The organism is Roseateles sp. P5_D6, assembly GCF_054049415.1.
Genome location: NZ_JBFUMK010000014.1, coordinates 108,491 through 150,405, shown reverse-complemented (window position 1 = coordinate 150,405; position 41,915 = coordinate 108,491). Strand labels below are relative to the sequence as shown.

Annotated in this window: 38 protein-coding genes, 1 tRNA gene and 1 pseudogene (1 of these 40 cut by a window edge); 14 read left to right on the top strand and 26 right to left on the bottom strand. The window is 68.3% G+C overall.

The window, feature by feature from the left end; translation table 11 throughout:
- The 5 genes from ACXJKM_RS19765 to ACXJKM_RS19745 all read left to right on the top strand — a co-directional run.
- The coding region (locus tag ACXJKM_RS19765) for a tetratricopeptide repeat protein (RefSeq protein WP_457354560.1) at window positions 1–375 on the top strand (375 nt) is incomplete at its 5' end.
- A gap of 198 nt (window positions 376–573) precedes the next feature.
- Window positions 574–1,308 (top strand): chemotaxis protein CheW, encoded by a 735-nt coding sequence (locus tag ACXJKM_RS19760; RefSeq protein WP_457354558.1) that lies wholly within the window; start codon window positions 574–576, stop codon window positions 1,306–1,308.
- A 70-nt stretch (window positions 1,309–1,378) separates the two neighbouring features.
- Window positions 1,379–3,562, top strand: a complete 2,184-nt coding sequence (locus ACXJKM_RS19755; protein ID WP_457354556.1) for a hybrid sensor histidine kinase/response regulator — start codon at window positions 1,379–1,381, stop codon at window positions 3,560–3,562.
- The gene (gene cheB / locus ACXJKM_RS19750; RefSeq protein WP_457354554.1) at window positions 3,559–4,608 is read left to right on the top strand and encodes a chemotaxis-specific protein-glutamate methyltransferase CheB; all 1,050 of its coding nucleotides are present in this window, start codon (window positions 3,559–3,561) and stop codon (window positions 4,606–4,608) included. The genes ACXJKM_RS19755 and cheB overlap by 4 nt, the downstream gene beginning before the upstream one ends.
- Window positions 4,595–5,626 (top strand): diguanylate cyclase, encoded by a 1,032-nt coding sequence (locus ACXJKM_RS19745; RefSeq protein WP_457354552.1) that lies wholly within the window; start codon window positions 4,595–4,597, stop codon window positions 5,624–5,626. The genes cheB and ACXJKM_RS19745 overlap by 14 nt, the downstream gene beginning before the upstream one ends.
- A gap of 52 nt (window positions 5,627–5,678) precedes the next feature.
- Here ACXJKM_RS19745 and ACXJKM_RS19740 read toward each other — a convergent pair whose 3' ends face one another.
- Window positions 5,679–6,596, bottom strand: a complete 918-nt coding sequence (locus tag ACXJKM_RS19740) for a LysR substrate-binding domain-containing protein (RefSeq protein ID WP_457354550.1) — start codon at window positions 6,594–6,596, stop codon at window positions 5,679–5,681.
- Between the two features lie 113 nt (window positions 6,597–6,709).
- Here ACXJKM_RS19740 and ACXJKM_RS19735 point away from each other — a divergent pair, with 113 nt between their 5' ends.
- On the top strand, window positions 6,710–7,978 hold the full coding sequence (locus ACXJKM_RS19735) for a M20/M25/M40 family metallo-hydrolase (protein ID WP_457354548.1): 1,269 nt from the start codon (window positions 6,710–6,712) through the stop codon (window positions 7,976–7,978).
- Window positions 7,979–8,087: 109 nt separating this feature from the next.
- Here ACXJKM_RS19735 and ACXJKM_RS19730 read toward each other — a convergent pair whose 3' ends face one another.
- Window positions 8,088–10,259 (bottom strand): carboxy terminal-processing peptidase, encoded by a 2,172-nt coding sequence (locus ACXJKM_RS19730; protein WP_457322998.1) that lies wholly within the window; start codon window positions 10,257–10,259, stop codon window positions 8,088–8,090.
- A gap of 255 nt (window positions 10,260–10,514) precedes the next feature.
- A complete protein-coding gene (locus tag ACXJKM_RS19725) occupies window positions 10,515–11,336 on the bottom strand; it encodes a hypothetical protein (RefSeq protein ID WP_457354547.1) in 822 nt (273 codons plus the stop codon).
- 275 nt (window positions 11,337–11,611) lie between these two features.
- Between ACXJKM_RS19725 and ACXJKM_RS19720 the strand changes: the two genes are divergently transcribed.
- The 3 genes from ACXJKM_RS19720 to ACXJKM_RS19710 all read left to right on the top strand — a co-directional run bounded on the left by ACXJKM_RS19720 (window position 11,612) and on the right by ACXJKM_RS19710 (window position 14,039).
- Complete coding sequence (locus ACXJKM_RS19720; RefSeq protein WP_457354545.1) at window positions 11,612–11,944, top strand: hypothetical protein; 333 nt, start codon at window positions 11,612–11,614, stop codon at window positions 11,942–11,944.
- 346 nt (window positions 11,945–12,290) lie between these two features.
- Window positions 12,291–13,319: a L,D-transpeptidase family protein gene (locus ACXJKM_RS19715; RefSeq protein ID WP_457354543.1), complete on the top strand. Its 1,029-nt coding sequence runs from the start codon at window positions 12,291–12,293 to the stop codon at window positions 13,317–13,319.
- A gap of 27 nt (window positions 13,320–13,346) precedes the next feature.
- Window positions 13,347–14,039, top strand: a complete 693-nt coding sequence (locus tag ACXJKM_RS19710; protein ID WP_457354541.1) for a M23 family metallopeptidase — start codon at window positions 13,347–13,349, stop codon at window positions 14,037–14,039.
- 29 nt (window positions 14,040–14,068) lie between these two features.
- Here the strand turns inward: ACXJKM_RS19710 and ACXJKM_RS19705 are convergent.
- Window positions 14,069–14,341, bottom strand: a pseudogene (locus ACXJKM_RS19705) (aliphatic sulfonate ABC transporter ATP-binding protein); the annotation flags it as partial.
- Window positions 14,342–14,722: 381 nt separating this feature from the next.
- On the opposite strand from ACXJKM_RS19705, the gene ACXJKM_RS19700 reads away from it, so the two are divergent.
- Window positions 14,723–15,043, top strand: a complete 321-nt coding sequence (locus tag ACXJKM_RS19700) for a hypothetical protein (protein WP_457354539.1) — start codon at window positions 14,723–14,725, stop codon at window positions 15,041–15,043.
- A 70-nt stretch (window positions 15,044–15,113) separates the two neighbouring features.
- Window positions 15,114–15,716: a hypothetical protein gene (locus ACXJKM_RS19695; RefSeq protein WP_457325670.1), complete on the top strand. Its 603-nt coding sequence runs from the start codon at window positions 15,114–15,116 to the stop codon at window positions 15,714–15,716.
- A 48-nt stretch (window positions 15,717–15,764) separates the two neighbouring features.
- On the opposite strand, the gene ACXJKM_RS19690 is transcribed toward ACXJKM_RS19695, so the two are convergent.
- From ACXJKM_RS19690 to ACXJKM_RS19650, 9 genes are all read right to left on the bottom strand, one after another.
- Window positions 15,765–16,553 carry an ATP-binding cassette domain-containing protein gene (locus ACXJKM_RS19690; RefSeq protein ID WP_056198905.1) on the bottom strand — a complete coding sequence of 263 codons (789 nt, stop codon included), beginning with the start codon at window positions 16,551–16,553 and terminating at the stop codon, window positions 15,765–15,767.
- 2 nt (window positions 16,554–16,555) lie between these two features.
- Window positions 16,556–17,320, bottom strand: a complete 765-nt coding sequence (gene ssuC / locus ACXJKM_RS19685; protein ID WP_056198904.1) for an aliphatic sulfonate ABC transporter permease SsuC — start codon at window positions 17,318–17,320, stop codon at window positions 16,556–16,558.
- Window positions 17,321–17,324: 4 nt separating this feature from the next.
- A complete protein-coding gene (gene ssuD, locus ACXJKM_RS19680; RefSeq protein WP_457354537.1) occupies window positions 17,325–18,497 on the bottom strand; it encodes an FMNH2-dependent alkanesulfonate monooxygenase in 1,173 nt (390 codons plus the stop codon).
- Window positions 18,494–19,441, bottom strand: coding sequence for an aliphatic sulfonate ABC transporter substrate-binding protein (locus tag ACXJKM_RS19675; RefSeq protein ID WP_457354535.1), 948 nt, complete (start codon window positions 19,439–19,441; stop codon window positions 18,494–18,496). The genes ssuD and ACXJKM_RS19675 overlap by 4 nt, the downstream gene beginning before the upstream one ends.
- Entirely contained in the window at window positions 19,438–20,403 is a 966-nt protein-coding gene (locus ACXJKM_RS19670) for a sulfonate ABC transporter substrate-binding protein (RefSeq protein ID WP_457354533.1), read from the bottom strand. Before ACXJKM_RS19670 ends, ACXJKM_RS19675 begins: the two co-directional genes overlap by 4 nt.
- A 46-nt stretch (window positions 20,404–20,449) precedes the next feature.
- Window positions 20,450–21,082, bottom strand: coding sequence for an NADPH-dependent FMN reductase (ssuE, locus tag ACXJKM_RS19665; RefSeq protein ID WP_457354531.1), 633 nt, complete (start codon window positions 21,080–21,082; stop codon window positions 20,450–20,452).
- A 146-nt stretch (window positions 21,083–21,228) separates the two neighbouring features.
- Window positions 21,229–21,813, bottom strand: coding sequence for a YdeI/OmpD-associated family protein (locus ACXJKM_RS19660; protein ID WP_056198890.1), 585 nt, complete (start codon window positions 21,811–21,813; stop codon window positions 21,229–21,231).
- Entirely contained in the window at window positions 21,806–23,215 is a 1,410-nt protein-coding gene (locus tag ACXJKM_RS19655; RefSeq protein WP_457354529.1) for an MFS transporter, read from the bottom strand. The genes ACXJKM_RS19660 and ACXJKM_RS19655 overlap by 8 nt, the downstream gene beginning before the upstream one ends.
- Window positions 23,212–25,062, bottom strand: a complete 1,851-nt coding sequence (locus ACXJKM_RS19650) for an aspartyl protease family protein (RefSeq protein WP_457354527.1) — start codon at window positions 25,060–25,062, stop codon at window positions 23,212–23,214. The genes ACXJKM_RS19655 and ACXJKM_RS19650 overlap by 4 nt, the downstream gene beginning before the upstream one ends.
- 51 nt (window positions 25,063–25,113) lie before the next feature.
- Here ACXJKM_RS19650 and ACXJKM_RS19645 point away from each other — a divergent pair, with 51 nt between their 5' ends.
- On the top strand, window positions 25,114–25,866 hold the full coding sequence (locus ACXJKM_RS19645; RefSeq protein WP_457354525.1) for a helix-turn-helix domain-containing protein: 753 nt from the start codon (window positions 25,114–25,116) through the stop codon (window positions 25,864–25,866).
- Between the two features lie 12 nt (window positions 25,867–25,878).
- Here ACXJKM_RS19645 and ACXJKM_RS19640 read toward each other — a convergent pair whose 3' ends face one another.
- Complete coding sequence (locus ACXJKM_RS19640) at window positions 25,879–26,376, bottom strand: DUF7482 domain-containing protein (RefSeq protein WP_056198881.1); 498 nt, start codon at window positions 26,374–26,376, stop codon at window positions 25,879–25,881.
- Between the two features lie 306 nt (window positions 26,377–26,682).
- On the opposite strand from ACXJKM_RS19640, the gene ACXJKM_RS19635 reads away from it, so the two are divergent.
- Entirely contained in the window at window positions 26,683–26,898 is a 216-nt protein-coding gene (locus ACXJKM_RS19635) for a hypothetical protein (protein WP_457354523.1), read from the top strand.
- Window positions 26,899–26,916: 18 nt separating this feature from the next.
- On the opposite strand, the gene ACXJKM_RS19630 is transcribed toward ACXJKM_RS19635, so the two are convergent.
- Window positions 26,917–26,991 (bottom strand) — tRNA-Arg (locus ACXJKM_RS19630).
- 101 nt (window positions 26,992–27,092) lie between these two features.
- Between ACXJKM_RS19630 and ACXJKM_RS19625 the strand changes: the two genes are divergently transcribed.
- Window positions 27,093–27,440, top strand: a complete 348-nt coding sequence (locus ACXJKM_RS19625) for a GFA family protein (RefSeq protein WP_056198875.1) — start codon at window positions 27,093–27,095, stop codon at window positions 27,438–27,440.
- A 4-nt stretch (window positions 27,441–27,444) separates the two neighbouring features.
- Here ACXJKM_RS19625 and ACXJKM_RS19620 read toward each other — a convergent pair whose 3' ends face one another.
- The 11 genes from ACXJKM_RS19620 to ACXJKM_RS19570 form a co-directional block, all read right to left on the bottom strand.
- On the bottom strand, window positions 27,445–27,768 hold the full coding sequence (locus ACXJKM_RS19620; RefSeq protein WP_457354521.1) for a hypothetical protein: 324 nt from the start codon (window positions 27,766–27,768) through the stop codon (window positions 27,445–27,447).
- A gap of 78 nt (window positions 27,769–27,846) precedes the next feature.
- The gene (locus tag ACXJKM_RS19615) at window positions 27,847–28,149 is read right to left on the bottom strand and encodes a hypothetical protein (protein ID WP_457354519.1); all 303 of its coding nucleotides are present in this window, start codon (window positions 28,147–28,149) and stop codon (window positions 27,847–27,849) included.
- A gap of 337 nt (window positions 28,150–28,486) precedes the next feature.
- Window positions 28,487–32,371 (bottom strand): translocation/assembly module TamB domain-containing protein, encoded by a 3,885-nt coding sequence (locus ACXJKM_RS19610; protein WP_457354517.1) that lies wholly within the window; start codon window positions 32,369–32,371, stop codon window positions 28,487–28,489.
- A gap of 8 nt (window positions 32,372–32,379) precedes the next feature.
- On the bottom strand, window positions 32,380–34,194 hold the full coding sequence (locus tag ACXJKM_RS19605; RefSeq protein ID WP_457354515.1) for an autotransporter assembly complex protein TamA: 1,815 nt from the start codon (window positions 34,192–34,194) through the stop codon (window positions 32,380–32,382).
- Window positions 34,191–35,381 (bottom strand): vWA domain-containing protein, encoded by a 1,191-nt coding sequence (locus tag ACXJKM_RS19600; RefSeq protein WP_457354513.1) that lies wholly within the window; start codon window positions 35,379–35,381, stop codon window positions 34,191–34,193. Before ACXJKM_RS19600 ends, ACXJKM_RS19605 begins: the two co-directional genes overlap by 4 nt.
- A gap of 212 nt (window positions 35,382–35,593) precedes the next feature.
- Window positions 35,594–36,829 carry an OmpA family protein gene (locus ACXJKM_RS19595; RefSeq protein WP_235532009.1) on the bottom strand — a complete coding sequence of 412 codons (1,236 nt, stop codon included), beginning with the start codon at window positions 36,827–36,829 and terminating at the stop codon, window positions 35,594–35,596.
- Window positions 36,826–38,490, bottom strand: a complete 1,665-nt coding sequence (locus ACXJKM_RS19590) for a serine/threonine protein kinase (protein ID WP_457354512.1) — start codon at window positions 38,488–38,490, stop codon at window positions 36,826–36,828. The genes ACXJKM_RS19595 and ACXJKM_RS19590 overlap by 4 nt, the downstream gene beginning before the upstream one ends.
- 160 nt (window positions 38,491–38,650) lie before the next feature.
- Window positions 38,651–40,633 (bottom strand): S9 family peptidase, encoded by a 1,983-nt coding sequence (locus ACXJKM_RS19585; protein WP_457354510.1) that lies wholly within the window; start codon window positions 40,631–40,633, stop codon window positions 38,651–38,653.
- A complete protein-coding gene (locus tag ACXJKM_RS19580; protein WP_457354508.1) occupies window positions 40,630–41,226 on the bottom strand; it encodes a GNAT family N-acetyltransferase in 597 nt (198 codons plus the stop codon). Before ACXJKM_RS19580 ends, ACXJKM_RS19585 begins: the two co-directional genes overlap by 4 nt.
- On the bottom strand, window positions 41,223–41,447 hold the full coding sequence (locus tag ACXJKM_RS19575) for a hypothetical protein (protein ID WP_457354506.1): 225 nt from the start codon (window positions 41,445–41,447) through the stop codon (window positions 41,223–41,225). Before ACXJKM_RS19575 ends, ACXJKM_RS19580 begins: the two co-directional genes overlap by 4 nt.
- A 76-nt stretch (window positions 41,448–41,523) precedes the next feature.
- On the bottom strand, window positions 41,524–41,915 hold the end of the coding sequence (locus ACXJKM_RS19570) for an AAA family ATPase (protein WP_457354504.1). Its footprint extends 463 nt past the window's final position; 392 of the gene's 855 nt are visible here — the last part of the coding sequence; its start codon lies off the right edge, out of view — the gene reads right to left on this strand; it ends in the stop codon at window positions 41,524–41,526.

Genomic DNA, 41,915 nt, shown 5'->3' with positions numbered 1-41,915 from the left:
CGGCCCGCCCGGCCCCGAGCGCCGCCGCCCGCTGTCGCGCCGCGGGTGGCTGCGCGGGCTGAAGCGGCGACCGGCATGGCCCGAGCACGGTGCCTCGCCGACCAGGGCCACCTCGCCGAGGCCGCATCGCACTGTGAAGCGCATCTGCGCGAGCACGGGCCCACGGCCGATGCGTTCAATCTGCTCGGCCTGGTGCGCGATGCGAGCGGCAACGCGGGCGATGCGGCCGACCAATACCGCAAGGCGCTCTATCTGGATCCGAATCACCATGAGGCGTTGATCCACCTCGCCCTGTTGCTGCAAAAGCAGGGCGACGCGGCCGGCGCACTGCGCCTGCAGCGACGCGCCAGCCGGCTGCAACCAGGCGGGGCCTGAAGTGAGTAAGCCCCTCGCCCAATCTGGCCCCGCTGGACGCGGGCAAGCCCAGTCGGTCCCCCAAGGGGACGGCGATGCTTGCCGGATCGACCGGCAAGCACATCGCCAGGCGGGCCGGCTTGGGAGCGGCCCGGCGCTCGGCCCGAAATACTTCTTTCATGCATCGCGGGTGCCGCGAATGCGGAATGGATAACTGAGATGAACGCGCAAGTGGCTCTCAACGACTGTTGGAACCAGATCGGTGTGCGCGGCGATGGCTCCTGCCCCGATCTGAAGCAGCACGTGCACTGCAGCCACTGCCCCACCCACGCCACCGCCGCGCTGGCTTTGCTGGACCGCCCGGCGCCGCCCGGCTACCTCGCCGATTGCACCCGGCACATGGGGCGGGCCCAAGCACTTGGGCTGGGCGAGGTGGGCTCGGCGGTCATCTTTCGCATCGGCGCCGAATGGCTGGCCCTGCCGACGCCGGTGTTCCAGGAAGTCGCCGCCTTGCCGGCGATCCATTCGCTGCCGAGCCGGCGCGGCGGCGTCGTGCAGGGTGTGGCCAACGTGCGGGGCGAGTTGCTGGTCTGCGTATCGCTGGGCAGCGTCCTCGGCCTGGCGCACGTCGCCGAGACGGGGCACGCACGGCAACGCCTGACACTTCGGCGCTTGGTGGTGATCGGCCTGGACGGCCAGCGCCTGGGCTTCGCGGTCGACGAAATGCACGGCATTCAGCGCTTCGATCCGGCCACGCTGAAGCCAGTGCCTGCCACCGTCGCGCGTGCCACGGCGACCTACTCCAAGGCGATCCTGGCCTGGCACGAACCCGCCACCCGGCCGCCCGAACGCGGGCGAACCCCTCGAGAAGCGCCAGGGGGCAGCAATGAGCGCGCGGTCGGCCTGCTCGACGAGCAACTGCTGCTCTACACCATTCAACGGGGCCTCGCATGAGCCCCGCCCGGCCGCCCGAAGGGGCTCATTCCCGCTTGGCGGGATGGCGCGCAGCGCCCAGGGTGCCCCAATGAGCAACGTCGACCTCAGCGACCTGTCGATGCTGGACCTGTTCCGCATCGAGGTGGAGAACCACGCGCCGTTGCTGACGCAGGGGTTGCTCGCCCTGGAGCGGAGCCCGGAAGCGCCCGACCAGCTCGAGTCCTGCATGCGCGCCGCCCATTCGCTCAAGGGTGCCGCCAGCATCGTCGGCATCGGCGCCGCGGTGGAAGTGGCGCATGCGATGGAAGACTGCTTCGTCGCCGCTCAAACGGGCCGGTTGCGGCTGCGCCAACGTCAGATCGACCCGTTGCTCGCGGGTGTGGACCTGCTCGCGCGCCTGGGCCGGACCGCCGGGACGGACCCTGGCGACGCGCTGCAGGTGAAGGCCTTCGTCGAGGCCCTGAAGACCGCGATGCTGGCCAGCGACGAAGACGACCCGGCGCCCGACGCGGCAGCGCCGGTGCTGGAGGCAGCGGTGGCGCCCCCCGCGGCGGTGCCGGTGCGCGACGCCTCGGACCGCGTCGTGCGCGTCACCGCCGACAACCTGAATCGGCTGCTCGGGCTGGCCGGCGAATCATTGGTGGCCGCAAGGTGGCTCACGCCCTTCGCCAACTCGCTGCTGCGGCTCAAGCGGCTTCAGCATGAGGCTGCGCAAGAGCGGGCCGCACCGCCCGAGGTCAGGCGCCGCATGCTTGAGTGCGAGCAGCTGTTGGCTCAGGGGTTGGCCGATCTGGAAACTTTCGAGCGGCGCTCGGCCGACCTCTCGCGCCGGTTGTACGACGAGGCGGTGGCCTGTCGGATGCGGCCATTCGCCGACGGTGTTCAAACCATGCCCCGCATGCTGCGCGACCTGGGGCGTTCGCTGGGCAAGCAGGTCAGGCTCGACATCGTCGGTGCCGCGACGCCGGTGGACCGCGACGTGCTCGAGAAGCTGGATGCACCGCTTGGCCACCTGCTGCGCAATGCGCTCGACCATGGCATCGAATCGCCCGCGCAGCGACATGCCGTGGGCAAACCCGCGGAAGGCGTCGTGCGGCTCGAGGCGCGCCACAGCGCCGGGGCGTTGCAGATTACCGTGTCCGATGACGGCGGCGGCATCGCCTTGGAGGCACTGCGCAGCGCCGTCGTCGAGCGCCGCCACGCCAAGCCCGAGGTCGCGGCCGAGCTGTCGGAGTCCGAGCTGCTGGAGTTCCTGTTCCTGCCGGGTTTCACGCTCAGCCGGCGGGTGACCGAGGTCTCCGGGCGGGGCGTCGGGCTCGACGTCGTGCAGGACATGGTCAAACAGGTGCGCGGCAGCGTTCGCGTGTCGACGCAGCCGGGCCTGGGCACGCGCTTCCAGCTGCAATTGCCGCTCACGCTGTCGGTCGTGCGCACCCTGCTCGTGCACATCGGCGGCGAGCCCTACGCCGTCCCGCTGGCGCGCATTTTCCGCGCCCTGAAAGTAGCGCCACAGCGGGTCGAGCTGCTCGAGGGGCGGCAGCACGTCGAAGTCGACGGGCGACGCGTCGGCCTGGTCACTGCGCACCAGTTGCTGCAGGTGGACGCGCCCCAGGCCTTGGCGGGCGACTTGTCGGTTCTCGTCGTCGGCGACCACGAGGACATCTACGGCCTGGTGGTGGACCGTTTCCTCGGTGAATGCGAGCTGGTGGTGCAGGCGCTCGACCCGCGCCTGGGCAAGGTCAAGGACGTCAGCGCCGGCGCGCTGATGGAAGACGGATCGCCGGTGCTCATCATCGACATCGAGGACATGATCCGCTCGGTGCAGAAGCTGATCGCGTCCGGCCAGCTGAGCCAGGTGCGGCCAGGCACCGGCGCCGCCGGGGCGAGCAAGCGCAAGCGCGTGCTGGTGGTCGACGATTCGCTGACGGTGCGTGAACTCGAACGCAAGCTGCTGGCCCAGCACGGCTTCGACGTCGAGGTGGCCGTCGACGGCATGGATGGCTGGAATGCGGTGCGCACCGGTCACTTTGACCTGCTGGTGACCGACATCGACATGCCGCGCATGGACGGCATCGAGCTGGTCACGCTCGTCAGGAAAGATCCGAACCTGAAGTCGCTGCCGGTGATGATCATGTCGTACAAGGATCGCGACGAGGATCGCCGGCGCGGGTTGGAAGCCGGGGCCAACCACTACCTGACCAAGGGCAGCTTTCAGGACGAGACGCTGCTGCAGGCGGCCGTGGACCTGATCGGCGAGGCGGTCGTCACATGAAGATCGCCATCGTCAACGACCTGCCGCTGGCCGTGGAGGCCTTGCGGCGCGTGCTGGCGCTGAAGCCGGAGCATCGCGTCGTCTGGGTGGCCGAGAACGGCGCGCAGGCGGTGCAGCGCTGCGCAGAACTTCGGCCCGACCTCGTGCTGATGGACCTGCTGATGCCGGTCGTCGACGGAGTCGAAGCGACACGCCGCATCATGGCCGAGACGCCGTGCGCCATCCTGCTTGTCACCTCCAACATGGGTGCCAACACCGCCCGCGTCTTCGACGCGATGGGCCACGGCGCGCTCGACGTCGTCGACACGCCGACGCTGGCCGGCGCCGACCCGCACGCAGGCGCCGCACCGCTGCTGGCGAAGATCGAGATCATCGGCAAGCTGATCGGCGACAGCGCCCCGGCCCGGGTCGACGCCGCCCGGTCCGCTGCAAGGCCGCGCAAGAGCTGCCCGCAACCCTTGATCGCCATCGGCGCCTCGGCGGGCGGCCCTGCGGCGCTGGCCACCTTGCTGCACGGCCTGCCGGCAGATTTTCCTGGGGCCGTCGTCATCGTGCAGCATGTGGACGAGCAGTTCGCCGCCGGCATGGCGCAGTGGCTCGGGCAGCATTCGACGCTGCCGGTGCGGGTGGCCGCGGAAGGCGACCGGCCCACTGCGGGCGTGGTGCTGCTGGCCGCCACCAACGACCATCTGCGGCTTGTGGCAGGCGGCTGCCTGGCGTACACGCCGATCCCGCGGGAGTACGTCTACCGTCCCTCGGTCGACGTGTTCTTCCACAGTGCCTGTGCGCTCTGGCGCGGCGGCGTCGTCGGCGTGCTGTTGACCGGCATGGGACGCGACGGCGCACTCGGTTTGAAGGCGCTGCGCGACCAGGGGCACCACACCATCGCGCAGGACCAGGCGAGTTGCGCCGTCTACGGCATGCCGAGGGCCGCCGTGGCACTGGGCGCTGCGGTGGACGTCCTGCCCATCGACGCGATCGCATCGCGGCTGCGCGCTGCGCTTTCCATGCAACCAGAACCAGGAGGCCGTGATGATCGACCTTGATATGAAGAGCCTCGACGTCCCGAAGCCATCGGCGGCCAGGCGCCGTCCCGTCATGGTGCTGCTGGTCGACGACCAGGCGATGATCGGGGAGGCCGTGCGCCGCGCGCTGCTGAGCCACGCGGACATCGATTTCCACTACTGCGCCGATCCCGCGAAGGCGATCGCCTTGGCCGAGCAGATCGGGCCGACGGTGATCCTGCAGGACCTGGTCATGCCCGGCATCGACGGCCTGACGCTGGTTCGCCGCTATCGCGCCAACACGGCCACCATGGACATCCCGATCGTGGTGCTGTCGACCACCGAGGACCCGGCGGTGAAAAGCGAAGCCTTCGAGGCCGGTGCCAACGACTATCTCGTCAAGCTGCCGAGCCAGGTCGAGCTGGTGGCGCGCATCCGCTACCACTCCAGGGGGTATTCGATCCAGCTGCAGCGCGACGAGGCGTACCGGGCCCTGCGCGAGAGCCAGCAGCAGCTGACGGAGATGAACATCGAGCTGCAGCGGTTGACCTATGTGGACGGGCTCACCGAGATCTGCAACCGGCGCCGCTTCAACGAGCACATACAGATGGAATGGAGCCGCGCGCTGCGCGACCAGAGCACGCTCTCCTTGCTGATGATCGATATCGATGATTTCAAGCAGTACAACGATACGTACGGCCACCCGGCCGGCGACGAGGCCTTGCAGAAGGTGGCGGGCACCTTGCACCTGAATGCCAACCGCTCGACCGATCTCGTGGCGCGCTACGGTGGCGAGGAGTTCGCGCTGGTCATGACGACCACGCCGGCGGCCGGGGCCAGTTTCATGGCCGAAAAACTGCGCCTGGCCGTGCAGGACCTTGAACTGGCGCAGGGCGATTCGGCGCCGGCCCGGCACCTCACGGTGTGCATCGGCGGCGCCTCGATGATCCCGCAGCGCGGTGGCTCATCCCTTGAACTCATCGAAGCCGCGGACAAGGCACTCTACGAGGCCAAGCGAGGCGGGAAGAACCGCGCCGTGATGCAGGAGCGCAGTCATTGATGGACCGCCGCGGGACGAGGGTTACGTCACCTTCTCTCTCGTGTATTGACCGTCAGTCGAGCGCAGCCAAGGCCTGGCGCCGCCAGCGCCGGCTCTCGGCCACCGCCCATTGCGCGAAGGCATGGAGCTCGGAAGAGCCTTCCCGGTCGGCCCGCCGGCAGAGGTAAAAGCCGCGCCCCGACGACACCCAGCCGCTGAACGGCACGACGAGCTGCCCGGCGGCCAGCTCCCTTTCGATGAGGCAGAGCTGCACGACCGCGATGCCCATGTCGGCGACGACGGCCTCGATCAGTGCAGCGGCCAGGTCGAAGCCCGAGGCCAGTTGGGGCTGGCTCGCCTGCACGCCCTGGGCCTTGAGCCAGAGCGCCCAGTCGGCGGGATGGGCGCTGTGGTGCAGCAGCGGGTGCTGCAGCACGTCTTGCGGCCGGGTCAGCCGGGCGGCGCGCGAGGGGCGGCACACGGGGACCAGTTCGCGCCCGAGCAGGTATTGCGCGACGACGCCTTCGGGCCAGCGGCTGTGTGCGCTCGGCTTGGGGTTGATCCAGCAGGCGACGTCGTCGCGCTCGAAGCGGTCGTCGTGGCGCCAGCGGCGGAACTCGAGCTTGAGCTGCGGATGTTGCGCTTGCAACGCCGGCAGCCGCGGCACCAGCCAGCGCGCATACAGCGAGGGCACGGGCGCCATGCGCAGTGACGGGCCGGCAGGCGCCGCCCGCAAGGGAACGGCCCCTTCCAGCATGTCCAGGGCGGGCCTGATGCGGGCAAGGTAGCCGGCGCCATCTGGCGTCGTCGTGACCTGGGCGCCGCCGCGCGCCAGCAGCGCCAGGCCCAGCTCCGACTCGAGCCGCTGCACCGCGCGGCTGACGGCACCCTGGGTGACGGACAAGGCCTGTGCGGCCGCGGAGAAGCTGCCCAGCTCGGCCACCGCGACGAAAGCATGGAGTTCGGCCAGCGACGGCGAGCGAAAGCGCATGGGTCATTACATCAGCCCATTACATCACTGCATAGGGTGGGGAAAACTTGTCGATAGGCGGCTGCCGCGGCCGCTGGCACAGTCCGCGCCGTCCACACCACGACCACAACGCCATGCATCTTCGCCTTCGCATCCTGATCGCCAGCACCGCCCTTCTCGCGGCGTCCCTGACTCAGGCAACGCCCACGTCCCAGCAACTGCAGGACCTGGCGAAGCAGGAGCAGCCGGCGCTGCTGGAGACCTTGCGAGCGCTGGTCGAGATCGAGTCCGGCAGCAAGGACCTGGACGGCCTGGCCTCGGTGGCCGGGCTGATCGCCGGCAAGCTCAAGGTCCTGGGCGGCGAGGTGTCGATGATCGAGCCCTCCGAGGTCTACCGCATGGAGGACACGCCGGAACGCCAGGGCCAGATGGTGAAGGCGCAGTTCAAGGGGCGAGGCAGCAAGAAGCTGCTGCTCATTGCCCACATGGACACCGTCTATCTGAAGGGCATGCTGAAGGACCAGCCCTTTCGCATCGAGGGTGACCGCGCCTACGGCCTCGCCATCGCGGACGACAAGCAGGGCGTGGCCACCATCCTGCATGCGATCACGCTGCTGCAGAAGGCGGGCATTGACGACTACGGCACGCTGACCGTATTGATCAACGGCGACGAGGAGATCAGCTCGCCGGGCTCGCGTGCGACCATCACGCGCACCGCGGCTGACCAGGACATGACGCTGTCCTTCGAGGGCGCCGGCGCGCAGGGCGGTGTGCGCCTGGCGACCAGCGGCATCGGCTCGGCCTATCTGAGCGTGGAAGGCCGCTCCTCGCACGCCGGCGCAAGGCCGGAGGGTGGCATCAATGCGTTGACGGAACTGGCTCATCAACTGCTGCAGATGCAGGACTTGTCGGAGCCGGCCACGGGCCTGAAGCTGAACTGGACGATGGCCCAGGCGGGCACCAACCGCAACGTGATCCCGGCCCAGGCCACGGCCCAGGCCGATGCGCGCGCCTTGCGTGTGGCGGACTTCGACCGCCTGGAGAAGGAGCTGCAGCGCCGCGTGCAGCAGCGGCGCCTGGCTGACGCCAAGGTGCAGCTCAAGTTCGAAGTGCGCCGCCCGCCGCTGGAGGCCACCGACGCGTCACGCGCGCTGGCCAAGCGCGCCCAGGCCATCTATGCGGAGCTGGGCCTGGCGATGCAGGTGGCCGAAGTCGCCACGGGCGGCGGCACGGACGCCTCCTTCGCGGCGATACAGGCCCGAGGACCGGTGATCGAAGGCCTGGGTCTCACGGGCTTTGGCGCCCATTCCAACGATGCCGAGTACGTCGATATCCGCTCCATCGCGCCGCGGCTGTACCTCGTGACGCGACTGATCATGGAGATGTCGGGCGAGAACCCTTGAGGCAACCTGATGGGGGTCGTGCGCATTTGGGTGAAGATCCGCACCGAGTCCGGCAATGTGCGCGCCGCTCGACGTGGCCGCCTCCAGGTCAGGTCTCGGCCACCAACGGCTATTTCTCAGAGGAAACGTTCGGCAAGGTCATGACCACCTGGGGACGGATCGGTAGAGCGCTCGCCGCTGTTTGGGTCTGGCCTTCCTTCAATGCCGCGCTGTCGGAGAGGATACTGACAGCCTCGTCAAGAAGCGCATCGTTGATGGTCTTCCGGGTTTTTTCAGCGGCGAGATCCTTGTCCAGCTGGCGTTCGTTGAACTGCAAGCCGTCGTCGACCAGCGTGCCGCTCGCGCCCCTTCCCGCTTCACCCAGCTGGGCAGCCAGGCGCTTCTCCGAGGCAGCACGTTCTTTGCGTCGAACTGATTCACTGAGCGAAATCACGTTGTTCTTGCGACGCTCCTGTGCCTTGGCCACATCCTGCAGCAGGTTCTGGAAGTCAAGGGCGTGCTCGACGCGGGCTGCGTGCCAAGCCAACAGGCGGGGCAACTGCGTTTTGACGTCACCCACAGGCGAGTAGTCCACGGCTCGAATGTTGGTCCACGGCAGGGCATTGACGTAGCTCGACTCTCCGAACTCGGTGTCGTCGCTGGTTTGCGGAAAGAGGATGTCTGGCGTCACGCCACGGAGTTGGGTCGTCCCGCCATTCACCCGAAAAAACTGAGCGATGGTGAACTTCAGTTCACCGTACGTCGGCGCTGCGTTCTTCGCGATCTGGTCGAGGTTGGCGAGGGTCTGGACGGTGCCCTTGCCGAAGCTGCCCTCGCCGATGATCACGCCGCGACCGTAATCTTGGATCGCCGCGGCGAAGATTTCTGACGCCGAAGCCGAGCCCCTGTTGATCAGGACGCCCAGCGGCCCGCTCCATGCCAAACCAGCCTCGGCGTTCTTCTCGACAGTGATGTTGCCTCTTGCATCTCGGGTCTGAACGACCGGCAACTTGCCAACGAACATGCCCGTCAGGTTCACCGCCTGGCGCAGCGACCCGCCGCCGTCATTGCGCAAGTCGATCAACACGCCATCTACTTTCTGGGCCTTCATGTCGAACAGCAGCTTGCCCACGTCGTTCGCTGCGCCGCGGTAGTCCTTGTCGCCCTTTCTGAGTGCGTCGGTATCCTCGTAGAACGAAGGCAGGGTGATTACGCCGACCAGGCGCTTGCCTGCGCCCGTCGTGACGGAATAGATCTTGGCCCTGGCGGCGCTGTCCTGCACTGTGATGGTGTTGCGGACCAGTACGACGGTCCTGTTCGGCGCATCGGGCCCGCTGTCGGCCGGCAGGACGTCCAGCCGAACCGTCGAACCCTTCATGCCCCGGATCAACGCCACCGTGTCGTCAAGGCGCCTGCCGACGACATCCTCCATGGCGCCGGTCGCGCCTTGCGCGACGCCCACGATACGGTCGCCGACCTTCAACTGGCCCGACAGGCTCGCGGGCCCTCCTGGCACCAGCTCCCGGACGGTGGCGTAGTCGTCGATCTGCGTCAGAAGCGCGCCGATGCCCACCAGGGACAGTCGCATGGAGATGCCGAAGTTTTCCGCGGCGCGCGGTCCCAGGTAGTTCGTGTGTGGGTCGATCGCCATCGTGTAGGCATTCATGAAGGCCTGGAAGGCGTCGGCGCTTGTGATCTTGCCCAGGTTCTTCGATGCGCTTTCGTAGCGCTTGTCGAGAATCTTCACGATGGCCGGGTCGTCCCTGCCGGCAAGCTTGAGCCGCAACCACTCGTTCTTGACGCGCTTGCGCCAGAGGTCTTGGGACTCTGCCTCGGTCGCAGGCCAAGGCTGATCCTTGCGCTCGACCGTCAAAGATTCGTCTTGCCCGAAATCGAACCCCTTCTTGAGCAAGGTGCGGCCATAGGTCAGCCGCTCAGCCACCCGGCGTTCGTACAGGTTGAAGACCTCGAACGGCACCCGCAGGTCCTCAGCCAGGATCGCGTCGTCGAGCAAGATGCGGTCGCCTGACAGGCGATCGATGTCGGACTGCAGGAAGTACAGTTTCTCCGGATCGAGCGCCTTTAAATACTGGTCGAAGATCCTGGCCGACAACGCGTCGTCGAGCGAGAGGGGGCGGTAGTGGTAGCGAGACAGCAGGTCCGCAGCCAGATGGGCCGACTTGGCCTGCTGTGCCTCCGGCTTCAGCATCTGCGGGAAAGCCGCCGCGGAGCCTTCGGCAACAACTTGGGTTGCAGCCGTCAGCACGAGCACGAATGAAATCAGCGCTTGCTTCAATGTCACTTAATCCATTTGAACCAAAACATAGTCACAGGCCAGGCTTGACCAGCAACGATCGACGTCTGACCCGCCGGTCAGCGGCGGCTCTCATCCAAATCATTTGATGGACGTCCCCACGTTGACCTGCCCGGCCTCGATGGTGCCATGTTGCCTGGTCCGAGCACCGGGCGCGACGGAGACGGTCGTGCCGGCATGCGATTGCCGCCGCTCAGCTCGAGCGCGAGAAAGGGCGACGGCCGTTCTTGCAAGCCATTCAACTCAATCGTTCGCGGCGGTGGGCAAAACGGCCGGAGGCGAAGCGTCGATCCTCCCCACGTAGAAGCTGCCGTCGTAGCCGAGCCGATCTTTCGGTGGCCGCAACGAAATTGAATACCGCGCGCCTCGCTGCGTCGGCATGGATAGCACTACATGCGGCTCACACTGGCTGGCGGCGCAGTTCCAGGCCGTCCCTTGGTCGTACTCCGCCACGAGGGAAATCGGGCGGAGGTCACGTAGCAGAAAGCCCATGGGCTCCATGGCCGGATCGAACATGTTGCCTTTGACCAAACTGGTGTGGAGGTCTCCCGTCAGCACGACGACGTGAGAGAAAAGCCCCGTAGCGGTCAGCGCACGGACGTTGCGGCTCATCGTCAGGTCGTCCCCGTCGATCGCGCGGACTGTGATCTTGCGAGTCGGCGTGGCTTTGTTGTGCTGCCGCACCTCATCGAGCAGCACAAGCATGGCCATGCTGGTACGCCCATCCTGTTCATGCGCGGGCTTTGACCAATCGCGGGAACCGAACAACGCCTTGCGTGCATCGCCCCGGCCGTCGCTATCAAGGAAAGCGTCGATTGCCGCTTGGTTTTCCTCTGGCCATTCGAGCGCGAGCGCCACGCTTCTCGCCTGAGCAGCCAAGTTGCAGACATAGGCGCTTACGAAATCCGGTATCTGGCGCGTGCCGTGCAGTTCGCCCAATAGGAGCAGAGAGCTGTCACGCAGGCGCTGGGGAATATCGACAGTCGTCTTGCATGGCGCACCATGCGCAATTCCGGTGAACGCTGCGGCGCTCAACAGAACGAGAAGTGTTTGGCGAGAGAACATTCAGGCTCCAGGGCTATGAACCGACGAAGGTAGGAACGCGCACTCGCGACCTATCCAAAATCGTAGAGCGCGAACCGTTTGTCTCCGTTGGCTCTTTTCACCTTCCGCGGACAGTCTGGCTACGGCTCGGGACGGCAAGGTCAACAGCACGGCTCGCGGATGGATCGGACACTGGCCACAATCCCGACATGCTAGGCGTTGCGTCTTCAAAGCAGTTGTTTCTACCCTTCGCAGGCCGCTTGTCCGGTTCGCTGTCTGGTGTGCGCAGCTCAGCGATGCTGCTGGTCGCGCTGGTCGCACCTCTTTACTGCATCGCGGCGCCCGGCGATGACGCCGCTGGCGCCGGCCCGGTACCCTTAAACCTCAAGCTGCCCCGCTCTCCTGCTCGGGCGTTCGCGACCACCAAACCAAGCGACGCCCCAGCGGCATCCGAACATCGCGGACTACGTCTTGAGCCGCGAAAATCCATAGTCGAGCGGGGCGTCGAAGGCAGTCGTGATGCGCTGATCGCCTGTCAGAACGGCGCCTATCCCGGCGCGACTGTTGCGGCCCATGGTGCGCAGGTCAATGGTGGCGACTCTCAGCCGGGGCACTGCTACCGGTTCTGACGTTTGGAATCGGTTCATCTGCGTCTTTCGCTTTGAGTCGCTCCATCTGCCGGTTGGCAAGCTTTGCGGCGAACGGCGGCGGCCAGCCTGAAGCCGCCGTCGGTGTTGCAGCGGTTGCCGTCGCTCGCGTCAAAGGGCCAGGTTCAGGGTGCGCGGCACGAAGCAGTCATCGACTCATCGGACTTCGCCGCTCCTTCGATGCCCGATGTAGGGCGCGCAGCGGTCGTCCAGCCTCGCGGGCAGCGGTTCACGTCGTCAATTGGCAGTGGTTCCAGGCATCGGCCTACACGTGCGGCGCGGTGACCTCGGTACGGTGCGGTGAATCGACCCACCTCGTGAGCCAGCCATGCCGACCTTGCCAATTTCACCGCTGAAGATGGCTGCCGCGCTGTTGTGTTGCGCCTGCGTCGCGTCGCCGGGCGTTGCCGCCACGCACCGCGCCCGCGCCACCTCGTCGGCGGCACCGCAGACGCTGGAGGCGTTCAACGCTGCGTCGCTGGTGCCTGGACACGGTCACGCGGTGGGTGCCCACGCGGTCGCCCGCGCCCAGGTGCTTCTGGATCGGGCGTGGTTCTCACCGGGCGAGATCGATGGCCGCCAGGGGCGCAACCTGCAACACGCGCTGACCGCGTTTCAGCGAGCCAGGGGCCTGAAGGTCAGCGGCCGGCTCGACGCGGCCACCGCAAAGGCGCTGGAACAGGGCGATACGGGCGGTGCGTTCGCGACCTACACCATCACCGACAAGGACGTGGCCGGCCCCTACACCCGCACACCCGCCGACATGGCCGAGCGCGCCAAGCTGAAGTCGCTGGACTACGAAACCGTCGGCGAGGCGCTGGCGGAGCGCTTCCATCTCAGCGAGTCGATGCTTGCGTCGCTCAATCGTGGCCGGGCGAAGGATTTCAAGGCCGGCGACGAGTTGATCGTGCCCGACGTCTCCGCGCGCCCGCCGGTCGGCGGCGCGGCGGTCAGGATCGAGATCGAGAAGAGGGCCAAGACCTTGTGGGTGCTCGGCGCCGATCGCAAGGTGCTGGGGGCGTTCCCGATCAGCATCGGCGGGCCGCAGGACCCGTTGCCGCTGGGAGTGCTGAAGATCGTCAGCGAGGTGCCGAACCCGACCTTCACGTACAACCCGGCGCTGCTGAAAAACGCCCCCAAGGACGCGCAGAAGGTCGAGGTCGCGCCCGGCCCCAACAATCCCGTCGGTAACACGTGGCTGGGGCTGAGCAAGCCGCACTGGGGCATTCACGGCACGCCCAACCCCGCGCAGTTGGGCCGTGAGGAAACCAACGGCTGCATCCACATGACGAACTGGGACGCGCAACGTCTGGCCAAGCTCGTGAAACCGGGCTTCGAGGTCGACATTCGGCCCTGACTTCGGCTGCAAGGCAGGTTGCACGCAATGGCACTCCTACCGCCTCGCCACGGCGCGTCCCACGCGGCAATGGCCTTGCTGCTGGCCTGCGCCAGCGCTTGCAGCGAGCGCCGCGCGCCAGTGCCGCCGCCAGTCCAACCTCAGGTGACCGCGCCGGCGGTGCGGGTCGAGACACCCGCGGTGCCTTCGTCCTGGCCTGCAACGGCGGTCACACCCGAGTCAGGCCCGGTGGACGTCGCCGTCACGCCTGCCGACATCGCCGACCTGCAGGGCCGCGATTTGTCCATTCCGCTACCTGGCGTGTGGGCTGCCACCCTGACGGATACCTTCGGCGACGGCCGCACGAAAGGTGCCCATGAGGCACTGGACATCCCGGCCCCGATGCGCACGCCGGTGCTGGCGGTGGAGGACGGCGTGGTGGCCAAGCTGTTCACCAGCCAGCGCGGCGGCCTCACGGTTTACCAGTTCGACCCCGCGTCGCGCTACGCCTACTACTACGCCCACCTCGACGGCTACGCGCCGGGCTTGGTGGAAGGCCAGTCGCTGCGCCGTTGCCAGTTGGTCGGCTACGTGGGCCTGACCGGCAATTCGCCGGCCGGTGCACCGCACCTGCACCTGGCGATCTTCAAGCTCGAGCCGAAGCCACGCTGGTGGCGCGGTGCGCCGGTGAATCCGTACAACGTGCTGCGCGGCTCGCGGCCTTGCTCTGCGGGCGGCTAAGCCAGCACCACTCGCTCAGTCCCTGACAGCTAAGCCAAGGCCGGGTTGCCGACGATCTGCCGCAGCACTCGCTCCTCCAGCTCCGCAAACCCCGCCGCCGTGCGCGAGCGTGGGCGAGGCAGCGAGACCGTCGCATCCAGCGCGATGCCGCCGCGGTCGATCAGCAGCACGCGGTCGGCCAGGGCCACGGCCTCGGCGACATCGTGGGTGACGAGCAGGGCCGTGAAGCCGTGATGGCGCCAGAGCTGCTCGATGAGGCGGTGCATCTCCAGCCGGGTCAGCGCATCCAGCGCGCCCAGCGGCGAAGACGGCCCTGCTCACTGCGGGCCGAGCGAACCGCCATCGCTTCGTGCGAGCCATGCGGCGGGCCGAGCAGGGGCGGCTCGTTCACCCGGGTGAATCCGCTCTGGTCCGGCGGGGGATTTGAAACTTACATTCCCCATATCGCCGCCTGACGCCGCCGTACGGTGGGCGGTTCAGTCCAACAGGTTTATCCGCCGCCGCTATGCCGACACTTCTTCCAACCTCGCCTGGTCGGCGGATAAACGCTATTCGTTAGCCGTCTTATGCCCATATCAGCAGGCCGAATCTACGCCCTCGCTGCATTCAGCGTAGCCGCACTATTGCTGTATGTTTGGCTCTTCCAGAACTCAGTTCCTTTTGCGCCATTCACACTCGTCGCCTTGAGTGTCGGCGCCGCAATTGCGTCCGGAGCGTCGCGGCACGCACTTCTTCCAGAACACAAGACCGTTCCTGGTCTTCTCAGCCCCGCTCACGTTCGGCTTTACCTCCCCCGCCGTGCCTATCTCGGCTTCTGGCTTTCTCTCTTCTTGCTCTTCGGCCTCTTCGCCGCCGGGTTGTTTGCTCTCGGCAATCCTTCCCGTGAGCCATCTGCGGCGTGGCTACTACTTTTGTCAGGCTGGTGGTTCTTCGAGTTCTACTTTGCAGCGGCTATGCTCATCGTCGGCGTTGTTCCCGTCACCAATTCACCCCACATGCAATGAGAGCTTCAATTAATCATTCGCTGCAGCGGACGGATTCGCTGTCCGCTTAGCTCCCACGCTGGCCATCACCATGAAGCGATTGGTCTTAGTCTGCGTAGTCGGCCTCCACTGTATGGTTCAGGGAACGACGCTGCCGCCGATTGAAGTCTCTCAGCTCTTTCAAGATGCGGACATCGTCGCTTTGGTGGAGGTGACGTCTGGTGAGACGATTGGCACGGGCGAGAAGTCCTGCGGCGCCAAGTACTCGGCCTTGATAGTCGACGGATTCAAAGGCGCTTCAGCCGGGGCAACTATTGAGTTTGGGAACTACTACGGCTACGAAATTGGAAATCGCTACGTCCTGTTCCTTGTGGGGCCTGGGAGCAGGCACGAGCCAGTGATGAGTGCCAATTCCATGCATCGCGACGCTGAGGCCGAGCACGAGAAGCGGTGTGCCTCCCGCCTTCGCAGGAACACCGTGATGCACAGCGGAAACGGTGCATTGAGAGTTCATTGGGTTGCTGACTTCCAATACAAGGACGGCGTCGCGGTGCCCACGCGCTATGTTGTTTTGCCAAGCGCCGTCTCCACAATTCCAGCGAAGGTCACGGAGACAAACGTATTCTCTGGTGAGGTTTGGGTACGCCTGCCCGAGCTGGTTAATGTGCTCAGAGGCATGGCAAGTGAGGGCTAGCAAGTCAACCGACACGGACTTCCTGCCGGCCGCCGGCCATTTCCGGCGCTAAGCCAAAGCCGGGTGGCCGACGATCTGCCGCAGCACCCGCTCCTCCAGCTCCGCGAACCCTGCCGCCGTGCGAGAGCGCGGCCGTGGCAGCGAGACCGTCGCATCCAGCGCGATGCCGCCGCGGTCGATCAGCAGCACGCGGTCGGCCAGGGCCACGGCCTCGGCGACATCGTGGGTGACGAGCAGGGCCGTGAAGCCGTGATGGCGCCAGAGCTGCTCGATGAGGCGGTGCATCTCCAGCCGGGTCAGCGCATCCAGCGCGCCCAACGGCTCGTCAAGCAGCAGCAGGCGAGGGCGGTGCACGAGCGCGCGGGCGAGGGCCACGCGTTGGCGCTGGCCGCCTGACAGCGTCGCCGGCCAGTCGCTGCCGCGGCCGGCGAGGCCAACCTGGGACAGTGCCTCCATCGCGCGGTCCCTGGCATCGGGGCCGGCGAGGCCGAGCGCGACGTTGTCGACAACGCGCTTCCAGGGCAGCAGGCGGGCGTCCTGGAACATCAGCCGGCGCTCGCCCGCCGTGCCCGCTTCGACAAGGCCGGCGCTCGGCGAGTCCAGCCCGGCGATGAGCCGCAGCAGCGTGCTCTTGCCGCAGCCGCTGCGGCCCACCAGCGCGACGAACTCGCCCGGCGCGACGGTCAGGTCCAGGTCCTGCAGCACATGGCGTGTGCCGAAGGATTTGGCAACGCCGCGCAGTTGCAGCGCCAGGCCCTGCGAGGTGCTGCGCGCCGGCGTATCGGCAACCACGGGCTCACGCGGCAGCACGGGCGTGTCGAATTCAGTGAGCCACATGATCAGTTCCCCTCGGCGGCATAGCCGCGGTGCCAGGGCAGCCAGGCCTTCTCCAGCCCACGCGCGACGACGTCGGCCAGCTTGCCGAGCACGGCGTAGAGCAGGATGCCGACCAGCACGATGTCGGTCTGCAGGAATTCGCGCGCATTCATCGTCAGGTAGCCGATGCCGGCCTGGGCCGACAGCGTCTCGGCGACGATCAGCAGCACCCACATCAGCCCGAGCGAGAAGCGCAGGCCGACCAGGATGGACGGCAAGGCGCCGGGCAGGATGACCTGCCGGTAGAGCTGGAAGCCCGACAGGCCGTAGCTGCGCGCCATCTCGATGAGGTCGCGGTCGACGTTGCGGATGCCGTGGAAGGTGTTCAGGTAGACCGGGAAGAACACACCCACGGCGACCAGCACCAGCTTGGCGGCTTCGTCGATGCCGAACCACAGGATGACCAGCGGGATCAAGGCCAGCGCGGGGATGTTGCGCACCATCTGCAGCGTCGTGTCCAGCAGCGTCTCGGCCGCGCGCCAGGTGCCGGTCAGCAGGCCCAGCAACAGGCCGAGGCCGCCGCCGATGGCCAGCGCCGAGAAGGCCCGCGCCGTGCTGACGGCGACGTGATGCGCCAATTCGCCCGAGCGCAGCAGCTGCCAAAAGGCGGCCAGCACCGCGGCGGGCTCGGGCAGGATGCGCGCAGACAGCACCCCGCTGCGCGAGGCGATCTCCCAGGCGACGAGGAGAGCTGCGGGCAGCAGCCAGGGGATGAGGCGGCGCAACATCGGTTCAGCTCGCGGAAACGGCCTTGGGCACGTAGCTGTTGGCCACGACTTCGCCGAACGGGCCGGTCAGCACGGGCGCGGTGAGCTTCTCGCGCACGCCCAGCGGCAGCAGCGGGAACACCAGTTCCGCAAAGCGGTGAGCCTCGTCCAGATGCGGATAGCCGCTGAGGATGAAGTACTCCAGGCCGATGTCCGAGTATTCCTTGATGCGGTCCGCCACCTGCTGCGGGCTGCCCACCAGGGCCGTGCCCGCGCCACCGCGCACCAGGCCCACGCCGGCCCACAGATTCGGCGCGATCTCCAGCCCCTGGCGCACATCGGCCTTGTTGAACTGGCCACCATGCAGTTCGGCCATGCGGCGCTGGCCGACCGAGTCCATGGTCTTGAAGCGCGCCTGGGCGGCGGTGACGGTGGTTTCGTCCAGCTCGGACAGCAGCTCGCCGGCGGCGCGCCAGGCTTCATCTTCGGTCTCGCGCACGATGACATGCAGGCGGATGCCGTAGTGCAGGCGGCGGCCTCGTGCCGCGGCGCGTTCGCGCACGTCGGCGAGTTTTTTCTCGACCTCGGCCGGGGGTTCGCCCCAGGTCAGGTAGGTGTCGACCTGCTCCGCAGCCAGGTCGTGCGCCGGGCCTGAGGAGCCGCCGAAGAACACCGGCGGGTAGGGCTTGTTGATGGGCGGGTAGAGCACCTTGCCGCCCTTGACGCTGAGATGCTCACCATCCAGGTCCAGCGGCTCGCCGGTGTGCGAGCGGGCCAGCAGTTCGCGCCAGATGCGGATGAACTCGGCGCTCTGCTCGTAGCGCGCCGCGTGATCGAGGAACTGCCCGTCGCCGGCCAACTCGTCGGGGTCGCCGCCGGTGACAAGGTTGACGAGCAGGCGGCCGCCCGAGAGGCGGTCCAGCGTGGCGGCCATGCGGGCGCTCTGCGACGGCGCGACGAGGCCGGGCCGCAGCGCGACAAGGAACTTCAGGTTCTTGGTGGCGTCGATGAGGCTGGCCGCGACGATCCACGAGTCTTCGCAGCTGCGGCCGGTGGGCAGCAGCACACCCTCGTAGCCGAGGCTGTCGGCGGCAATGGCGATCTGCTTGAAGTAGGCATGGTCGGCCACGCGGGCGCCGCGCGAGCTGCCGAGATAGCGGCTGTCGCCGTGGGTGGGGATGAACCAGAAGATCTTCATGCTTTCACCTGTGCAATGGCATCGGCAACGCGGATGGGGCGGGGGATCAGCGCGAGCTCGGCGAAGGCGTCGGCCACTTGCTGCTGCTCGCGGACCAGGTCGGGCGTGAGCGGTCCGACGGGCGCGGCACCGCGGCGCTCGACCATGCGTTGCACGATCGCCGTGGGCAGGCCGGCGAATTCGGCATAGCGCTGCACCGCGTCCTTGCGATCGGTGCGCACGCGCGTGTCGGTGTCGGTCAGGGCCTGGAACAGCGCCTTCACCAGGGCCGGTTGCTGGCTCAGCGCGCGCGACGCCAAGTAGAAGGTGTTGTTGCTCGTCAGGCCGCGGCTGGTGGCCAGCGCGCGCAGCTCGCCGCTGATCTCGGCGGCGGCGTAGTAGGGGTCCCACACGGCCCAGGCGTCGACCGAGCCGCGCTCGAAGGCGGCGCGGGCGTCGGCGGGTGGCAGGTAGACAGGCTGGATGTCGGCCCAGGCCAGGCCAGCCTTCTTCACAGCCTGCACGGTCAGGAAGTGGGCGCTGCTGCCCTTCTGCAGCGCCACGCGTCGGCCCTTCAGGTCGGCCAGCGTCTTCAGCGGCGAGTCGGGCTTGACGAGCACGGCCGAGCTGTCCGGCTTGGGCGGCTCGGCGCCCACGTAGACAACGTCTTTGCCCGCGGCCTGCGCGAACACCGGTGGCGCGTCGCCGGTGGCGCCGAGGTCGACGCTGCCCAGTGCCAGGGCCTCCAGCAACTGCGGGCCGGCGGGGAACTCGGTCCACTGGATGCGGGTGCCAGGCAAACGCTGCTCCAGCAGACCGTAGCTCTTCAGCAGGGCGAGGTTGAGCGAGCCCTTCTGGAAGCCAATGCGAAGTTGCGTGGGTGCGTCGGCCTTGGCGCGCGTCCAGACGGCGGCCGTCGTGGCCAGGATGGCGATGGCAGCACGGCGCGTGGCGTGGGCGCTCATCGCGTGGCCTCCGCAACGGTGGTGGCGGGCAGCGCGTCGGCGACGCGGATGGGCTTGGGAATCAGGCCGAGGGCGTGGAAGGCATCGGCGATCTTCTGCTGCTCGGCGGCGACGGCCGGGGTCAGCGGCTTCACGCCGAACTGGTAGCGCGTCAGGCTCTTCTCGACGACCTCGGGCTCCAGTCCCTGCAGCGGCGCGATGACAGCCGCTGCGGCCTTGACGTTGGCCTTCACATAGGCGGCCTGGGCCTGGTTGTCATCGAACAGCGCCTGGATGACCTGCGGGTGCTGCTGCGCGAAGCCACGCTCGGCCAGGTAATAGGCGTAGTTGTTGACCAGGCCGCGGCCGTCCTGCAGCAGGCGCGCACCGCTCTGCTTTTCGACGGCGGCGAGGAAGGGGTCCCAGATCACCCAGGCATCCACCGCACCTCGCTCGAAGGCGGCACGGGCGTCGGCCGGCGGCAGGTAGACGGGCTGCACGTCGCTGTACTTCAAGCCCTGCTTCTCCAGCGCCTTCACGAGCAGGTAGTGCACGTTGCTGCCCTTGTTCAGCGCGATCTTCTTGCCCTTCAGGTCGGCCAGCGTCCTGATGGCGGAATCCTTGGGCACGACGATGGCTTCGGCCTCAGGCGCGGCGGGATCAAAGCCGATGTAGACGAAGCGCGCGCCGGCGGCCTGCGCAAAGATGGGCGGCGCCTCGCCGACAAAGCCCACGTCGACGGCGCCGACGTTCAGGCCCTCGAGCAGCTGCGGGCCGGCCGGGAACTCCACCCACTTCACGGCGACGCCGAGGGAGCTGAGCTTCTTCTCGAGCGAGCCCGAGGACTTCTGCAGCGTCAACAGGCTGGCGGATTTCTGGAAGCCGATGCGTAACGTTGTCTGGGCAGAAGCGTGCAGGCTGGTGGCCGCGATCAGCAGCGGCGCGGTCCAGCGGAAGACATGTCGAAGAGAGCGGAAAAGCATGAAGAGCGTCCTGTGCAAAAAGATCCCGGCGCTCGGGCGCACCCGATCAGCGCCCGAGCGCCGGGATGAAGTCGCCGGTCCCGTGCGGGAGGCGAGGAGACAAGCGGTGGTGAAGCTGGCCTTGCGGCGTCGACAGCTGAGTGGGCTCTGGCGAGTTCCGCATTCGTGGCGTCAGCGGAGCGAGGGCACGGTCCAGCCGTGCAATCAGATCGGGCTCCGGCACGAAGCCGCCGGCCTCATGACGGCGCAATTGAGCGTCAGTGGCGAATACGCCGTCGAGCACATGGCGGGCGCCCAGGGCCGACAGCACGGGCTTGAGGGCGTAGTCCAGTGCCAGGAAATGAGCCGCGCTGCCACCCGTGGCCAGCGGCAGCACGACCTTGCCTCGCAGCGCATCGGGCGGGAGCAGATCGAGAAAGACCTTGAGCAGGCCGCTGTAGGCCGCCTTGTAGATGGGAGTGCCGACGACGACCACGTCGGCCTGCTCGACGGCTTGCACGGCGGCGGCTATGGCCCGGTCCTGCACGTTCGCCGTCAGCAGCGCTGCGGCGGGCAGCTCGCGCACGAGGATGTCGTCGTGATGCGTGGCGCGGCCTTCCAGGCGCGTCAGCGCGAACTGCGTGAGCCAGGCGGAGCGCGAGCGTTCGCTGGGGCTGGCTGAGAGGCTGGTGATGTGCATGGCGGCCGGTGTCGGTTGATGCCTTGCACGATAGGGAAACCGCCTTCCTCGCGGAACGAAGGAAAGCGGGGATGCTTATTCGCAGAGCGTTGGCGCGTGTTTGGCTGGCGGCCCGTGCACGACGGTCGCGCCACAGCACCGCGGGCCTAGCCGCCGCCGCGTTCAACAGGCGCGCAAGCCCCCTCGAGGGTGTCGATCAGCTTCGCGAGCTGCACCTGTCTGGCCCGTTCATCGCGCGCCGTCAGCAGCTTCAGGATCCATGCGTACTGACGCGTGCGGCCGAGCGACTCGAACGCCGCGCTGGCGAGCGGGTGGCTCGCCAGCGCGACGGCCAGGTCGTGCGGAATGCCGGCGGTGCGCTGCGGCGCATAGGCGGCGGCCCAGCGGCCGTCGGCCCGGGCTGCATCGATCTCGGCCTGGCCCGTGGCCCGCATGCGGCCCGCGGCGGCCAGCACCGCCACCTTGTCCACATTGATCTGCGACCAGCGGCTGCCTGGGCGGCGAGGCACGTACTTCTGCAGGTAGTGGCGCTCGTCCAGCGCCCTGCGTTGGCCGGAGATCCAGCCGAAGCAAAGGCCCACGTCGACCGCCTCGTCGCTCGTCAGCGAGGGCAGGCCCGACCCCTTCCTGGCAATCTTGAGCCAGACGCCACCCTGGAGATCGACATGCGCCTCCAGCCAGGCCTCGAATTCGGCGGCGTCGCGAAAAGCGATCACCGGTGCTTCAGCCATGGCCGTCGTCCGGCGCCTGCCGCCAGGCGAGCACGATGAGCAGGGTGAACGCAATGCCTGCCGCAATCGTGCAGGCGGCATGGGCGATCCCCTGGGCACGCGCCGCGCGCAGCGCCTGCGCGGCCACCCCGCCGCTGGCGTGGTTGGCAATCAACACCAGCACCGCGAGGCCGACGGCCGCACCGATGCCCGAGGCGGTGGAGACAATGCCCGAGGCCACGCCTTGCCGGTCGTCTTGGACACCCTGGGCAGCCGCGATGAACATGGCCGTGAACATGGCGCCATCGCCGAGGCTGACGACCACCATGCCAGGCAGCAGGTCCAGGTAGCCGGCGTCGGGCCGGGCGGCCAGGCCGATCATGAGTGCGCCGGCGGCGCCCACGAGCAGCGCGCCTGCCATCGTGCGGCGCAGGCCGAAGCGGGTGGCCAGCCGACCGGCTGCCGCCGACGCCCCGGTCACGACGGCCGTGGGCACCAGGAAGGCCAGGCCGGCGTGCAGGGCGTCGTAGCCGAGCACATCCTGAAAGAAGAGGGACAGGAAGTAGAGCAGCGTGCCGAAGGTGGCCATGAACAGCGCGGCGGTGACCGCGGCGAGTGCAAGCCAGCCGTTTCGCAACAGGGCCAGCGGCAGGATCGGGTCGGCGCTGCGCCGCTCGACGGCGACGAAGGCCCCGGCCAGCGCGAGCCCGGCGAGCAGGGCGGCGAGGATCCATGGCGATGTCCAGCCCAGCTCGGGCCCCTGGACCAGGGCCAGGACGATGAGCGTGACGCAGGCCGTGGCGCTGATTGCGCCGGGAAGGTCGAACGGCCGCGACAGGTCGAGCGGCCCGTCGTGTGCGATCAGCGCGAAGGTGGCCGCCAGCGCCGCGCCGGCGAGGGGCACGTTGACGAGGAAGACGGCCCGCCAACCGAAGCCGCTGGTCAGCGCCCCGCCCGCCAGCACGCCGACCACCAGCCCAGCCGCGCCCGCGCCGGCCCAGAAGCCGAGTGCCTGGTTGCGGGCCGGGCCTTGTTTGAACAGCACGTTGATCAGCGCCAGGGTACTGGGGAACACGAGGGCGCCGCCGAGGCCCTGGAAGGCGCGGGCCACCAGTTGTTGCGCCGTGCCGGTCGCCAGCCCTCCGGCCAGGGACGCCAGGCAGTACAGCAGCAGGCCCGCCGCCAGAACCCTGCGCCGGCCCAGCAGGTCCGACGCGCGGCCGCCGAGCAGCAGGAAACCGCTCGACGCAATCGCGTAGGCACTGATGACCGATTGCAGTGTCTGGGACGAGTAGCCCAGGTCCCGGCCGATGTCCGGCAGCGCAACCACCACGATGTACTGGTCGAGCGAGACGATGAACATGGCCAGCGACAGCAGCAGCAGGACGGCGCGTGTTCGCCGGCGTTCGTCGTGGTCGCTCACAGCCGCTCCCGCAGCACCAGCACGACGCCGCGTGGCTCGGTGCCGCGCTGCATGCCCAGCGTGATGCGATCGCCATCCGCCCGGGTGCGCAGCAGCGCCCGTGTCGCGGACAGCTCATCGGCCCGCGCCGCCCGGCCATCGAGGGTGAGGAGCCGGTCACCGACGGCAACCCCTGCCGCCTCCGCCGGGCCGCCGGGGGAGACGTGGGCCACGACGAAGCCCTCGTCGGCCGCGTTGAGCCACATGCCCGAGCGATCGAAGCGGCCCGCGTCGACAGGCGGCGGGACGATGGGCTTGAGGTACATGCGCTGGCGCGAGTAGTCGAAGCTGGTCACGAAGCGCTTGAGCAGCCCGCTGCCGATGTTGCCGTCGAAGTTGGCATCTCTGAAGGAGCCGGCCCTGGCGCCCGACAGCGCCGCCACCGGTGCGGTGATGGTGACCGGCCCGAGCGACAGCGACGGCAGCCGCACGACCTCCGACATCGAGGGGCCGCCGACGCCCCAGCCGGTCATGGCGGAGACGGCGCCGGGGAAGCGTTCGCGCAGGCGGCGAGCGGCGACGAAGGGGCTCGTGAGGTCCACCTCGCTGCGCGAGCCGGTGTCGATGTCGAACAGCGCCGGGATGTCGCCCACGCGGCCTTCGACCTGCGGCAGGTGGTCGTAGAACTTGAAGGGGATGGCCGTGCCCGCGTCGCCGGCATCGAAGGCGTCAAAGCGGCTGAACGTCAACGTGCTGTGCTGGTAGTCGATGCGCAGCGCCAGGCGGCGCAGCAGCTCGAAGCCGACCATGCCGTCGACCCGGATGCCTTCGACCGCCGGGTCGTAGATGTCCATGGTGATCGCCGTCTGGTCTTGCATGCGGACCGGGCCGAGCGCGATCTCGCGCACCTTCGCATAGCCGCTGGTCGTCGTCTTCTCGCCGGCGCCCGCCGACGGTGAGGCGCCCTGGGCGTCAAGGCCCGCCTCGGCTACCACGCGGGACGAAAGGATGGTGTGGCCGCCGGTGTCGACGATGAAGGTGTAGGGACCGTGGCCGTTGACGTGCGCCTCGACGTAGATGTGGTTGTTCAGCAGCCGGAACGGGACGCTGGCCCGGCGGGCGCCGTCGGCCAGGGTGACGCCTTGTGGTGGGTCGGCCGGCATGGCGTAGGCGGTGCGGGGCCGCCGCGGTGGCGAGCTGACGTCGAGCAGCCGCATCGTCGCCAGGCCGGACTCGCCGGTGCCGCCGTCGACGATGACGCGGCCAGCCACCTGCGCGCCGCCCTGGCGGACGTAGTCCTCGTAGGTCGTGCGGGTGTCGAAGAACATCTGGCGCTCGGCGATGCGGGCGAGCAGCCCGCTGCCGGCGTCGAACCAGGCGTCAAAACGCAAACCGCCGCGAGGCATCACGGCGAGATGCTCCAGCGTGCGGCCGTCCAGCGTCTCGCGGCCCAGCGCCTCGATGCGGGCGCCGCCGCGATCCGGGCGCCACCACAGGTTGGCCAGCCGGTAGGCTTCGTTGATCGCCAGGCGCACCCGGTCACCGCCCTGTTGGGGCGTGTAGGCGCCAGAGATGTCGCGCATCCAGGGCAGGCGGCCGTCGAAGCCGTTCGCCACCGTGATCGGGCCGAGTTCACTGTCCGTGACGAAGGCGCCGCTGGCGGTGTCGAACCGCGTGATGACGGTGCCAACCAGCCCCTGGCCCGAATAGGCGTAGCGCAAGGCCAGGCTGCCTGCCTTGGCGGGTTCGCCTGTCGCCGCCCGGTGCGCGGCCAGCACGTGCTGTGCGGTGGCTGCACCCGACATGCACGGCAGGGCCAGCAGGGCGGCGGCCGTCCACAAGGCGCGCAAACTCGAAAACATGGTCATGCAGGCATCCCTCAGAATGAGGCCAGTTTGTGGCCGATTGCATAGCCTGTCTTGAACCGAATTCACCTGCCAAAGGGAGCACCTGGCGGACCCGGCGCGCCCGGCGCCTGCCGCCCGCTGACCGCCGGGCCGATGCGCCATCCGCCGCGCGAGCGGCTGGGCCGGCACCGGCATGACGAAGCCTTCGTCGCCCTGGTGCTCGCCGGCGGCTATGTCGAGGCGGGCGACACGGGGCGGCACCACTTGCGGGCGGGGGATGTACTCGCCCACCGCCGCTGGGAGTACCACCTGGACGAAGTGGCCGGCAGTGGCGCCCAGGTGCTGATCCTGCCCTTGCCCACCGCCTGGGAAGCTGCCACCCATGCCGCCGCCAGCGATCCGGACGCGGTGGTTCGGCTGGCGGAACGGGACCTGCATGCGGCGCTGGACCTGCTGACCGCCAGCCTGACGGAGTTGCCGATTCCCGCTTCGGACTGGCCCGACCTGCTGGCGGCACGGCTGCGCCAGGATCCTGATGCACCGGTGGCTTCGTGGGCGCGCGAACTCGGCCTGCACCCGGGCAGCCTTGCGCGCGGCTTTCGTCAGGTCTTTGGTGTGACGCCGGCGGCTTACCGCCTGTTCCAGCGTACCCATCGCGCGCTCGGCCACATCGCCCGGGGCGACGCCGGCCTGGCCGCCGTGGCCGCGCAGTGCCGCTTCGCCGACCAGGCGCACATGAGCCGCGCCATCCGCCGGATGACCGGGCTGGCGCCCTCCCAACTGCGCGGCACCCTCAGTGACGGGGGCGACCGGCCGAAGGGATGATGTCTTGCTGGCTCAGCGCACGCCCTGTAGCGCGGCGCCACGTGCCCGCACGACGGGCCAGTTCGCGACGATCTTGGTGGGAGTCAGCTGGACCTCGCCCTTTTCCTCGGCCGCCAGCACGGCCTCCTCGGATTTGAGCGTGTGCGGTGTGACGCCGGGCTTCCAGCGCACCATGACCAGCACCCACAGCGGGCTGTAGGTCGCGTCCGCATTGGCGCCGCCCACGGGCCGCGGGATGGAGGGCAATACGGTGGCCTGCTCGTCGCCCGGGAACTTGTAGGCCTTCTCGACGGGCATGCCGGGCTTGAGCGTCTGGGCCAGGGCGGGCACGTAGTTGATGCCCTGCTTCTTGGCGATGCCGGGGTCGGAGATGTCCGTGCTGACGTAATGCACGATCTCGCCCTCGAACCACGCTTCCTTCAGGGGCAGGGTGACTTCGTCGGCTGCCCAGCTGGTGGCTGTGCCCAGCAGCAGGGCAGCACTCAGTGCACGGATGACGGGTTTAGGCATTGCGGTTCCTCGTAGAAGGCGAGACGCGATTCTTGCGCACTGGCGGCAGCTCTGATCGAGCGCCTGGACCTCAAGAATGCCGGACGATCTCAACACCCACGTTGACGAGGATCAGTTGGCCCACCCATCAAGCGGCGGATTTCGCATTGAGCCGCCTGTCATCGATGCCCGGCGGCCCGGGCAGCCAGCTGTGTCTGCAGCTGCGTTGATACAGCCGAGTGAACTTGCGCCCCTTCTGTGCCTTTGCAACAGCGTGGGCGGTGCCTATCGTGATTCATCGCTTTCGAGCCTCACGAAGGAGCACCCATGCAACGTAGCGCTACCTTGTTCCCAAAATCTGTCGTCACCGGCTCGACGTCGCGCTTGGGCGCATGGCTGCTGAACCTGAGGGACGCGTTCACACGGGATGACGACGAGCGCTTTCTTAGCGAAGCCCGGGATCTCGCCGATCTGGAAAGACGGCTGCGACGCCTGGAACAGGGCCGCTCAGAGCGCTTTGGCCCGCTTCCTGGCGTTTTGTGAGGCCGCATCGATGCTTCGTGGTCCCTCCGACAGGAATCGAACCTGTATCTGCCGCTTAGGAGGCGGCCGTTCTATCCATTGAACTACGGAGAGCACCGTTGGCGCCGTGAAGGCGCCGGTCAGGCGGCGCGCATTCTCGCATGGGGTCTCGCGGGCTTTCTGGCAGCATCCGCCTACTCAAGGAGACACGCGACATGACGCACCAAGGAAGCTGCCACTGCGGCCACATCAAGTTCGAGGTCGAGGGCGAGATCGGCTCCGCCTTGTCCTGCAACTGTTCGATCTGCCAGCGCAAGGGATCGCTGCTTTGGTTCGTGCCGCGCAGCGCATTGAAACTGCTGACGCCGGAGCAGAACGCCAGCAGCTACACCTTCAACAAGCATGTCATCCAGCATCGCTTCTGCCCGACCTGTGGCATGCATCCCTATGGCGAAGGCAAGGGGCCGGACGGCTCGGCGATGGCAGCCATCAACATCCGCTGCCTGGAGGACATCGACCTGAAGGCCGTGCCCGTCACGGAGTTTGACGGGCGCTCGAAATAGGCCTTTAGAACTGCGCGACCAGATGGGGTTGGCCGGCCACCTGCGTCAGCACGCGGCGCGGCTGGTGCAGGGTGCCGCCACGCGTCGCGCGTGCCACGGCGGCCTGGACGGCGTCCAGCAGGGCGGTGAGAAGCGGGCGCTCGCCATTGCAACGCGAGCGGGGAATGACCAGGGCGAGGTCCATGGCCTCGCTGCCTTGCAGTTCCAGGCTGGCGTGAACGACCAGCGTGGACGGGGTACTGAGGGAGACGTCGAGATCGGCATCGACAAGATCGGCGGCGACCGGCAGATGGGGCACGGTCTGCGCAGAGAGTGAGTCTGTGAACATGGCCTGAATCCTCGCGGAGGGTCTTGGCGCCCGCTGTCGGGCAGACCAGGGTGGGGCTGTAGGACGGCGCCTGATTGCTCAGGAATGCATCGCCGGCAGGGCCTGCTTGACGGTCGGTTTGTCGAACAGGCGGCCGATCAGTGCCCGCGCAAAGAAGTAGTCGTTGCGCAGCTTGTCGCCGAGGGCATCAAGGCCGACGCGGCCCTGGCGGTCGCAGGGAATGTCCAGGCCGGCGCCCTGGTAGGTCAGCGGCTCGAAGTGCAGCAGATGGGTGAGCTCTGGCTCAGCCCGCAGGGTTTCGGCGATGGTCGCCTTGTGCGCGGACTGAGGAAGCGGCAGCGAAGCGGGTGCTGTTGGCGTAGTGAGCTGGACCTGGGTCATGGTGAACCTCCATCGGAATCAACAGGGGTTGATGAAACAACTTTGGTCTCAACGGGGTTTCAGATGTGTAGGCAGGCCGGGATGGCGCAGGGGTGCGCCATCGCGTCGCCTTGTAGGAGGCCGCTGGCTCTCAGCAGATACAAAGCCGGCCCGGATGCGGCTTTGTCTGACAGGCTGGAGCTCGTGGCGCATGGGCTGCGGGTCGAGCGCCGGGCCGCTCCCAAGCCGGCCCGCGGGCGATGTGCTTGCGGCTCAATGCCGCAAGCATCGCCGTCCCCTAGGGGGACCGGTCAGGCTTGCACGCGTTCAGCGGCAAGACTGGACGAGGGGCTCCAAATCAATCCCATTTCCACTGCCAGATGAGATCGAGCGCGTTGTCGTCCCCACCCTGGGCCCGCAGCGTGAAGCGCTGGGCGATGCGGTAGATGAGCTGCCAGGAGCCCGTGGTGGCGTTCAGGCCGCGCTCATAGCCGACATACCAGCGCCGCGAGATCTGCTTGCCCAGGCGCACGATGGTGGCCTTGGTGTCATCGTCGCTCTGCGACAGCGAGAGCTCATCCAGCCCCAGGTTGCGCAGCACCTTGCCCGTCGGGCCTTCGCCTTCGCCGCTGAGCAGGGCCAGGGCGGCGCGCTGCAGCAGGGCCGTGTCGGTGCGGCCCAGGCCATCGGGGCCGCGGCCCAGCAGCAGCCAGGAGAGCTTGTCGGTGTCGCTCATCTCGGGCGAGGAGTACAGGCTCACGCGCGGCGCCAGCGCCGTGCCGCCCACGTAGACGCCGACGCGCACATCGAGGTTGGGCCGCACGGCCAGCAGGTCCAGCGACGGGTTGTCGTAGGCGCCGGTGAAGCTGATGTCGCCACGCTCGATGTCCAGCTTCTGGCCATAGGCGGCGTACTGGCCGCCGTCGGCGTCGAGCTTGCCCGTCACGCGCAGCGGGCCGTTGTTCTGGCTGACCTGCAACTGGCCGCGCAGCGTCGTCGCCAGGCCCCGGCCGCGTACCTTGAAGTCGCGGCCGAAGTCCAGCGCGACGTTGACGACGCTGTTGCGCGCGGCCTTGGGTGCGGGCGGCGCGGTGGGTGCCGCGTCGCGCGGGCCGCGCAGCACGGTCACATCGTCGGCCAGCGCGGGCGCGTCGCCGCGGCTGAAGTCGAACAGGCCTTCGTCGGCGCGCAGCTTGCCTTCCAGCTTGAGCCCCTTGGCGTCGAGGTCCAGCGCCGCCTGGCCGCTGGCGACGAGGCGGCGGTCCACGCGCGACAGCACGCGCAGCTTGTCGGCCGTCATCTCGATGTGGGCCTTGGGCTGGGCACCCAACTCGGCCGTGCCGCTGGCGCGCAGCCAGCCATCGCCGCCGCGCGCCTCGAGCTTGGAGAGCTCGGCATGCTGGCCCTTCAAGTCGAGCGTGAAGCGGCCCTCGGTCACATCCACGCCGAACAGCAGATGGCGCAGCGCCAGGTTCTCGCCTTCGGCGCGGCCATTGAGGTCGGGGGCGCCCAGACGGCCGGAAAGCTGCACGGTGGCCGCCGCGCGGCCGCCCAGGCGCCAGCCGGCCGGCACCCAGCTGCCCCAGGTGGCGAGGTTGGCGATATTGGCCTGCAGCACGCCTTGCACGGGCGTCTGCGCGTCAGGCCAGAGCTTGGCCGGGCGCAGCGTCACCGCGCCGCCCAGGCTGCCAAGTTCGCTGCCGGCCACACCCTGCGCGAACTGCCACAGGCCGTCGCGCACATTCACCGCCAGGCGCAGGTCGGTCAGTCCCAGCGCACGCTGGCCAAACTCGTCGGTCACGCGCAGGTCGCCGCTCTGGCGTTCGATGAGCAGTTCGGCGGTGAGCCGATCATTCAGCAGCAGCGAGGCATGGCCCGTCACGCGCAGGTCGCCGCCCCAGCCGAAGTCGGGTTGCCAGCGCGCCATCAATGGCGCGGCGGCCACGTCCTCGAGCTGCAGTTCGGCGCGGGCCTCGGGCCGTTCGCCGCCGGTCCAGCTCAGGGCCTGCCAGCGCACGAAGGCGCCGCCCACCTCGGCGCGGCCGGGCTCGGCCTGCAGGCGTGGGCCGTCGCTGGCCCAGCGCAGGCCGATGTCCTTGGCCGCCAGCAGTGGCGGCGTGTTGGGGCGCAGCGGGCCGATGGCTATGCGCGCAACGCGGCCGCTCCAGGCCTGCCCATCCCAGCGGCCACGGGCCTGGAGCTGGGCGTTCAGCGTCAGGTCTTGCGAGTCGCGCGCCGATGCATCTCGAATGATCTTGCCGCTGACCTCGGCCTTCACATCGTGGGCGCTGCGCCGGCCTTGCAAGTCGAGCTTGGCGCTGGTGAGCTGGGCGAGTGGGTCGCGCAACTGGCTGATGTCCAGGTTCAGCGCGACCGGGCCATCGCCATCGGCGCCGGGCAGGGGCAATTCCCAGCGCGCCTTCAGGGCGGCGATGCTGGTGCCCAACGCCTTGGCGGAGGCCAGCGACAGCTTGCCGCTGCCGCCGACCTGCCAGCCTTTGATGCCGCGCACCAGTTGGAAGCTGCCATCACCCTCGCCCTGGCCGGCGATCGGCTGCTGGTCAAACAGCGCCAGCAGCGGGTTCAGCTCGGCCAGCGCGCCGGCCTTCAGTGCGGCAGTGCCGGTGATGGCTTCGGCCCGAGCCTGGCCGCTGGTCTGCACGCGGTTGTTGCCCAGGCGCCCATCGATGTCGAAGGCCGCCGGGTCGGCGGCGCGTTCGCGCTGCAGCTTGATCCGGCCTTCGAGGGGCAGGCCGGCGAACTGGCTGGGCAGCAAGCGGGCGTAGACGTTGCCACTGAGCGTGGCGATGGTCTTGCCGCGCACGTCCACATCGGCCTCGGCACTGAGTCGTGTCGGGCCGGGCAGGCGAGCCCAGGCCGAACCGGGTGCGCCGCGCCACAGCAGATGCGGGTCGAACTGGCGCAGCTGAACCTTGAGTTGCGCGGCACCGGCGGTGTCGACGCGACCGCTGGCCTGCAGCGTGGCGTCGCCGCTGGCCAGTTGGGCGTCCTCGATCTGCCACTTCGTGCCCTCGCCCCGGGCTTTGGCCTTCACGCGCAGCGGACGGTTCTGCACCGTGCCGGCGAGGTCAAGCCTGGCGCTCAAGGGGCCGGCCTTGCTGCCCGCGAGCGTGAGTGGCCCATCCAGGCGCGCCGGCGTCGCACGCGCGTCCAGCGCTTCGGGGCGCAGGCCCTGCACACGGGCGTCGAGCTGCCATCGGCCATCGGCCTCACGCGCTCCCTTGCCTTGCACTCGACCACCGCCGGGCAGTTCCGCGTCCAGCGCGGTCAGGCGCAGGCTGGTGGGCTGGTCAGGCCGGCCCGCGAGCGCGATGACGAGGCGGTTGACGGGCAGGGCGCCCTGGTCCCAGCGGCCGGCAGCGGCGTTGTGCAGGTCGGCCTGCAGCGTGGCTTCGGCGTCGCGGGCGGGCGCCTTCAGCTGGGCGTCGCCGCTCAGCGCCGTGCGTGGCAGGCCAGGCATGAGGGCCGCCAGGTCGAGCTTGTCGGCCTTCAGTTGCAGCGCGTTGACGGGCCAGGGCGCGAAGGGCTGGATTTCGCCGTCGGCCTTCAGCGTCTGGTGCGCGGCCTCCAGCTCGGCCTTGGCCTTGAGCCTGGCCAATGGGCCGGTGACTGCAGCGACGGCTGACCACGGCAGGTCGGTCGCTTCGGCCTGCTGCACGCGCAGCGTCGCGTCGGTCTGCAGCGGCGCGGCACTCTCGATGCGGGCCTTGCCGGCCAGCGTCAGGTGTTGCCAGCGAGCAGCCTTGAGCTCGATGCGATGGGTGCCGCGGCGGGGCAGGTCCAGCTGGGCGTCCAGGCCGAGCAACGGTGCCTGATCGGGCGCCCAGCTCAGCTTGGCGATGCGCAGACTGGCGATCTGCACGCCCAGTGGCAGTGTGAGGTCCGGCGGAAGGACGATGGGCTTGTCGCTGGCCTGGCTGCGGATGACGACCTCGTCCACGGCCAGCTCGCGCGCCAGCAGGAGGCCGGCGCTGGGGCTGACGCCCAGGCCCTTCCAGCGCAGTCCGCGCAATTCGGCCGAGCCACCGGCCCAGGTGAGGATGAGGCGACGCGCGCTGAACTCGCCCATCAGTGAGCCCTCGGGGGCCTCGATCTGCACACCGGGCAGATGGGCCAGCAGCCAGGCGCCACCCGCAGGGCGTTGCAGCAGCCAGGCGACGAAGCCGGCGATCAGCACCAGCACCAGCGCCAGCGCGATCAGGGCGGCACGCAGGATGCGCAAGGATCGCCTCACAGCGTGATCCCCACACTAAAGTGCAGCCGCCACTTGCCGGTTTCCTGCGCACGCGCCAGGTCCACGCGCAGCGGGCCGACGGGGCTGCGCCAGCGCACGCCGGCGCCATAGCCGACGACGGCGCGGTAGTCCTGCCAGCGCGAGGCGGCATTGCCGGCATCGACGAAGACGGCGCCCCACAGGCTGGGGAAGCTCGGCATGATGGGGTGCGCGATTTCCAGGCTACTGGTGGCCAGCACGCGGCCGCCGACGGTCAGACCGTTCTTCTGCGGGCCCAGGCTGCGGTAGGCATAGCCGCGCACCGACTCGTCGCCGCCCGCCAGGAAGAGCAGCTTCTCCGGCACGCCGACCTGTTCCTTCGATACCACCTGCGCCACCTCGGCGCGCGCCGACGCGAACCAGCCACCGAAGGGCTTGTAGACGCCCAGCTTGAACTGCATGCGGCCGAAGGGACCGCTGTCGTCGGTGCCGCCGCCCTTCGCATAGCCGAAGCCGACAAGGGCCAGGGCCTGGTGGCCGTCGGTGGGCAGCAGGGTGCTGTCCAGGCGGCGGCGTATCCACTGCTGGTTGATGGAAAGGGCCAGGTTGGTGTTGACCTCGCTGCCGGCGGTCTCGCGGGCACGCAGCAGCTCGACATAGCTCAGGCGCTCGTCGCGCGTCGACTCGTAGAGGCGGCCCAGGCGCACGCCCAGGTTGGTGGCGATGGTGTCGCCGGTGCGGTCCTGCTCGTACTGCAGCGAGGCGAGGTTGCGTTTCAGGTCGGGTTGGGGGTGGGAGCTCAGTTCCAGCTCGGCGCCGCGCAGGTCGCGGCTGAATTGCAGCTTGGTGCGGGCGCGCACGGGCAGATCGAAGGGGCGGCGGTGCAGATGCTCGACGCTGATGCTCTGGCCGGTGTTGCTGTGATAGCCCACCGCCACCGTGGCCTGCTGCAGGGCCGACTCGGTCAGCGTGACTTGCACGGGCGTGGTGCCGTCGGCGTTCGGGGCCTCGGGCAGCAGTTGCACGCGCACGGCGTCGAAGAGCTGGGTCTTGGCCAGGCGCTCCTGGAACTCGGCGAGCTTCTGCTCGGTGTAGTCATCACCGGTGTCGAAGCCGGCGAGGCGCTCGACGGCATTGCGGCTCTGGCGCTTGAGCCCTTCGATGCGCAGCGCACCGAGCCTGGCACGGTTGCCGCTGGCCAGCACGAGGTGGAGTTCGGCGGTTTGCGTGTCGGGGTCGACGCGGGCGGCCGTCTCGGCCCAGCGCGCCAGCGGATAGCCGCCATTGCGCGCGCGCAGCAGCAGATCGCTCTTGGCCGAGGCCCATTGCGACTGCGTGAAGGCGGCGCCGTTCTTCAGCGTCCAGGCGCTGCGCAGGACTTCCCGCAGGGCCTGGGCCTGCTCGTCGGCCAGGCCTTCGGTGAACTCGAGCTCGAGCTTGTCGACCCTTGCCACCGGCCCCGGCTTGACGGTGAGCAACAGCCGCGTCTCGTCTGCCGGGTCGCGGTCCACGTCGGCCTTGGCGTTGAAGTAGCCCTCGGTTTCCAGCAGCGTCTCGGCCTGCGCGGGCGCCGCAGCGGCCAGGCGGGCCAGCTCCACCCGGCTCAGCGCCGCCTCGCTGGCGCGGTAGCGGGCGAGGTCGAGGTTCTGGGCCAGCAGCGTGCGCAGGCGCGCGGCCTCGCGGCTTTCGCCGTCGATGCGGATGTCGACGCTGTAGACAGCAGGTGCGTCGGCGGGGATGTCCGGCGCCGGTGGGGCGGGTGCCTGCGGGGGAGCCTGCGTGGCACAGGCATTCAGCAGCACTGCGACGAGCAGTGCAAAGAGACGCTTCATTTGCTGAGCAGCCGCATCGCGCCTTCGAGTCCGGAAAGGGTCAGCGGGAACATGCGCTGCTGCATCAGCTGCTGGATCAGCGCGATGCTCTGCCGGTACTGCCAGACGCCTTGCGGCTCGGGGTTGATCCACGCGTACTTGGGGAAGGCGTGGGTGAGCCGCTGGATCCATTCGGCGCCGGGCTCGTCGTTGTTGTATTCGACGCTGCCGCCGGCCTGCAGGATCTCGTAGGGGCTCATGGTCGCGTCGCCGACGAAGATGAGCTTGTAGTCGCGGTTGTATTTGCGGATCAGGTCGAAGGTGTTGAGCTTCTCGGCGAAGCGCCGCCGGTTGTTCTTCCAGACGAAGTCGTAGACGCAGTTGTGGAAGTAATAGAACTCCAGGTGCTTGAACTCGGTCTTGGCGGCGCTGAAGAGTTCTTCCACGCGGCTCACGTGTTCGTCCATCGTGCCGCCCACGTCCATCAGCAACAGCACCTTGACCTTGTTGTGGCGCTCGGGCTGCATGCGGATGTCCAGCATGCCGGCATTGGCGGCGGTGCCGTGGATGGTGCCGTCCAGGTCCAGCTCCAGCTCCGACCCCTCGCGCGCAAAGCGGCGCAGGCGGCGCAGGGCCACCTTGATGTTGCGGGTGCCGAGTTCCAGCGTGTCGTCGTAGTCGCGGTAGGCGCGCTGCTCCCAGACCTTGACGGCGCTCTTGTTACCCCCAGAGCCGCCGATGCGGATGCCCTGCGGGTTGTAGCCGCTGTTGCCGAACGGGCTGGTGCCGCCGGTGCCGATCCAGCGGTTGCCGCCTTCATGGCGCTCCTTCTGCTCCTCGAAGCGTTTCTTGAGCGTTTCCATCAGCTCGTTCCAGCCCATCTTCTCGATGGCAGCCTTCTGCTCGGGCGTCAGTTCGATCTCAAGCTGTTTGCGCAACCACTCCAGCGGCACGTCGGCCGTGAAGTCGGTCAGCATCTCCACGCCCTTGAAGTAGGCGGCGAAGGCGCGGTCGAACTTGTCGAACTGGGTCTCGTCCTTGACCAGGGACGTGCGGGCCAGGTGGTAGAAGTCGTCGATGCTGGCCGTGCCGCCGTTGTCGGGGCCGCCGATGACGCCCGCCTCCAAGGCTTCCAGCAGCGTCAGGTACTCGGGCACCGTCACCTTGAGCTTGGCGGCGCGCAGCGTGTAGAAGAACTGGATCAGCATCGGTGCGGACTCGGGGACTGCAGGTCGAAAACGATTATGCAGCGCGAGTCTCGCCGGAGTTAGGGATGCCGTCTTTCGGGCCGAGCGCCGGGCCGCTCCCTAGCCGGCCCGCGCTGGCGATGTGCTTGCGGCTCAATGCCGCAAGCATCGCCGTTCCCTCGGGGACCGGTCAGACGCACCGCGTTCAGCGGGGTGCGGCTGGACGAGGGGTATCAGTTGCAGGGCACCACGCGGAACTCGACACGCCGGTCCAGGGCGTCCACCGCGTTGTCGCTGCCGCTGCCGACCAGGTTCTCGCGCCAGCCCATGCCGCTGGCCTTGACGCGCTGGGCCAGGGGCGAGGCTTCGGCCGCCAGGCGCTGCTGGATGAAAGTGGCGCGTTGCAGCGAGAGCGCGTCATTGGTCTGCTCCGAGCCGGTGTGGCTGGTGTGGCCGACGATGACCATGCAGACGCGGGCGCCGGCGCCCTCCCTGGCGATCTGCCTCAGCCACATCGGATAGGCGCCGCTGACCTTGGGGTCGGACCAGAACTCCGTGCTGCCGGGGTTGAAGAGGAACTTCACGTCCAGCTTGTTGGCGCGCAGCCCGTAGGCCACGATCTGGCCAAAGGCGGCCTCTGCCTCGGCGGTGCGCCCGAGCCGGACGTTGTTGAGGTAGATGCCGTTGAGTGTGCGCAGCTGCTCGCCGCCCGTCTGATTGCGGGCCTCCTGGTACTTGGTCAACGATTCCGGGTAGCGCTCGGCGTTGTAGAGGGAGCCGGCCTCGTTGATGACGCTGGCCACCGCGACGCGTTCCATGTAGACGCTGTTGGCCGAGCTGCCAGGCGCTGTCAGCGCCGTGCTGATGTAGCCGTCCACCACCTTGTCCTTCACCAGCACCGGGCTGTCCTGGTAGATCGCCAGCGGTGTGTGGTTGAGGCCGTCGTCGCGGGCCAGCGCCGAGGCCTGGGCCATCACCTGGCCCGTCTTGATGTCCACCAGGGCCAGGTTGATTTGCAAGGATTTCTTGCCCGGCACCCCCAGCAGGCGCGTCAGCGTGCCGGTCAGCAGATACTGGACCTTGGACAGGTTCTCGGTCCTGAAGGGCAGCAGGTCGAAGCTGCCTTCCTTGCGCGCCGCCAGGCGCTCGGCGATGCGGCGTTCGAGCAACTGCGTGGTCTGGGTCTGCTGGCCGCTTGTCGCGTCGATCATGGGATCGACGACGACGCTTTTCTTGGCAATCTTGGACTCCACCTTTGCCAGGAAGGCGGGCAGCTTCTGAGTCTGGCCCACCAGGCCATCGGTGGCGACGACGACGGCTTCGCTGAAGGACAACTCGTTGGTCGAGACGGTCGGCTGTTTCGGCGCCGTCTCCAGGCAGCCGGCCAGCAGGGCCATGCAGCCCAGCATCGCGGCACGCCCCAGTTGCACTGAAAAATTGATGCGATTCGTGTGGCCAGCGCTACTCATCGACATTCCTTTTTCAGGTAAGCGGTCTCACTCGCCGTCAGCGGTTCCAGTGAGGCTTTTTGCAGAATATCACTGCACTTTGCGCCCTTCGCCTCGGAGGGCGCAGGAGCGGTCACGGCAGGGCGCGGCTTGGGTGCGGCCGGCGCCACGGCGATGGGCGTCGGCGCCGAGGCTGTGGGTGCCGGCGCGGGAGCCGGTGGCACGGGGGCGGTGGAGGCGGGCGTGTCCGGTGCAGAGGCCGCCGAGGCAGCCTGGACTGGGCTGGAAGCGATCGGCGCTGGAGCTGGAGCCGCAGCGGCGGCCGACGCCGGCGCGGGTGGCGGCGCCAGCTCGGCGGGCGCCGGTGCCCAGAGCAAGGCATATCCGCCCCAGGCGGCCGCGGCCAGGCCCACCACGCCCGCCGCGCTCAGGAGGAGAGCGCGGCGCGGCGGGGCCGGCACGGACGCCTGTGCAGGCACGGCGCTGGACGCTGGAAGAGCTGTCGGCGGGGGCGGGGCAGGCAGCACCGGGGGCGGCGGCGCCGCAGGCAACTGCGTGCGAGCCACGGCGGGCGGCGGCGGTGGTTCGGGGCGTGTCGGCTCCCGCGGCGCGAGCAACGGGCTGATCGATGCGACCTGGGTGGGGTCGAAATCCGGCAACAGCACCGTTTCGTCGCCGGTCGGGAGGCCCAAAGCCTGCAGCTCGAGCAGATCGATGACCTGCGTGTCGCCGGCAGTGAGCAGGGTCCGGAACTCGGCAATGGATTGCGGGCGGTCCTTGGGGTGGATGGCCAGCGCACGGTCGACGGCCGCGAGGAAGGCGTTGCCACAGCGACCCGCCGCCACGGTGGCCAGCGGTTGCAGCTGGTCGTTGAGCAGCCGCTCGACGGAAGCCACCGTGCGGCGGCCGCTGATGGCTGCGTAGAGCACGCTGGCCAGCGCGAAGATGTCGGTCCAGGGGCCCTGGGTGACGCCGGGCATGTCACCGTATTGCTCGATGGGCGCAAAGCCCGGCTTGAGCATGGCGGTCAGCGCATGCGTGAGATCGCCGATGACGCGGCGTGCGGCGCCGAAGTCCAGCAGCAGCGGCCCGTGGTCGGTGAGCAGGATGTTGTCCGGCGCGATGTCGCGGTGGTAGCAGTGCTCGTTGTGCAGCACTTCCAGCGCATCCAGCAGCGGCATCAGCCAGGCGCGCACCTCGGTTTCGGTCGACGGCCGGCCGAGCCTGGCCAACGCCTCCTTCAGCGTCTGCCCCTGGTAGTAGGGCATGGCCATGTAGGCGGTGCCGTTGCCCTCCCAGAACTGATGCACCTTGAGCAGCGCCGGGTGGTCGAAGCGGGCCAGCAGCTTGGCCTCGTTGACAAAACTCCTCAGCCCGATCGCAAAGGTCTCTGCATGGTTGGGCGACTTGACCAGCACTGTCAGCGAATTGCCGGCGCGTGCTGCCATCGACGAGGGCAGGTATTCCTTGATGGCGACCTGCCGCTCCAGGGCGACGTCAGTGGCGAGATAGACGATGCCGAAACCGCCTTCTCCCAGCACCCGGTCAATGCGGTAGTCGTGGATGCGCGTGCCGGACGGCAGGGTGTGGCCCGGCGTCAGCTGGACCTCCACGGCGATGGTGGGCTCTACCGGGTCTTCTGGGGTTTTGCGCCCGGGTGGACCGCCAGCCGCTTCGCTCATTGCTGCGGGCGACCGGACGGCGGCGCTTCATGCAAGGCAGGCAGCGTGCAGCAGAACTGGATCAGCATGGAGCACAGCATGGAGCAGGGCCGGGATCGAAGTTCTGCGGATTATGCAGAGCCGACACCGTCTCGCCCGCCTGCTGGACGTCGGGCTTGTCCTAGGCGGTGTAGCGGGCCAGCCAGTTGAAGAACTCGCCGTACCAGAGTCGGCTGTTGCGCGGTTTGAGCACCCAGTGGTTCTCGTCCGGGAACCACACCAGCCTCGAAGGCACTCCCAACGATTTCAGTGTGTTGTAGTAGGCCAGGCCCTGGGCATCGGGCACGCGGTAGTCCAACTGGCCGTGCATGACGAGGGTCGGCGTCTTGAAGTGCTTGGCGAAGGCATGCGGGCTTTGGGCGGCGACACGGGCCGGATCATCCCAATAGGCCGCACCCAGCTCCTTGCGATGCCAGCTGTAGGCGTCGTCGGCATACATGGCTTGCCAGTCGTAGCAGCCGGCGTGGCAGACGTAGGCCTGATAGCGGCCGGCCTTCACGTGGCCGTTCATCCAGGCCACCATGTAGCCGCCATAGCTGCCGCCAGCGGCGACGACGCGCTTGCGGTCGACCCATGACTTCTTCAGCAGCCAGTCAGTGCCGGCCTCGACATCCTGCAACTCGTACTCGCCCCAGTGGCCAGTGATGCTGTCCAGGAACTCGTGGCCGAAGCTGGATGAGCCGTGGTAATTCACGCAGGCGACGACATAGCCCTGGCTGGCGAACACCTGATGGTTCCAGCGCCAGTGCCAGCTGTCACCGAAAGCAGTGTGCGGGCCGCCGTGGATGACGTGCATGACCGGCCACTTCTTCTTCGGATCGAAGCCCGGCGGGTAGGTCAGCCACATCTGCACGTCGTCGCCGCGCGCACCCTGGATCGTGACCTCCTCGTGGCGGCCGAAGCTGTGGGCCGCGAGGCGCTCGTCGTTCAGCGACTCGATGCGGCGCAGGCCATCGTCGGCCAGCACCGACAGCCGCGGCGGGAACTGCATGCCGTCGTGGTTGACGACGAGGAAGCCGGCCGACAGCGCGAAGCTGCCGACATGGCCTCCCTCGAAAACCCGATCGGCGGTGCGGTCGCCGAGCGCGAACTGCCAGAGGTGGCGGCGGCCGCGCTCCTCCGCGGCGAAGTACACCGCCTGGTCGTCCTCGGCCCAGCGCAGCGGTGCGCTGACCTCATGGTCCCAATCCTCGCTGAAGACGGCCCAGCGGCCCTGCTGATCCAGCACGGCGAGCTGGTTCGGATGGTTGTGGCCCAGGGCCTGGTGGCTGGCCAGGAAGGCGAGGTGAGCGCCGCCATGGCTGTAGCGCGGCGCGGCGAAGTCCCAGTCGCCGTCCTGCAGCAGCGTCTGGCCCTGGCGCGTTCTCACGTCGATCTCGGCCAGCGCAAAGCGGCCGTCCAGCTTCTTCTCGGCGGTGGGGTCGAAGGCGAAGGCGATGCGCCGGCCATCGGGCGACACGTCGAAGCAATTCACATCCGGCTCGGCGCGGCTCAGCTCCCAGGCCGTGCCCTCGAACAGGTCGCGCACCTTGCCCGTCTCGACATCCATCACATGCAGGTGCGGCACACGGTCCATCGGCAGGTGGTGGTCCCAGAAGCGGTAGAAGGCCTCGTCGGTGACGTAGGCGCTTTCCTTGCGGCTCTTGAAGTCGCGCAGCCGCGCGGCCTGGGCTGCGCCCTTCAGATCGGGCCAGACCCAGGACACGAAGGCGATGCGCCGGCCGTCGGGGAACCACTTGAAGGACTCGACGCCCGTGGGCACTTGGCCGACGCGGCGCGCCTCGCCGCCGTCCGGCGGGATCACATAAAGCTGCGTCTCCTCGTCTCTCACGCCGGCCTGCTCGCGCTTGGCGGTGAAGGCGATCAGGTCGCCGCGCGGGCTCCATTGCGGGTTGCCGTCCTTCTCGCCCGCTTCGGTCAGGCGGCGCGGCTCGCCGCCCAGCGTCGAGAACAACCACAGGCTGCTCTGCGCGCGGTTGGCCTCCATCGAGTAGCGCGTGACACCGGCGGCGGCCTGGGCACCATCGGGGCTGAGGCTGGGTTCGCCGATGCGATCCAGGGCCCAGAGTGCATCGACGTCAAAGGCCTTGGATTGTCTTTTCATGTTCGCTGTCGAGTCAGTTGCCAGTTCAGGTGCGCCTTGACCTCGGGCCATTCGCCCACGGTCAGGCTGTACATGACGGTGTCGCGCACCGTGCCGTCGCGGCGCAGCGCATGGTGGCGGATCACGCCGTCGCGCCTGGCGCCCAGGCGCTCGATGGCGCGCTGCGAGGCGTGGTTGAAGTTGTCGGTGCGCCAGCCCACGAGCTTGGCGCCCAGGGTTTCGAAGGCGTGGGTCAGCAGCAGCAGCTTGGCGGTCGTGTTGACGGCGCTGCGCTGCACACGCTGGGCATACCAGGTGTAGCCGATCTCGACACGCTCGATGGCCGGCACGATGTCGTGATAGCTCGTTGACCCCAGCACCTCGCCGGTCGACGCATCCAGCACGGCGAAGGGCAGGCGGTGGCCGGCGGCCTGCCCGGCCAGGGCCGCTTCGACGTAAGTGACGGCCTCGTCGGGCGCAGGCACGCTGGTGAAGCGCAAGTTCCACAGTTCGCCGTCCGCGGCCGCGGCCTGCAGGCCGGGCACATGGCCCAGCGTCAGCGGCACGAGGTGGATGGGGCCGGCGGCCAGCGTCACGGGCAGGACGGGTTTCATGGCTTGTCCTTCAGCATCAGCCGCCGCGCCAGTAAGCGGCCGCCGCCGCAGCCGGCGACGATGAGCAGCAGGCCGACGAGCTGCTGCGCATTCCAGTCGGTGCTGGCGATGAAGTCGATGCCGAACTGCCGGCCCAGCCACCAGCCGGCCAGGGCGCCAAGCACAAAGCCGACGGCATCCGCCAGCCCTTCGCGCATTGCGCGGTCGAAGTCTTGAGCCATCAGCGGCGCTCGGCCGTCCGGAGCCGCTGGGCGCCCCCTCGGGGGGCAGCGGGCGTAAGCACGCGTGGGGGCTGCATCATCTGTTATTGCGCTGCATGAAGACGAGCTTCTCGAACAGCGTCAGATCCTGCTCGTTCTTCAGGAGCGCCCCCACCAGCGGCGGGATGCTGACCTTCTCGTCCTTGGCTTGCAGCGCGTCCACCGGGATGTCTTCGGCCAGCAGCAGCTTGAGCCAGTCGATCAGCTCCGATGTGCTGGGCTTCTTCTTCAGGCCRGGCAGGTTGCGCACGTCGTAGAAGKTCTTCAGCGCGGCGGCCAGCAGGTCCTTCTTCAAGGTCGGGAAGTGCACATCGACGATCTTCTTCATSGTCTCGGCGTCGGGGAAYTTGATGTAGTGGAAGAAGCAGCGGCGCARRAAYGCGTCGGGCAGYTCYTTYTCGTTGTTGGASGTGATGAASACCAGSGGCC

Coding starts and splice junctions, on each gene's coding strand:
- ACXJKM_RS19760 (WP_457354558.1), top strand. CDS start 574: ATGAACGCGCAAGTGGCTCTCAACGACTGTTGGAACCAGATCGGTGTG.
- ACXJKM_RS19755 (WP_457354556.1), top strand. CDS start 1,379: ATGAGCAACGTCGACCTCAGCGACCTGTCGATGCTGGACCTGTTCCGC.
- cheB (WP_457354554.1), top strand. CDS start 3,559: ATGAAGATCGCCATCGTCAACGACCTGCCGCTGGCCGTGGAGGCCTTG.
- ACXJKM_RS19745 (WP_457354552.1), top strand. CDS start 4,595: ATGATCGACCTTGATATGAAGAGCCTCGACGTCCCGAAGCCATCGGCG.
- ACXJKM_RS19740 (WP_457354550.1), bottom strand. CDS start 6,596: ATGCGCTTTCGCTCGCCGTCGCTGGCCGAACTCCATGCTTTCGTCGCG.
- ACXJKM_RS19735 (WP_457354548.1), top strand. CDS start 6,710: ATGCATCTTCGCCTTCGCATCCTGATCGCCAGCACCGCCCTTCTCGCG.
- ACXJKM_RS19725 (WP_457354547.1), bottom strand. CDS start 11,336: ATGTTCTCTCGCCAAACACTTCTCGTTCTGTTGAGCGCCGCAGCGTTC.
- ACXJKM_RS19720 (WP_457354545.1), top strand. CDS start 11,612: ATGCTGCTGGTCGCGCTGGTCGCACCTCTTTACTGCATCGCGGCGCCC.
- ACXJKM_RS19715 (WP_457354543.1), top strand. CDS start 12,291: ATGCCGACCTTGCCAATTTCACCGCTGAAGATGGCTGCCGCGCTGTTG.
- ACXJKM_RS19710 (WP_457354541.1), top strand. CDS start 13,347: ATGGCACTCCTACCGCCTCGCCACGGCGCGTCCCACGCGGCAATGGCC.
- ACXJKM_RS19695 (WP_457325670.1), top strand. CDS start 15,114: ATGAAGCGATTGGTCTTAGTCTGCGTAGTCGGCCTCCACTGTATGGTT.
- ACXJKM_RS19690 (WP_056198905.1), bottom strand. CDS start 16,553: ATGTGGCTCACTGAATTCGACACGCCCGTGCTGCCGCGTGAGCCCGTG.
- ssuC (WP_056198904.1), bottom strand. CDS start 17,320: ATGTTGCGCCGCCTCATCCCCTGGCTGCTGCCCGCAGCTCTCCTCGTC.
- ssuD (WP_457354537.1), bottom strand. CDS start 18,497: ATGAAGATCTTCTGGTTCATCCCCACCCACGGCGACAGCCGCTATCTC.
- ACXJKM_RS19675 (WP_457354535.1), bottom strand. CDS start 19,441: ATGAGCGCCCACGCCACGCGCCGTGCTGCCATCGCCATCCTGGCCACG.
- ACXJKM_RS19670 (WP_457354533.1), bottom strand. CDS start 20,403: ATGCTTTTCCGCTCTCTTCGACATGTCTTCCGCTGGACCGCGCCGCTG.
- ssuE (WP_457354531.1), bottom strand. CDS start 21,082: ATGCACATCACCAGCCTCTCAGCCAGCCCCAGCGAACGCTCGCGCTCC.
- ACXJKM_RS19660 (WP_056198890.1), bottom strand. CDS start 21,813: ATGGCTGAAGCACCGGTGATCGCTTTTCGCGACGCCGCCGAATTCGAG.
- ACXJKM_RS19650 (WP_457354527.1), bottom strand. CDS start 25,062: ATGACCATGTTTTCGAGTTTGCGCGCCTTGTGGACGGCCGCCGCCCTG.
- ACXJKM_RS19640 (WP_056198881.1), bottom strand. CDS start 26,376: ATGCCTAAACCCGTCATCCGTGCACTGAGTGCTGCCCTGCTGCTGGGC.
- ACXJKM_RS19635 (WP_457354523.1), top strand. CDS start 26,683: ATGCAACGTAGCGCTACCTTGTTCCCAAAATCTGTCGTCACCGGCTCG.
- ACXJKM_RS19625 (WP_056198875.1), top strand. CDS start 27,093: ATGACGCACCAAGGAAGCTGCCACTGCGGCCACATCAAGTTCGAGGTC.
- ACXJKM_RS19620 (WP_457354521.1), bottom strand. CDS start 27,768: ATGTTCACAGACTCACTCTCTGCGCAGACCGTGCCCCATCTGCCGGTC.
- ACXJKM_RS19615 (WP_457354519.1), bottom strand. CDS start 28,149: ATGACCCAGGTCCAGCTCACTACGCCAACAGCACCCGCTTCGCTGCCG.
- ACXJKM_RS19605 (WP_457354515.1), bottom strand. CDS start 34,194: ATGAAGCGTCTCTTTGCACTGCTCGTCGCAGTGCTGCTGAATGCCTGT.
- ACXJKM_RS19600 (WP_457354513.1), bottom strand. CDS start 35,381: ATGCTGATCCAGTTCTTCTACACGCTGCGCGCCGCCAAGCTCAAGGTG.
- ACXJKM_RS19595 (WP_235532009.1), bottom strand. CDS start 36,829: ATGAGTAGCGCTGGCCACACGAATCGCATCAATTTTTCAGTGCAACTG.
- ACXJKM_RS19590 (WP_457354512.1), bottom strand. CDS start 38,490: ATGAGCGAAGCGGCTGGCGGTCCACCCGGGCGCAAAACCCCAGAAGAC.
- ACXJKM_RS19585 (WP_457354510.1), bottom strand. CDS start 40,633: ATGAAAAGACAATCCAAGGCCTTTGACGTCGATGCACTCTGGGCCCTG.
- ACXJKM_RS19580 (WP_457354508.1), bottom strand. CDS start 41,226: ATGAAACCCGTCCTGCCCGTGACGCTGGCCGCCGGCCCCATCCACCTC.
- ACXJKM_RS19575 (WP_457354506.1), bottom strand. CDS start 41,447: ATGGCTCAAGACTTCGACCGCGCAATGCGCGAAGGGCTGGCGGATGCC.